The following is a 57671-nucleotide window of genomic DNA, read 5'->3' as shown; positions in this document are numbered from 1 at the left end:
GGGTAATTAACAGCGATTCGTCCAGTCCCAATAAAATATCGAGCTGTTGCGAGGCGATGGCTATGCTGTTTTCTGCTTCCTGATAAGCTAGGCGATCATTGGTTAGTTGCAGTTCGCTGCGGATTTCATCATTGCGGGTGACGATGCCTTCCCGTTTCATCCGGCGGATATCTTTCAGGCGATGTTCGGATTCTTCGATATTGCGTGACAGAACCTCCTGCTGTTTGTAATAACTGAAAAGCGTCATGTACTGTTGCAATAACACTAACTTGATGTCTGCTTCATTATCAGCATTACTCAAAGCGGCTATTTGCTTTTGGAGTTTGGCTGCCCGTATTTTACCTTGCAACTTTCCTCCTTGGTAGAGTGGCTGTGTCAGGTTGATATTATAATTCTGTGACCAGTCGGGTGTTTCGGGACGTACCGGATGGGACATTCCCCGTTGAAAAATAATCGGTTGGCCAATCACTCCGGCACTGGCACCGACCTGGATGTCCGGCAACAGGTTTGTACGGGCCGACTTTTCCCGTTCACCTGAAATGGCTTCCTGTATTTTGTTTTTTTTAAGCTGGAGACTGTTTTCTGTGCCTAGACGGAAAAGTTCATCTACCGATAGCAGGCGGGCGGATTGTTGGGCAACTGTCCACAACGGAACTACAAGAAGGATATTGGCAAGCAATAAGCGGTGGATGTTAAAACTGGCTAAGTATCTCATAGAGTGTCTGTAATTGATTGGAACATGCGTTGAGGTTTTCTATTCCCATTTGTTTGCCCGTCTGGGTATAGAAGTCTTGGATTAACGGGCGAATCCGGTTGGATATTTCTTCTCCTGCGGGGGTGAGATATACAAGCCGGTTACGCCGGTCGGTAAGATCTTCCTGACGCATTATCCAGTTTTTCTTTTCGAGATTTGCCAGCAGATTGGTCATACAGGCTTTATCTTTGGCTATCTTTTCGGCCAATATCTGCTGACTGACTCCTTGTTCTTGCCACAGGCAACTTAGTACTTGCAGCATTTCAAAGGTCATATCTATATTATTGCGCTTCAAAACACGTTGTAGGGCTTGGCGGAATGCCATGCGGGTCTTTAGCATTTGTAATATTAGCGCACGCGATGAATTGTAATTCTCCATTGTTGTGTTGCTTTAGTTTCTTTTTCGGGTGCAAAGGTAGAGCTTTTTATCGGGATTAGTCAAATATTTGACTAATATTTATGTTGAACACTTGAAAGACTCCGATGATGTGGACAGCGTTCTTCGGGTAAGATAAAAAAAATGAAAAGGTTTTTGAAGAATTCTTACTGTGCTAATGAATTTTTATTAGTTTTGTGAATGTTTATTTATTTATAAAAAAGAAATTGGGGGAGTAAAAAGATATGAATAACCTATACCGTATACTCGTATTTATATGGCTGATTATAATAGCCGAGTTTAACGTAACATATGTACATGCAGTAAATAACTCTTTGCCGGATAGTCTGATAACCGACGACTATGTTTATGAATACACCTTTTCGGATTTTGACAAGGCAGTGCAGATTATGCAGGAATTGCGCAAGCGGAATGCCTACTCACAATTTCGTATGGATGTGACCGAAGGCGATTTGTATTTTAATACAGGCCGCTACCTGCAAGCACTGAAATATTATAAACGGGTGCTGGAAAGTGATTCTGTACGCAGCAACGACAAGGAATATATGGAGCAGGTACACCGCATGGTTTCCTGCTATGACTGCCTGCATGATGAAGCAAAGAAAGCCAATTATGTACGGCGGCTGTTGCAGAAGGCGGAGCGGTGTGGTAACATGGAAATGAAATCCATTGCCCTTTTCAATATGGGGAAAATGGTCTATTATCAGGAGGACAAGCCACGGGGCTACGAGATGATAAAAGAAGCTATCTCCCTGATGAAGCGGACGAACTATAAATATAAGTATGACAACCTGCGGTATAATTATAACTCGCTGCTTATTATGCAGCAACGGGACAGACGTTACGAGGATGCGCTGCAAACGCTGGAAGAACTTGAAGAGGTGGTGACCGAAACTACCAACGAGGAACCCGGTATTGGAAACCTGGCGGAAAAGGAGAAAAAAACTATGTATGCACAACGGGCGGTTGTCCTGTCCCGGTTGGGGCGAATACGGGAAGCGGATGAAGCATACCAGGAATGGAAAGCCATTGGGGAGGCATACATCAAAGATGATTATTTGATTATCCCTTATCTGATGGACAGAAAACGGTATGACAAGGTGATTGAGATGTACACACCGCGTGAAGCGTTCCTATATGCAAACAAGGATACTATCAATTACCACATGGTGGCGGTGAAACGTTCGCTCGCCAAAGCCTATGAGGGCAAAGGAGACTACAAGTTAGCATCACGATATTATGAGGCACTTGCTATCCTGACAGACAGTCTGAAGGTGCGGGAACAAAAAAGTTCCGCTATCGAACTCGCCACGGTATATGAAACGCATGAACGGGAAGCGGAATTGCACGAACAGACAGAACGGGTGAGGATGCGCAATGTGATGCTACTCTCTTTTGGGGGAGTCTTTGTTATCTTGCTGATACTGTTCGTGAGGAACGTGCAATATACCCGCACCGTCCGCGAAAAGAATGTCGTCATGTCGGCCACCATACGGGAATTGCTTGCTTATCGTGACAATCTCTATAAGACAGAGGAAGAATTGGCGGTTCAGAAAGCAGAGCATGCACGCTTACTCAGAGCGCCCCTGGTAAGTGTTCCGGTTACGGGTGAACAAGATAGCTCGGGAACCTCCTTTGTTACTGATAAAGAAATGGAAGAGAATGTAGTCCTGTTCCGCAAGCTCGACCGTATCGTTACGACAGAAAAACTGTTTACCCAACAGGATTTCTCGCGTGAAGGCTTAATGAAATGTATCGGTGTGAGCAAAAACCGGATGATAAGAATTCTGAAACAGAATGTAGATGCCGATTCAACGGAGTATATCAATGGCAAACGTTTGGAGTATGCCGTCGAATTGTTGAAAGAACATCCCGAATATAACATTGCTATTGTGGCGGAACGGTGCGGAATCAGCGTTTCCACCTTTAACAGGACGTTCAAAAATAAGTATAAGATGACTCCGAACGACTATAGACGTACTTTGTAAAGCATTGATTTCTAGCTTCGGTGACAATATGACCGAAATTAAGGACAATATGACCGAACAAGAACCTTTTAAAATATTGTTCTCTCAATCCATTTCCGTATTTTCGCCTGTAATAATAAAAAAACGGAACAGTTTATGATAAAGAAAATTATGACATATTATGTCTCATATCTGGACGAGTATCTTCGCCGTAAGTTCCTGCAGCCCGAAGGTGTGGCAGAAGTAGGAGCCATTGGCAGTAGTGCTGATGAAAAACCTTGTAAACTGATTGTTTCGCTTGTTAACATTGAACGCGAAACGGCAGGAGGCATCTCGGTAGGCCTCAGCCGTGGTGGCTCGGGATATGCGCGAACTTATCCGCCGTTGTTGCTGAACCTGGATATGATGCTTGCCGTCGTATATGACGAGAAACGGTATGCCGAATCGTTATCCGTACTGCATGAAGCGTTGCTTTTTGTCCAGTCACATCCTTTTTTTGATCTGGACGGACAGAGATATACGGTAGAAGTTGTAACGCTGTCGGCACAGGACATTAATAACATCTGGACCACACTGGGTGGGCAGTATTATCCGTCGGTAATGTGCAAGTTACGCCGCCTGACTATTGATGCGCAAGAAGTGAAAGATAGCGGGGCAACGATGAAACAGCCGGATATAAAAATATGAAATAAAAAAACATGGGACGATTTATTACATTCATTGATATAAAGGTAGTACATGGTTACTATGGTGGTATGTCGGGTTGTTTCCGCTTTCGACCTACGGCAAAAACAGAAAGGTTGATGCGTAGTAGGGAAGTGCTGGTTCGGTATACAAGTAGCGGTTGCCAATTTCTGATAGAAGACGGTTGTGCAGGATTTTTAAGTGGTGACGAATTGGAGTTGACTTTGCAGATGCAAGATAATGATTTTGCTCTTGTAACGCAATTGGACGATTATCGTCCACAAACGTTTTACCGATTGGATTTACCCGAAGATAGCCGGGAGATAGATGTAGTTTCTGCCCTTGTGCCTACGGAAGGGCAAAAGGAGATATCTTATTTTTGCTACATTACTATTAAACTGGCGGACAAGATGCTGGAAAAAGCAAAAGCTGGAATGCCGCAGGAATATCTGCTCAGGTTCCGTGAGGCGACTTACCGATGGGAATTCTTGCTTGTACCTCGTCGCGAAAGTATGGACGAATCAAAGACATTTCTACTGGAAGATATACAAGGAAAGTTTTTTTTTACTCTCCCTGAGAAATATATGAATCCCTCTTTCGGTGGAATGATGTGGCGAATTTTTTCTACATCTCCCATTGTGTGCCGAAAATATCAGGATTGCGACCTGCAACTGTCTGAGGTGCTGACAAAGGAATTTTCCAAACTACTTTCCGATGCATTCTCCAGAGATATACAGCCAGAGGAATTCTTTAGCTTGCCACCTGAATCACTGCCCGGGGTACTTCCTAAGATTCTTGTTGATAGATCGCTGAAAAAAAGGATTGTAAGTCGATTCATTTCCTGTCCGCAACCGGGAAAATTCCAGACGAACCAACGGGACTGTATACGGGAAATCTGTTATATCTAATAGATATTGGCTATACTGGTTTAATCTTACTAAAATAAAATTGTATGGGAAACATGAAAACACCCGGCGTTTATATCGTAGAGAAGAACGCCTTTCCGAACTCGGTGGTGGAAGCGCCGACCGCTATTCCGGCTTTTATCGGCATTACGGAAAAGGCTCAGAATGGGAATGATGATCTGACTGGCATTCCTTGGAAAATATCGTCGATGACGGAGTATTTACAGTATTTTGGCGGAGTGCCGGAGCTGAAGTTCAATGTGGATATAAAAAAGTATTTTTATCTGTCGAAAGAACAGAAAAAGGCTGATCCTAAGAAGACACTGGTGGAAGCTTTGGTAGAACCTGTATCCAAAATATTTAAGTATTGTGTATGCCCTGCAGGAGAAACCGGAGAGGTGACATTTAATAAAGACGGTGTTGGTACGGAAACAAAAACAGGGGAAAATGGAGAAACCACACCTGTCGGATATGCTTTCTGTGTAGATGGAGAAAACAAATATACTTTGTACTATAACATGATGCTATTCTTTGCTAATGGCGGCAGTACTTGCTATGTAGTATCCATGGGAGGCTATGGCGATAGCAAAAATACGCTGGTTGACAAGAAAGTGGAGACAGCTTTGAATGCCTTGAAGAAAATACAGGAAGTGACCCTGATTATAGTGCCGGAAGCAGTAGAAACTGATGCGTGTGCCAAAATTCAGCAATTAATGCTGAAACATTGCGGAGAAATGGCCAACCGTTTTACTATTTTGGATATGCCACCTAAGTATCCTGGCAACAGCCCATTGGATACCCATGTAGAAACTTTTCAGGGAAATATCGGCAGCAATTACCTCTCCTATGGGGCGGCTTACTTTCCGTGGTTGAACACTTCGGTTTTGGGTGACAGGGATTTGGATGGTGGAATGTTCTCATGGACTATGAATGCGGATGTATACGCCAAGATAGCGAAATTCTCGCAGACTGACAGCCAGTTGCAGAAAATAGTGGATTTCTTTCTGAAAACGACTATCCTATTTGAAGAGGATAAAAGCAAAGAAAATGAAACAGTGTCAATCGGAGGAAAGAAATATAAATATGAAGAGGTGAAAGAAAAGGATTTGAAGAAGGATTTGGGTGAAAAGTTCACTGTGACAGTAAAGGAAGATTTAGCGGCAACTCCCCATAAGAAAACCATTACTCTCTTATCGCCTGATGCAGTTGATAAGAATGATTTCCATCAAGCATTGGTAAGCGGTTCCATCCTTTATCAGCAAGCTATGAAAGCTGTGAAAAAATATCTAAACCTGCTTCCTCCTTCTGCCGCAATGGCGGGTATTTACACTATGGTGGACAACAGCCGCGGTGTATGGAAGGCTCCGGCAAACGTGACATTGAACTATGTGGACAGTACGACAGAAGATATTGATGATGAACAGCAGGCAGGCCTGAATGCGCCGATGAATGGCAAAGCCATCAACGTGATACGTCCTTTCCGGGGTGAGGGTGTCAAAGTATGGGGAGCACGCACACTGGACGGAAACTCGTTGGATTGGCGCTACATCAATGTACGTCGCACCCTGCTCTTCCTCGAAGAATCCGTGAAGAATGCTTCCCGTGCCTACGTGTTTGAACCGAACGATGCGGGCACATGGATTAACATGAAGTGTATGATAGAGAGTTTCTTGCGCAGCGTATGGAAGCGCGGCGGACTGGCAGGTGCGACACCTGAGGATGCCTTCAGTGTACATGTGGGGCTGGGTGATACAATGACGGCTGATGACATATTGGAAGGTATCATGCGCATCACTGTGTTGGTAGCCGTTACACATCCGGCAGAATTCATCGAAATCACTTTCCAGCAGCACATGCAGAAAAGCTGATAACCTATTGTTAAACTAAAAGATTAAAAATCATGGGAGAATACAAAACTCCGGGCGTTTACATTAAAGAGAAGAACGCTTTTCCTAATTCCGTGGTAGAGGCAGAAACTGCTATCCCGGCATTTATCGGGCTGACTGAAAAAGCCGAAAACGGAACGGAATCGTTGCTGAACAAGCCGGTAAAGATTTCATCAATGATGGAATACAACATGTATTTCGGTGGTGCACCAATACTGAAGTTTATGCTGTCGGTTGAAAGCGGAGTCGTTAACGAAGATGAAAAGACTTTGTTGGTCTGTAATAAAGGTAAAAATGTCAGTCTAAAGGCTGTGCGGCAAGGTGATTTATACACTTTGTACTATAACCTAGTTATGTTCTTCGCCAATGGCGGTGGTACTTGTTACATTGTGTCGGTAGGTGATTACAACACTGGCGTATTGGACAAAAATGTCATAAAGAATACGGTGCTTCCCGGGTTGAAGAAAGTGCAGGATATTACCATGCTGGTAGTTCCTGAAGCTGTGAACACGAAGGATTGTATGAACATTTACACGGATATATTAGCACATTGTGAAGAACAAAATCGTTTTGCAATAGTGGATATCCCATCGCTCGGTGATAAGGCAGTCGATACGTTTCGTGATACCATCGGTGGTAACCATCTTTCGTATGCAGCGGCTTACTATCCTTGGCTGGAAACATCTGTGTTATCTGACAATGACATTAACGGTGAGATGTTGATATGGAATTATACGTCGGTTCCCGACTTGAGCTCATTTGTAGACAAGGCAAATTTGAAGTCTGGAGAAGATACTCCGATGGAAAAGTATGTAAATATATGCTTTGGTAAGATCATCACAAAGAAAGACGGTGAAACAAAACTGAGTGATGACGATGTCAACCGGACAAAGAACGACTTGCATAACGCTCTGTTACAAAACTGGCCGGAATATAAGTTGTTGACAAAGAAAGTGAAAGACTATCTGAACCTGCTTCCACCTTCGGCTGCCATGGCAGGTATTTATACGATGGTAGACAACACACGCGGTGTCTGGAAAGCTCCGGCCAATGTTTCTGTTAACTATGTGAACAAACCTTCGATGGTAATTGACAACAAGGCACAGGAAGAACTGAATATGCCGATGAACGGCAAAGCCGTCAATGCCATCCGCTCTTTTGTAGGTGAAGGCGTCAAGGTATGGGGCGCCCGCACATTGAATGGCAATTCTCAGGACTGGCGCTACATCAATGTGCGCCGCACAATGAGTTTTCTGGAACATTCTGTGCAGAATGCTGCCCGTGCCTACGTATTCGAACCGAATGATGCTAACACATGGATTAACATGAAGTGCATGATAGAGAACTTCCTGCGTAGCGTGTGGAAACGCGGCGGACTGCCCGGCGCTGTCCCCGAAGATGCATACAGCGTGCATGTCGGACTAGGCGATACTATGACGCCGGAAGATATATTGGAAGGCATCATGCGCATCACAGTGCTGGTGGCTATATCACGTCCGGCTGAGTTCATTGAAATCACATTCCAGCAGCAAATGCAAAAAAGCTGAGATTTAGCAGGAATTAAATAATTAATAATTTAAAAATAGAATATTATGGCAGAAGATGGAGCAGCACAGAGTGCGAGTACACAAGCGTGGCCGTTACCGAGTTTTTATTTCAAGGTATCAGTTACCGATGTAGGGGATATTTCGTGTAGTGAAGTATCGGGGCTTGAAACGGAATATGATATGATAGAGTATCGTGCAGGAGATAGCCCAATTTTTACCAAACAGAAAATGCCGGGAATGAGGAAGGCCAGCGATGTAACCTTGAAGAAAGGTGTTTTCAAAGATGACAAGGCGATGTGGGATTGGATTAACGGCATCAAGTTGAATACGATTAAACGTGCAACGGTTACGATCAGCTTGCTGGACGAATCGGGTAAACCTGTGAAGACTTGGGAACTGACCAATGCGTGGCCCAAGAAAATCACAGTGGAAGGTTTTAAGTCAGACGGTAATACGGCGGCAATAGAAACCTTGATTTTGGCACACGAAGGAGTAAACGTCAAGTAGTATGACAGATAATGCTGTATCAGATTGGATGCTTCCTGTGAGTTTCTACTTTTTGGTGGAATTTCAGAGTAGGTTTGATCGCTTTCAAACCTCATTCACAGAAGTGTCCGGTTTAAATATGCAGTTGAGTACGGAAGAAAAACCCAGTGATGCAGGAATGTGGATTAAAATGCCTGGTGGAACCAAATATGGAAACATAACACTCAAACGCCCTGTTCCGCTGTCAAGCGATGATACTTTTACCCAATGGGTTGACAAATGCTTGCAGGCAGACAAGGGTAAGAGAATGATTCCTTACGACATGATTGTGAAGTTGTTAGGCAAAGACGGAAATCCCTTGATGGGATGGAAATGTTCGTATACATATCCCACACAGTGGAGTCTGGATGCTCTGAATGCGGAAAAAAGTGAGCTGGCCACAGAATTGGTCATTATGAGTTGTAACCGGATAGATCGTATAAAAATCTAAAATTTGATATTATGGCTGTCATCATCAAGGAAATGCATATTCGTACCGTGGTAGAGAAACGTATCGTCACGGAAGCGGAACTTCCGGAAGAAATTATCCGGAAGATAGAGAACCGTGTATTGGACAGGTTGTCTGAAGAAGAAAGAATCGGTCAGTCTGTCAGACAGCGACGGAAAAAGAATAGACGGTAACAATGGATGGGAGTAATCATTAAAAAGGAGTAACATGGGAAAGATGACCATTACAGCCTATACGGACAGCGATTTCAACAGTGAATGTAAATCTGCGTTGGAGTTGCCCGTCAACCCGGCTAAGGTAAAGCTCACCAAAGGGATCTGTTATGCGGAGGATAAACAGTTGGGTAGCCTGAATGGGTCGAATATCTATGTGCGCTACCAGCCCGAAATTTTTAGTTTCGACTGTCTGTTCGACATGACGAACGCCATGGAGGATGATGATGAGAAAAAGCCCGTGCACGATGCGGTGGATGAACTTGAAGAACGGCTGTACGATTATAACACCGAAGGCCATCGCCCCTCGTTTGTCAAGGTGCAATACGGTGATATCACTTTTTTTGGTCAGCTCAAGACACTGGAAACAGAATATACTCAGTTCGCTCCGGATGGCATTCCGCTCCGTGCCGAACTGAAAGTAACGTTGACAGGCTATTGCAGCCAGAAGGAAGAGAAGAAGCATTTCTCTAAACGCTCGCCCGACGTGTCGAGGTTGGTTACACTAAAAGAGGGACAGACATTGGCTGCCCTTTGCTACGAAGTTTACGGCGACCCGCTCTTGGTGGGGCAAGTCGCAAGATTTAATAATTTGAACGGTTATAGGAGTATACCAGCAGGTATGGAAATTCTGTTGCCGATGTTAAAAAAAGAATAAAAATATGGCAGAATCACCTTCTGTAAACAAAGATCGCGTATTGTCTTGCTCCGTCTATTGTAATGGGACGAAGCTGAAAGATACTTATTCGTTAGTGTCCGCCACCGTGCGATTGGAACTGAATCGCATCGGTAAGGCGACACTGAAGTTCAATGCCGGAGATATGGACAAGCAGACTTTCGACGAGAGTGACAACAGTCTGTTTAAGCCCGGCAATACTATCCGTCTGGATGCAGGTAGCACAGACAAGGAAGAAACACTGTTTGACGGTGTAATCATCGGGCTACGCATCATGACAAGCAAGGACTCCCGTTCCTATATGGTAGTAGAATGCCGTGACCATGCCTATCCCGCCACGCAGGGACGCAAAAATTGTATTTTTGAGAAGAAAAAGGACAGCGACATTATCAAGGAAGTACTCTCCACTTATGGTAGCGTGGAGGTGGACGGAACAGATTACCAGCACCCTACGCTTGTACAGTATTATTGTTCGGACTGGGACTTTGCCCTTTCGCGTGCTGATGCCTGCGGACTGTTTGTCTTCACCGAAGGCAGTAATATAAAAGTGAAGAACCCGGAAGTAGGCGGCTCGCCCGTATTGACAATAACTTATGGCACGGACATCACCGCCTTTGACCTCGAACTCACTGCTGATGATCAGTTTACGCAGTACGAGGCGGTGTCATGGTGCCCCAAAACGCAGCGAGTGGTCAAGGTATCTGCCACCACACCCTCGCTTAATAAACAAGGCGACCTCCAGCCGAAAAACATTGCCACCGGCGACAGCCTATTGCTTCAGACCGATGCGCCGACAGATGAAAAGGCATTGAAACAATGGGCGGACGGTATGGCGCTGAAAGCGGGACTAGCACGCTATCGAGGCTCGTGCAGTTTCTACGGCTCCGCAAAAGTGAAGCCCGGTTGCATCATCGAACTGAAAGGTTTGGGTAGGCGATTCAATGGAAATCTGTTTGTAGGCTCGGTAACACATACCATTGAGAACAACGAATGGATGACCGAAACGGGTGCAGGTGTATCCCCTCTGAACATTACCGACGAAACAGACGTGGTATCTCCTTCTGCTTCTGGTTTTCTGCCCGGTTTGCAGGGACTTCATACAGCGGTGGTGAAAAAACTGGACGGCGACCCTTTGAAAGAATGTCGCATACAGGTGGAACTGCCATGGATGGACGGGCGGAATAAGCTGCTTTGGGCACGCTTCTCTACAATGTATGCCACCGGTAATATGGGTACGTTCTTCCTGCCTGAACCGGGCGACGAAGTAGTGGTAGGTTTCATGAATCAGAATCCCGGACACCCCGTGATACTCGGCTCGCTGTATGGCGAGAAGCACAAGCCACCTTACGAATACGAAGGAAGGAACAATACGAAAGCCATTGTCACTCGCGAAAAGATGCAGATAGAGTTCAATGAGGAAAAGAAAATCATAACGGTTTCTACCCCTGGAAAGAATAGGGTGGAAATCAATGACGACGGAAAATACATCAAGCTAGTCGATCAGCACAAGAACGAAATTGTGATGGATAGCAACGGCATTTCTCTTTCGTCCTCAAAAGATATAAGGTTGAAAGCGAAGAGCGGTATCACGATAGATGCTACTTCCAAAATAAGCGGCACCGCCAAATCGGACATCAGCTTGGAAGGAATGAATGTGAAAGTACAGGCAAAGGTAGGTGCATCTGTCAAAGGTAATGCTACGGCAGAACTATCGGCCAGTGGTCAGACTACGGTCAAGGGAGCATTGGTAATGATAAACTAAAAATGAAGAATTCTTTAATAAAAAAAGGAGTAAATTATGCCACTGGCAGCGAGAATAACTGATATGCACACCTGCCCCATGCAGACCCCGGCGTTTCCCACGCCGATACCTCATGTGGGCGGACCGATAACCGGCCCGTGTGTGCCGAACGTATTGATAGGGAAACAACCGGCGGCCGTTGTAGGCGACATGTGCGTCTGCGTGGGACCGCCGGATGTGATAGTGAAAGGGTCGTCCACTGTGCTGATAGGCGGTAGGCCTGCCGCTCGGATGGGTGACAGTACTGCACATGGCGGCACGATAGTCGCCGGATGTCCTACTGTGCAGATTGGAGGATAAATTGAACCCCCAATAAGTAAAATATGGATGATCTGAAAGACCTTATGGACTCCAATACCTTTCTGGGCAGAGGCTGGAACTTTCCTCCCACGCTGACGGAGGATGGGGTGGAGATGGTGACTTACGAGCAAGACATCGAGCAGAGTCTGCACGTATTGTTCAGCACCTCTCCGGGCGAGCGTGTGAATCGTTACGAGTACGGCTGTCCGCTGCGCCGCTATGCTTTCGAACCGATAACTGCGGAGACCACTATCAGGATGCGTAACGATATTACACGTGCGGTTACACTCTTCGAACCACGCATTCTGCTGGAGGAAGTGTCGTTTGAAGAACGCGTGGATGAGGGATTACTATTGATACGGCTCACCTATACTGTTATTCGTACGAATAACCGCAATAATATGGTTTATCCGTTTTATTTGAATGAAGGGACAAATGTATAATGACATAGCTCTATATCTGCCGTAAAACCAATTGTTCTACTGTATTGGCAGAAAACTTCTTTCAGGACAACGGGGAGGATGTAGTTTTCTTGCTCTCTGAAGCAGGTAAACAGTGTGTTGCAGACATTATAGTGGAAGAGGTTTTGAAGTATTTGAGAGAATGATTGTCTATCCAATTGAATGAACGAGCTCGTTTCGATTGTGTAAAAGGTAAAGATACGAGATATAAATAATTAAAAAAAGATAAGGCGATGGCGACCTCCATTAAAACAAACGGCACCCTCCGCACAGACTACGAAGCTGACCTTGCTAGGTTGGATGACTTTTGCGTCATAGAAAGCGACTGGGCCAAGCTGCTGCATCGGTTAGTGAAGGCAAGCAGTGGTATTCGCTACCGTAATACGGATGGGCGGGAAGGTACACTTTGTTCCTTGTTGGAAAATCAGGTGCTGACCGTGCTTGCCGATATTTCACGGAAAAAGTTGTCCGGTTACGGCGATACCTTTGCCGATGCGCAGGGAACAGAACTGCAGACTTTCTATGCTGATAAACTGCGAAAGGATATTGTGGACTGGATAGCCCGATTAGACAATTATATCCACCAAAGTTGGAAGAAAGGAGGTAGTGAAAGTACTGCTGTGCAGACCGCCCGGAAGCTAATGGGGAGTTTGGAGCAGTCGTTGCAGAATGGGAACACTACGGAGAAGAATGGCTATTACCGGATGCTGCGAACTGTGACTACCATACAGGAGCAGGAGGACTATCATCGGCAACAGATAGATGTAAGCGGCGATATGGAACCGACATTGTCCTTACTTGTCGCCCAACAAAAGAACTACAGTGACATTGCTGAAGCATTCAATCACCTCCTTGCCACGTTGCCTGAACTCTACCACCGTGACATCCTGCATGCCATGCCACAAGCGGTAGTACAGGACAATGTCTATCTCATTATTACTCCGGCAGAAGGCTTTGCTGGCTTTATCCTGCCCAAAGGTGAATCGTTTCTAGCTGGGCAAAATGCTGCAGGCGAAGAACTTATCTACCAAACTACGAAAGAAGAATACATTAGTCCGATGCAATGCGTGGCGGTGGAGGCGGTAAATATTTCTCAAAAAAGAGATTCGAGACTGTACAAGCAATCCATACCCCTTGAGGGGATGGATGAAATGCTGTTTATGCACGGCGAGGAACTGCATATCGGCTGGCAAATAGAATCTCCCATGCTTGTTTTGAATGAGGGAGAGCGAAAAGTAAATGTCTGTTTTCGTTTGACTGCCGATAGCCTTGTGCCGGACAGCATATCTGATGGTTGTTTCACTCTGCGATTGAGCGGTGCCGAAGGCTGGATAGAACAATCTTGTAATTGCTTCATTGAAGCTGGTCGACTTTGCTTCGACTTCACCCTGGAATTTGGTGAAGTTGCTCTCGCCCCCTGTGAGGAAGAAACACATAGCATGATAACGGAATATCCCGTTCTCCGTATACTGACGGACAACAGAATCGCCCCCTATGGATGGGCAAGTCGTCTGCAATTTGACAGTGTGAAAATAGAGGTAGAAGTGACCGGTATCCGCAACTTTACTTTCTGCAATGAATTAGGAGAAGTGGATACCTCTCAATTGTTCCAGCCTTTCGGCATTCAGGCTCATAGAGGCACGTGGTTCATCTTTGGTTATGACGAGATGGGGCTGAAGTCTTTGCAGGAGGTCTGCTTGAAAGGCATATGGAAAAAACTGCCTGAAACCAAAGAGGAATTTGATAAGATATACGGAGGCTATGGTACGAATGCTGACGCTTTCCAGATTACTGCAGAATGGCAACAGAAAGGCAGATGGATAACCTGTCATTCGGAGAACCAAGACCTGTTTACATTTGATGATCTTGGCAAGCTTAAACTTGCCGAGATGCGTTTTAACTGCACGGAACCGGGACATAACGGATTCTTTCGCGTTACACTGAATGCCCCTACCATCGGTTTCGGAACAGATGTTTATCGCACACAGTTCACTGATGTGATGATACACAACAGTCGCTGCAAGAAAAAGGAGCGTAAACCAATCCCTACAGAGCCGCCAGTACCACAACTTGCGGAGGTGGAACTTTCATATATTGCCATGGAGGAAATGGTATTGACGAAAATCGGGCAATCATCTATCCGACTGAGCTGCATCACAGAATTGTCCGAACAGAATGCTTGTCCCATTTGCTGTAAACAGGAGCATTCCTTCCTCCCAGCTTTCCCGGCAGACCATCTGCTTTACTTTGCTTTTCGTAATGCCGGGGGAGAAAAAAGTGTACGGATGTATATAGATATGACATTGCCGAAAGAAAAAATACCGTTCTATAACCCGCAATCGGATAAGCGTGTGAAGTCATCCTGGGAACTGTGGAACGGAAACGCTTGGAAAACTGTTATGGACGAGTCCGTCCATATTGAAGAAACTTGCGGACTGACGCAAAGCGGTTTCATCGAAATAAATCTACCAGAGAGGATTAGCGACAAACATGAAGATCAACAAGGCAGGATGTGGCTTCGCGCCGCATTGACAGGTGATGTGTCGGCATGTCTTATCATTCGTGGAATCTGGATAAACTGTATTCGGCTGGAGGCACAGAACGGCGATGGATTACCACTAGAAGTAGGAACGATACAGGGGATGCCGGAAGCGGATGAACGGATTGAAAGTATAGCCCAGCCTCTGCCCGGCTTCGGGAGCAGGCCTGCCGAAACGGAAATGCTATGTGTTGCGCACCAAAATGCACGCATCCAGAATCGGCACCGTGCCCTCACAATAAAGGACTACGAGCAATTGGTGATGGAGCATTTCCCTGAAGTGGACAAGGCTCAATGTATTCCCATTCCGCAAGACAAAGGAGCTTCGGAAATCTGTCTCGTGGTATTTAGTCGTGTGGAGGACGGCCGCTACTACCTCTCCCCAGCATGGAAACTGGCGGAAATACAGCAGCTCGTCAGGCAATATATACCCCCTTTCGTCATCCTGCGTGTGATGAATCCCGTGTATGAGCAGGTGAAAGTGCATTGTAAGGCGGTGCTATGGGATAGTGTGCAGGATGAGGGTAAGGCAATCCGGCAGCTTGTGGTGTTGGCACAGAATTATATTGTACCGTGGTATCGGAATAAAGAAATTCCCTCGCTTTGTCAGTCTTTTTCTTACAAGGAATTGCATGCCCGGATGGTGAATCATGAAAACCTGATGAAATTGGTCGCTCTGGAAGTGAATGGAAAAAGCCTGCCACAAGTAGATATCGGCACCAAAGATATGGTATTTAAAGGCAGCTACCCGTGGAGCGTACTGCTTCCGAAAATAGAAATCGAATTACTTTCTCCCCACAATGGCATCAATTCAGCCGAAATCGGGGGTAATTTCATAATAGGATAGCTTATGGAACGGAATAACCGAAAAGACAGAAATGCACTGAAGGAATACTTCAGAAAAGGCAAAACGCCGACAGAGGAACAGTTTGCCCAACTGATAGACTCCATGTCAAATCTCGTGGAAGACGGGCAAATGGTGAGAACTGCCACCGGGTGGGCGTTTTACCCGTCACAGGCAGGCAGTATGGACATCGGACTCTATACAGAGGAAAACAAACCGCCTGTATGGACACTTTCCGTTACGTCTGAAAAGCATCTGCTGATAAAGAACGAAAAAGGTGAAACGGTGTTTGATGCGGCACAGGACAAATCAATTGTACTGCCTGGAAGCCTGACAGTGGAAGGCGGTGGTGAAGAACCTGTTCCCGGTGGGGAGGATTACCTGAGCATTCCCGCTGACAAGCAGTGGCACCCCCTGCCGCTGAATGCGTCGCGCGAAGGTTTCGGTTGTCGCGTGTATCTTATCTATGCTTCCTTCCGGGAACAGGGTACAGGGCTTTGTAAACTGACACGTGCCACCGCCATCTGGCTGAACCGGATGGAACAACGGATAGAATCGCCTCAGAAGCATTGGTGGGGTTGGGCGGGTGGTATCCGTTTTCGTTGGCTGGATACAAAAGGCGATCCCTGCCTGCAAATGTGCAGCAAGAGACATCTGCCATCTGGTGAGGTGCATTGCCGGATTGTGGAGATATACAAGGGGTAATTGAATATTAAAAAATGGGAATTAGAAATTAAAAATAAGAGCGGGTGGAGATGGAGAGAGATGGGAAGCAACCTTATATCAAGCAGCAGGCGGAAAGTAAAAACCTTTATGCTCGACTGCAAAGACAGACGCTGAAGAAGGTGCAGCGGCTTTCGGGAAAGGTGTGGACAGACTACAATGTCCATGACCCTGGTGTGACGCTGGCAGATATTGCCAACTATACGCTGGCGGAAATGGACTACAAGCTCAGTTTCAGTCTTGCGAACTATCTGACTGCGGAAGACGGGATATTCAATCCGGAACGTTTTGGGCTCTTTCTTCCCAATGAGGTCTATACTACTGCACCCGTCACAGCGGAGGACTACCGCAAGTTGTTCTTCGCCCACGTCCCCGGACTGGATAATGTGTGGGTAGAATGTGATGCAGTAACCGGTAGCTATACCATCAAAATTGTTCTTCCGCCATTTGGCGAAAATGACGAAAATACGTTGATGAAGCAGATCAAGGCGGTGTACAATAGCCATCGAAATCTGTGCGAACACCTTCGAGAGATCATTGTAGTGCAGCCCGAAGAACTAGAGTTCCATGCGGAATTCGAGATAGAGCCGGGAAAGGATGCTTCCGTGGTGTTGGCAAAAATCTATTGGACTATTCTGCATTACCTTTCCGGTGCAGTAAATATCTCCACACCGAAAGAACAGATTGCTTCCGGTATGTCGTCCGAAGACGAGTTGTTGAGGATTGTGCCAGAGAAATGGCTGGAAGGGTCGGAAGATGCTGTACGCGTCATCATCCCCCGACAGCAGAACACCGAATATGAACTGTACAAAAAACTTTGGCAGGTAGAAGGTATCCAGTCGTTCAGCACTTGCTACCTGATGAAGGACGGAGAACCGCTGACTGACTTTTCCGGAGGGTTCAGCTTGAAAATCCCAAAGAAAGAAAAGGAACTGAAGGTACACATCCGCTGTGGACGCTCCACAGAAAAAGTGGAGATAAGGAGGTTCAGGGAATATCTGAAAGCCTTTTACTATACCGGGCTCCGCACCAGAGAGCAGAAGAGCGAACAGAAAGAGTATGACTGGGGTGTCCCTGAAAGCACATACCGCGATGTTTTTTTCCATACACCCATCGCCGGAGAATTCCCTGCGTGCTATCGCCTCTCTCCGAACAGGGAAATACCTACTTCCTTCGAGGCGTACCTGAAACTGTATGACAAGGTGATAGTAGATGGCTTGAAAGAAGTGGAGGACCTGCCATGTCTACTTTCCCTGCTTGCCAAAGACTTTGTCACCCTCATGGAGAAGAGTGACAGAAAACGTGACATTCTTGCACTGAAAAGTCGCTATCTGGATTTTCTTGACCAACTGTACGGTGTGGAGAGCCATCCGGCATGGTTGTCTGAGCAGAACAGTTATGGCGAAACAGAGGAAGGTACATTACTGCGTCGCATGAATTTCTTGCGCCATATAGCCGATTTGACTAAAAACAGGGCGAGGGCAAGGAATATCATTGTCTCCGGCGGTGAAGGTAACGCCCCCACGGTGAAGGAGTGGTTCTGCCTGCTGCTGGGTATCAATGGAAGCGATGAGCATACTGTAAGTAATGTGCTCCCCAGCTACAATTTGCAGTTGATAGAGAAAAAGCCGGATAAGCCTTTGCTCGACAGGATAGACTCCTTGCTTATCGACGAGCGGATACTGGAACTGGATAATGTGATGGAGGTGGATTATGAGGAACTATCAGCAGATGAAGCGGAAAAACGTAAGGAATACAACCGGATGCGGCAGGAACTACCGATATTTAACGAAAACCGGATTAGTGGCGACTTGTTCCGTGGCGGTACCCGTCTGGACAACTACAAGATAGTGAAGGCAGGGAAAGACGAATACATGCTGGTGTTCCAGAATCAAGAACGGAGTGGATGGACCAATCTGGGACGAGCCGATAGCTGGGAACGACTGAACACTCTTGCAAATATATTGCGGAGAACCTTGTGTGACCTGAACCGGGAATGCGAAACCATCTACGTGGTAGAGCCTGTATTGACGGATCCGGAACGCCCCTTCCGTCTGCTGGTGGTACTCCCGATATGGACACAGCGTTTCCATACGCCACGTTTCAGGGAGAAGTGTGGGGAGTTGCTACGGACCATTATTCCCGCCCATTTGACCGGAAACATATACTGGCTGGATGAAGGAGCTATGAGAAAGTTTGAGGGGTGTTACCGGCAATTGATGCGGACTTTGGCCGACAGTGATCTCCGGGATTACGGCAAACAGTTGTTGGATGCCATGTACGAACTGCTGAAAATGGCAATAGAAATACAGAAATTAGATGATAACTATTGATCGCATATCATTTGAGTTTGCTGCTATCGGCGAAGATTTCGTACACGGGTTGTATGCAGACTGGGAAGACTTCTGCCGTAACTGTTTTGAAAAGGTGGTGGAAGAATGTTTCTCGGCTTACGACAAGGATAAGGTTTGGCATGAGATAACACAACTTGACTTGGACCTGGGTGGTATTTCGGAAGATGATTTCTATCAGGAATTTCCACGCCGACTCAGGGAGGAACTACTGAGAGTCATGCCTTCATGGTGTATGCAGACAGCGGATGAAAAGAAAAGGACGGATGCCTCCCGATTGGCTAATCTGCTGTTCTATCTGGAACATGGCTATCTGAAGGTGGAATGGGCGGACAGTGATTTCAGTTTGACGGAAGAATTGGACTGGGCGGTTTCACAACCTATATCATATACAGATGAGATTGTAAAGCTCTGCCTTAAGAAGGAGTATGTGCTCCGTCGTCTGCTGTGGTATATGAATGATGAGAAGGCTCTTGTCAACCTCTGTACTGTCGTACTCCCTGGACTTACCTTCGGCTTGCACGAGAAACGCCGCTTTCTGGAAATAATGTTGGAAATGAAACCCGGCATTCCCGTGCGTTTTATCCACGAGACTGCCGATAGTGCAGGGTTACACAACATGGCGGAACTGCTCAATACCTTATCCGTCCGCCGGATTATGGAAACGGAAGCCGAAGAACATGCTGAGGTAGATTTGCCTCCATACTGGCATTATCTGTATGAATGGCTTGTTAAATATTATCCTTTCAATGGGCTTGCTGTTTTTGGCGGCAAGGGCAATTTTATTCACCATCTGAACCACCGACTGCTCACGTTTATTTATAAACGGAACTACTCCTTTTATCTCTCTAAAGCGGAACTGACAACGGGCTTCTTGCTCGAAGTGTTCGGTTCGGCTTATTATATAGAAGTCTTGAATGCTATTTATGACCTTCAGCCGCACCATGCAGATGGTTCACCTGTGTATGACGGATATTTGAATAGGGAGTTGTATGGTATTTTTTTGCAACTTTCACTACTCAAAATGCCGGCAATGGAAGATGAGAAGAAAAAAGAAACTGTTTCTGGAAAAGAAAAGATAGTCTATCCGGCATCTGCAGAAATACTGACAGCTTATCTGGAAGATACCCAGCGCAGTAATGCGAACAAGTGGATGCTGCTCAGGCTGCTGGTAAAGGAAAAACCGGAAATAACAGTGAATTGGCTGAAAACAGAGATTATCAAGGGGGATGCTGCTGTTTCTGCTTTGGTTTCTGTAATAACTGAAATGGCTGATGACGCTATTATAAACCGTCTGCTTGCTTCCGTTTCTTTCAGAATTGTGGAAGTTGTGGGGCAGGTAAGAGACTATCTGCGAAGCCATGCGTCGGAAATCAGTTGGCTAAGCGGAATAAGCGAATCCTGGTTGAACTTTGTTCTTCGCAAATCAATTCTGCTATGGATAGGAAACGGACACGTTGCCCGGTCGGAATCGGAAAGTATCAGGCAGTTACTGTGTCTGATCTATCAAGAGATGACGGGTGGCGATAAGGAGGAGGATTTTGAAAGATTATCAATGGAATTCTATTTGTTGGAAGAAGACTGGAACGAATTGATCGGGAAGAAGGAAACGTCTTCATTTGCCTCACATATAAAAAGATTAAAAACGCTATTGGCGGATAAAGACGTACCTGAACCGATAAAGCGCAGGATACTCGCTTCATTTTTGGAACAATATAAGGAAAATTATGCTGATGTGGTACTGTCGCTACATGAGCAGGGGGTGTTAGAGGATATGCTCAATTTGATTGGCCAACCCGCATTGGAAGAAATCATTAGGCAGTTACTTATACGAGTCAGTGGCACATATAGGATTACAGAACTGTTGTCATTGCTTTATTGGCTGGTCATTCATGAATCTGATATTTCCACCTATCTGCGGGATACTACATCGGGACTAAAAGTGCAACTGCTTGTATGGTTGACAAGAGTAGCCCAATTGCAAATAGAAGCAAAAAGAACGGTAACCCAAATGCTTCCTGTTCTTCTTGCTGAGTTATTCAGCGAAGAAAATATCCCCTCTGTAATCAGCCTAATTTTGCGGGAACAAGCAGGGGCAACCGAAAATGCGTTATATTATGATATGGAAACGGCATTAGGCTTATTGCTGGATACCGGGCTATCACAATCAAGCAAAGAATATCCTCCCAGACGGGATTTAAAAAAGTGGCTACATCAGTCGGAGGACATTTTGAACGTTGTTCAAACACTGCTGGAAAGCCGTTGGAACACTGATGAAGGCTTTACTGATTGGCTGGAAGACACTGCTGTTTCTGAAGATGTCAAACGGAAATTGTTGCAGAAACTGGCTGTTGAGAAACCACGGGAGTGGATTCGCTTGCTTCGTAAGCAATCCCAAGAGAGCAAAGCGATACTTCTCTCAACTACTTGTTTATCTGCCTCCCAGCTCTTGCAGGGAATGGTACGGGTAGATTTCCACCAGGCATCAATTCTATCGAAAACGGTTGAATGGCTGCAACGCAAGGTGGACAAGCTTACATTCCTGAGCGGAAACAATATGCTACTTTCAACCGCCTTGTCTAAGGCTTTGCTACTCTATATACAGGATGAGGGTACATTAAGCGAAAGGACTTTGACGGAAAACGAAACGCTCTCTAAATTTCTGTCGTATCTGCATCTTGTCTATACGGGAAAACCGGATTATCGGGACGATGCAAAATGGGTAGACTTATCTGGCAGAATAGCAACTGAACAGGAACCCCTTGTTGCTATCATGGAAAGGCAGCCGGAGCAGATGGAGGATTATTTTATTTCTCGTCTGTTCGTTAGAGATCCTATCTATTTGCCTATAGGAAGGATTACAGATACTACTTTGCCGGAAAGTATCAGGAGAAGATTGCTTCACGGTTATATTCGCTTCCAGCCGAAGGAGTTGTCTGATTATATCCGTCGATCGGTGGAACGCAATATTTGGCCTTTGGACAAGTGGCTGGAGTGGATGGACATCAGTGAGTGGATGCGGATATTGGCAAACTTTTCTCTATCACGGGCAGAACTGTTGCAACAGATTATGACTTGGTTATCTGATAATAACCAGATAAAGGAGTCAGAACTGTCAACTGCATTGGCAACTTGTCTTATAAATAACCGTGCAGAAGAATGGATTTATAATAGCAGAGAAGAAACGATATATTCTTTTATACACTCGCTTCCCTTCCTGCAAGCAAAAACAAAAATAGAAAAAGAAATTATGGAAAAGAACATTAAGGAAGAATTGAAAATTACAAAAGTAGAGGATTGTTCATCGGCAGAAGAACAGATGGAATCTCCCGAAGTCCTCTTTATTGGTAATGCCGGATTGTGCCTGCTCTCGCCTTGGCTTCCGCGACTGTTCGTCATGCTTGGGTATTTAGACGGAGAGAAAAGGAATTTCAAGGACACTGTATCGAGAATTCGTGCCGTATTCCTGCTGCAATATCTGGTATGTCCGGAAGAAAAGGAGTATCGTGAGCCTGAACTGGCTTTCAACCGTCTGCTTGTGGCCCTGCCTGCGCATATCCCATTACCGAAACGGATAGAGCTGACTAATGAAGAAAAGCAAGCGGCTGACAGTCTGATGGAAGGCGTGAAAGCCAATTGGTCCAAAATGAACGGTACTTCGGTTAATGGATTCAGACTGAGTTTCATCGTGCGCGACGGACGGCTGGAACAACAGGATGAGAAATGGCTGCTGACGGTTGAAAAACGTGCGTATGACATATTGCTTGATTCCGTTCCTTGGTCATTCAGACAGATACGTTTTCCGTGGCTACAGAAATATGTACAGGCTTTTTGGCATGAAATGTAGGAGTCTTAAGAGTTTTTTATTACTGCGATGAAATGTATAATAATAAACAGAATAAGGTATGGAAACAGAGAAACTATATCAGGAAAAGACAGCCCGTATCATCCAGCAAAAGCAGGACGGAAGTGGTGCTTTGCAATTTGTGGACAACCGTCCGGTGAATCAACTGTTGCAGCGGATTAGCGATGACGAAGGAGATACCTTGCAAGGAAAGTTCGAGCCCCCTATGCAACGCGTGGAGGAAGACGAGGACGAAGCCTCACAGATGAAGGCGGACACCACCATGCAGCAGAAACCGAATGATACCGGATTGCCGGATAACCTCAAAACAGGCGTGGAAGAACTGTCCGGATTTTCAATGGATGATGTAAAGGTTCATTATAATTCATCCCAGCCGGCAACCGTGCAGGCTCTTGCCTATACACAAGGAACTGACATCCATGTAGCACCGGGGCAGGAAAGGTACTTGCCGCATGAGGCATGGCATGTTGCCCAACAAATGTCGGGACGCGTGGAGCCAACTACGGAAGTGGGTGGTATGCCGGTAAATGACAATGTTGGTTTGGAACATGAGGCGGATGTAATGGGTGCAAGGGCTAACAGTCTATAAATAAAAAGGGATGAACGAATATATCGCTTGGTTCAATCAGGCTCTGACTACTTCCATCCAGCTTTACTTCCAGCAGGAATGTGAATATTCCTCGCTGGAAGAAGTGGCGCCACCTTCAAACAGATGGTTGGAAAGGGTGACCGGTATCTCAGACATAGCATTTGGTGAGCGGATAGTCACTATGTTGGCTTTGATGCCCCATGTCTGTCCGCAGATATTGGATATCTTCTTCGTGCAGAATAAGAACTTCGACCGGCAATATACTGAGTTCGGGGGATGGAAAGGGCTGTCACATGGCGGTTTCTTGCCTACCGGAGAAACGGTTGCTTTTATCCTCGCCGGAGAAGATATGGAAAAGCGGAAAGAGGTAATCAAACTCTTCCAGAAAGACCATTGGTTCTACGCGAAGAACGTCATCCGTCTGGAAGGTGCGGGAGAAGGAGAACCATTTCTTAGCGGGCAATTGCGGGTATCGGAAGAGTTTCTGAGTTGCGTCCTGCTGGATAAAGATTATAAGCCCGATTATAACATCAGCTTCCCTGCCAAACGCATCACCACGGAACTGGACTGGGAGGATATGGTGCTGGACTATCAGGTGGCGGCCGAACTTGAAGAGATAAATACCTGGATTTCCTCGGGAGAGATCATTATGGAAGACTGGGGACTGTCCCGGTTCCTGAAAGTCGGGTATCGTTCACTGTTTTACGGGCCTCCCGGCACGGGAAAGACACTGGCGGCAACGTTACTTGGCAAGAAGAACAATATGGATGTGTATCGGATAGACTTGTCCATGATTGTATCTAAGTATATCGGGGAAACGGAAAAGAATCTGGCCCGGGTGTTTGACCTCGCTGAAAACCGGAATTGGATTCTCTTCTTTGATGAGGCGGATGCATTGTTCGGAAAACGTACCTCCACCAATACTTCCAATGACCGTCATGCCAATCAGGAAGTAGCTTACCTGCTTCAACGGATCGAGGATTTCCCTGGTATGGTAATCCTGGCAACGAACCTGCGTTCCAACATTGATGAAGCTTTCTCCCGCCGTTTTCAATCGGCTGTCTATTTTTCGATGCCGACAATGGATCTACGTGCGGATCTGTGGCGAAAGATGCTTCCCAGAATGTGGCTGGGTGAAGATGCGGATGAATTAATCGCTATGGCGGCTGAAACCGAACTTTCCGGCGGCTCTATTGCGAACGTGGTGCGACGATGCGCATTGTATATAATTAAATCAAGGGAAAAAGTATTGAATCAAAGGATATTGAAAGAGGCTTTGCAGAAAGAAAAGCTGAAAGGGTGACCGTACAAAAGGAAAGGCATAAGAAAGGGCGTAGAGTTTAGGTTACCTCTCTACGCCCTTTTATTATCGGTAATAAATGATTTATAACTCAATCACCAGTGATTCTCTCGGTCCCATAGTCAACGATTCGCCGAATGAAACAGCTTTTCCGCTGAGAATATCTTTTCCTTGTTTTGTATCTTTCAGTACTTCTTTGTAGTATTTCAAAGGAACGGTGGTTTCAGCATCTGTACCGTTCAGCATTACGAACACAGTCTTTCCTTCGTGCTGGCGGGCATAGGCGTAAACGCCATTCTGTACCATGAATTGTACCATGCTACCTTTGGCTATGACATCGTTTCCTTTACGCCAGTTCAGCAAAGTTTTATAGAAGTTATAGCAATCGTTCTGGATTTGGCTACGTCCTTCTGCGGTCAGTGCAGTTGCTTTGTCGTCAGACCATCCGCCGGGGAAGTCTTTGCGAACATAACCATCGCTTTTGCTCTTAACACCGTTCATCATGATTTCCGTGCCATAGTAAAGTTGAGGGATGCGACGAGTGGTAAGCAACAGGGTAGAAGCTTGTTTTAGCATCGGCAGATTGTCACCTTCACCCAGATAGCGGTCAGTATCATGATTTTCGATGAATGCCAATACGGAAGCCGGGTTAGGGTAGAGGAAGTCGTACACGAAACTGTTGTATACGCGGTCTAGACCTTTGAACCATGTTTCTGTTTGTTCGGTTTTGGCAATATTGATCTTATCGTAGAAACTGAAGTCCATAACGGTTTTCAGGTTACTGTTCTTTGGTGCAGAGAGCTTGGAATCCATTTGCCACCAGGCGGTATAAGCTGGTTCGGTCACCCAGGTTTCACCTACAGTGTTGTAGTTGGGGTATTCTTCATTCAACTCTTTCATCCAGTTGCTCATGGCGTCATAGTCAGCATACGGATAAGTGTCCATGCGGATGCCATCAATGTTGGCGTACTCAATCCACCAGAAACTGTTCTGAACCAAGTAGCGATATACGTGCGGATTCTTTTGGTTAAGGTCCGGCATAGCAGTAACGAACCATCCGTCGTTCATTTGTTCAAAATCGTATTGGGAAGTATACGGGTCAACGTGCGGAGTCAGTTTGAAAGAAGTCTGCACAAAGTTCTTTTCATGATCGGGATTGTTGAACCAGTCTTTAGACGGCATATCTTTAATCCATGGATGTTCTACACCGCAGTGGTTGAAGATCATATCCATTACTACCTTGATGTCGCGATCATGGCATTTGGAAATCAGTTGTCGGTATTCTTCGTTAGTGCCGAAACGTGGGTCTACTTTATAATAGTCGGTGGTGGCATAGCCGTGGTAAGAACCGCCGGTCATGTTATTTTCCAGTACCGGAGTGAACCAAAGGGCAGTCACACCGAGGTCGGAGAAATAATCCAGATGTTGCTCGATACCTGCAAGATCACCACCATGCCGGGCGTTCGGATCATTTCGGTCTACCTTATATTCGGCCATACCGGGAATCTGGTCATTCTCTGGATTACCATTGGCAAAACGGTCGGGCATCAACAGGTAGAGAGCGTCGGAAGCATCGAAACCTTTGTGTTCGCAACTCTTTTTGCCGCGTGCTTTCAGTTCATACTCTTTTACGATTTTCTTTTTGCCTTGTGCGAAGGTAAGAGTTACTTTGCCGGGTTTCACATCTTTCTCCAGTCTCAGGTAGACAATCAGGTAGTTGGGGCTTTCCAACTTGACAGTGCTGCTCAGTGAAATGCCGGGGTAATCGACAGCAACAGCAGAGTTGCCGATGTCTTCACCGTAGACCATAAGCTGAAGTTCGGGATTCTGCATTCCGGTGTACCAAAACGGAGGATCGATTTTGTTTACGTTCATAGCTGCATACGTACTTAGGGAAAGTAAAAACGTTCCCAGGATAAGGAATAATCTTTTCATGATATTAGTTTTACGTTATTATATCCGTATTTCTGTGCTAATATACGCAAATAGCGGAGAAAGCTGTTGCCCCTCCGCTACTATATACTTTATTATGTTATGCAAACGTTTTCAGTAAGTTGTCATTTTCCTTGCGTTCCTGAGCCTTTCCCCTGAAAGAAATCATTCACTTTCTTCTTTTCCTGAATATCTTTCAGCCAGGCTTCGGCAGCATTATATCTGTTGTTCTCCCCGATGATAGGTACACCGTCTGCGTCTACTTCTTGCAGTTTATCATTATTCTTCGGCCGGGTTTTCAGGTAGGCTTTCAGACACTGCTCGGCTTTGGGAGTGTTTTTCAGGCTATAATAGTAAACGTAAGCAGCATCATATAGCAGTTTATGTTTATTCTTATCATACCTTTCATATTGTTCTAATAGAATATCGGCTTGCTCTTTATACATGTTTGCCATCTTGTAGCAGTCGGCCAGGCCAGTGTAAAGTGGTACTATAGTGCTATCACTGGGAATGGTCAGATTGATGGCGGTTTCCAGATGCAATACGCCCTCTTTCGTCCAAGGGGTTTTAGAGCAGGCGCGTCCCAGGTAATAGTGCGCATTTACATTCGAACCGTCCTCTTTCACCGCCTTCTTCAGCAAATCCCTTGCTACGTAAAAGTCTTCGGTAGCATAGTGGCTGATTCCTGCATACAAGCAAGTCAGGAATGTACTGTCACCGTTTTGCAGGAGATAATTGTATCGCTCTATGGCCTCCGGATAATACTTATTCATACAATAAGCCTGTGCGTTGACTCGGTTTACGAGAATGTTGGTGCTATCTAAACAACGGTATTTCTCGGTAGTTCCTATAGCTTCATCAAACTGGCGGGCGGCTATGTATATATTTCCTAATATGGCGGGTGCCATGTAGTCTTTGGGATACCTCTCCTGTATGTCCTGATAGGCTTCTATGACAAGGTGTACATCAGAATTGTCGCAGACGCGCGACATACTCTCCGCCCTCAGATGCAGTACAAAAGCAGAACTGTCTTGTGCTGCCAGCAAATTGCTTTCCCTCAGGGCATCACGATCTCTTTTCATGTTCAGCAGCAGGCTGATGTACTGTATTCGCACATATTTATTGTCCGGATTAAGATTGAGCGCACTCTGGTAGTAATCCAGCGCCTCCCTTTGTTTGGCGATGGACTTGCAGCACTCGGCGGCTTCAATATAAGCGCGCGGGGTGAGTGAATCTTGCTCTATAATTTCCTGGAATACAAGCAAGGCTTTGTCATTGTATCCCAATCCTTTCAATGCCCTCCCTTTCTGGTAGAGTAGTGGAACTGTTGGCGTTTCCTGTTCCATAAGCTTCAAGGCTGTTTCGTAATCGTAGTTTGCCATCGCCTCCTGAATAGGATTTGTATTCTGTGCCATCAGCAATGAAGAAGCACTGAAAAAGAGTAGAATGAAGAGTTTTCGCATAGTCTTTTTATCTTTTAAGTATTGCTTAACCGGGTGCAAGTTACTAAAAAGATTTACTTTACGAAATATTCGTAGTGGCTTTTAGATAGATTAACTAATAAAAGTAGCGCCCCTTCTTTCGAAGGAGCGCTACAATAAACTGAGTAAAATGAGCCGCAGAGATGCAACTCAAAATACATACATATCTTTTACATCAAGAATCCCAGCAAGATACCGGCAGCTACTGCTGAACCGATTACACCTGCAACGTTCGGACCCATGGCGTGCATCAGCAGGTAGTTAGTAGGATCATATTCCAGACCTACTACCTGAGAGATACGTGCCGAGTCAGGTACGGCAGATACACCTGCGTTACCGATCAACGGGTTAATCTTATTGTCTTTCTTCAGGAAGCAGTTGAATATCTTCACGAAGATTACACCGGAAGCGGTAGCAATGACGAATGACAACGCACCCAGACCGAAGATTTTGATTGAGTCAAGCGTCAGGAACTCAGAAGCCTGAGTAGATGCACCTACCGTCAAACCTAACAGAATAGTAATTGTATCAATTAGCGGACCACGGGCAGTTTCAGCCAAACGACGGGTTACACCACTTTCCTTCAACAGGTTACCAAAGAATAGCATACCCAACAGAGGCAAACCTGACGGAACGAGGAAACAAGTCAGCAACAAACCGATAATCGGGAAAATCACTTTCTCCGTGTGAGAAACTACGCGCGGCGGTTTCATACGGATCAAGCGTTCGTGCTTATTAGTCAACAGACGCATGATAGGCGGCTGTATTACCGGTACCAATGCCATATATGAATAGGCTGATACCGCAATCGCACCCATCAGGTTAGGAGCCAGCTTGGATGAAAGGAAGATGGCGGTCGGACCGTCAGCACCACCGATAATACCGATGGCACCAGCTTGCATGGGGTCGAAACCAATTTCCAAAGCAATCATATAAGCACCGAAGATACCAAACTGAGCAGCAGCACCGATTAGTAACAACTTAGGATTGGATATCAGAGACGAGAAGTCCGTCATAGCACCAATGCCTAAGAAGATGAGCGGCGGATACCAACCGGAGGTCACTCCCTGATATAAGATGTTGAGTACAGAACCTTCCTCATAGATACCAACTTTCAGTCCGGCTTCCATGTTGAAAGGAATATTACCGATCAGCATACCGAATCCGATAGGAATCAGCAGCATTGGTTCAAATTCCTTGGCTACCGCCAAGTATATGAAGAACAAACCTACCAAGATCATAACGACGTGGCCCACCGTTGCATTGGCAAAGCCCGTGTACGTCCAGAAGTCGGCAAGGTTGTTTCCTATAAATGTGATAAATTCTCCCATATTATTCAATAATTACAAGGTCATTACCTTCGAGAACGGAATCTCCCTTACTTACGTTGATTGCAGTGATTTTACCGTCTTTGTCGGCATTGATATTGTTCTCCATTTTCATAGCCTCAAGGATAATAATGGTCTGTCCCCTCTTCACAGTATCCCCCACATTGACTTTGATGTCGAGGATAACACCGGGAAGCGGTGATTTAACACCCGACTTGCCGGTAGAAGCGGCAGCCGGTTTCACTACCGGAGTTGCCGGAGCCGGAGCCGGAGTGGTAGGACGTGTTACCGGTTTAACAACCACTTTCGGTGCCTTTTCCATCTCTACCTTATAAGGGGTACCGTTCACTTCTACATGAGCGATATTTTCGTCGATATCTCCAATGGTAACTTTATATGTATTACCGTTGATTTTATATTTATATTCTTTCATCGTTTTATCAATTTATAGGTGATTACTTTTTCAGAGGAGTTTCACGCAATGTGTAAATCTTCGAACTCCATGGTGAATAGCTGCGTTTCACACGGGTGATAGTAAGAACGGTGTCTTCCACATCGTGTACATCGCTTTGCATCTCGTGCATAGCCATGGCAATAGCAGCAAATATCTCTCCCGGAGCTTCGCCCAGTTTCTTTTCTTTAGCTTCCTGTTTGTCAGTAATACCTTTAGCCTTCATTGCATTACGTTTGCTGAGGTTAACGGACACTCTACCGACAATTTTGAAGGAAATATAAAGTAGGATCAACCCGCAAAATACTACACTCATGGCAGAAATAGACATACCGATACCGTTGCTATCATGCTCTTCGAATTTCTCCATCTTAGCATTGCTGTCGATAGTTTTGTTGTTGGTACTCGGAGTTACGTATTTTTCTGCACTACCGTCTTTAACTTCCCATTTTTCGGCCGCATCACTTACGCGGGCATAAGACTGGTTAGCTTGTAATGCGCCTGCCGGTATGGTTATCTGATCCAATAAATTGCGTCCTGAATCATATAAACCAATCCAGTTCTGTGTTTCCGGATTCAGTGTGAAGTTCGTGTGGAATGTACCACGTCTTGCTTCTCCATCGGCCCAAAATAATGAATGCTGACGAGGTTTTACCAAAGTCAGGACATCACCTTTAGGGATAAAATAGCTGGCAGTATCTCCCGGTTGACTACTGGCTTTCAGATAGCAACCTGCGAGGTCAGCACTACCATATGATCTGTTGAATATTTCAATCCATGCGCTGTGCAAGCCGTAGTCGTCCTGATAATTACCTTCGTTGGTAATCAGCACTTCATTCAGCACCAGCTTATTGTTCGATTTCTTCTCTCCGCAGGAAGAGCATACACCTAACACCAGCAGCAAGGTAAAGAATATTCCGATTTTTGTTTTATTCATAATCGTTCTTGTTTTTAGTGTTAAAAGCCTGATTACAAAGGAATATTACCATGCTTCTTAGCCGGGTTAGTCAATTTCTTAGTCTGCAACTGTTGCAAGGCGCGGATAATGCGGAAACGTGTGTTACGTGGTTCAATCACATCATCGATGTAGCCATACTTGGCTGCATTGTAAGGATTAGCAAACAGCTTGGTGTATTCAGCTTCTTTTTCTGCCAGGAATTGAGCAGGATTTTCCTGTTCCTTAGCTTCGCGGGCATACAATACCTCAACGGCACCGGCGCCACCCATTACAGCGATTTCAGCAGTAGGCCATGCGTAGTTCATGTCACCGCGGAGTTGCTTACAGCTCATTACGATGTGTGAACCACCGTAAGACTTACGCAATGTAACTGTTACCTTAGGTACAGTAGCCTCACCGTAAGCGTACAGCAACTTGGCACCGTGCAGAATTACGCCATTGTATTCCTGGCCTGTTCCCGGAAGGAATCCTGGAACGTCTACCAATGAAACGATAGGAATATTGAAAGCATCGCAGAAACGAACGAAGCGACCACCCTTACGGGATGCGTTGCTATCGAGCACACCTGCCAGATACTTCGGCTGGTTGGCAACGATACCTACGGACTGTCCGTTGAAACGTGCGAAACCGATAATAATATTTTTTGAGTAATCTTTCTGAACTTCGAGGAACTCACCGTTGTCAACGATAGCAGCAATTACTTCGTACATGTCGTACGGCTTGTTCGGGCTATCGGGGATGATTTCATTCAGAGAATCTTCCAGACGGTCGATAGGATCAGTGCAATCTACGTAAGGAGCTTCCTCCAGGTTGTTCTGAGGAATGTAGCTCAACAGTTTACGCAGCAAAGCCAAACCTTCTTCTTCAGTCTTGGCAGTGAAGTGAGTTACACCTGATTTGGTAGAGTGAACACTTGCGCCACCCAGGTTTTCCTGAGTTACGTCTTCACCCGTTACAGTCTTAACCACCTTCGGACCGGTAAGGAACATATAAGAAGTACCTTCCATCATCAACGTGAAGTCAGTCAGTGCAGGAGAATAAACAGCACCACCGGCACAAGGACCGAAGATACCCGAAATCTGCGGGATAACACCTGATGCCAGGATATTGCGCTGGAAGATTTCAGCATAACCTGCCAAAGCATTGATACCTTCCTGGATACGTGCACCACCCGAGTCGTTGATACCGATACAAGGAGCACCCATTTTCATTGCCTGATCCATAATCTTACAGATCTTCAGAGACATCGTTTCAGACAAAGAACCGGCAGAAACTGTAAAGTCCTGTGCGAACAGATAAACCAAACGACCGTCGATAGTACCACAACCGGTAACAACACCATCACCAGGATAGTGTTTCTTTTCCATACCGAAGTTGGTACATCTGTGCTCTACAAACATATCCATTTCTTCGAAACTACCTTCGTCGAGAAGCATGGCTATGCGCTCACGAGCTGTATATTTACCTTTCTCATGCTGTTTGGCAATCGCTTTTTCACCACCACCCAGACGTGCAGCTGTGCGGCGATCTATAAGCTCTTTAATCTTTTCAAGTTGATTACTCATTTTATTAAATATAATGGGTTAATACTATTTTTTTATTGTGAATTATGAATCACAAATGACGAACTGCCTGTAAAATAAGTAATCCGTCATTCCTAATTTCGTAATTAATGCATATTATTCCGGCTTTTCGCAAAGTTCTGTCAATACGCCCAGTGTTGATTTCGGGTGTAAGAAAGCAATGTTCAGACCTTCAGCACCTTTGCGCGGAGCCTTGTCGATTAAGCGAACGCCTGCAGCTTCTACTTCAGCTAATGCGTTTGCTACACCATCTTCGATAGCAAATGCCACGTGATGAACGCCTGCACCTTTGTTCTCGATGAACTTAGCAATAGTACTTTCGGGAGAGGTCGGTTCGAGAAGTTCGATTTTAGTGTCACCAACTTTCAGGAAAGCGGTTTTAACTTTCTGGTCTTCTACAGTTTCGATGTTGTAGCACTTCAGACCTAATACGTTCTCGTAATACGGCAGGGCTTCTTCAATGCTCTTAACAGCAATGCCCAGATGCTCAATGTGTGAAATCTTCATAACTATATTTATTAATGTTGGTATAATGTCTTAATCAAAGGCATAAAACAGCACAAAGAAAGAGATTTCTTCCTTAATAGAGAAATTTTTCGTCAATTAATTATTGGATATTTGAAGTTTAGAAAGGTTTTTTTAGACTTCTGTTCAGAAGTCGAGCAACAGTCGGACATTAATCTGACGAGATGTCAGGTAATTGGGTACTGCAAACTGGTTATTTCGGGTATCTGTTACCCAATAATAGGAGTTGACGTTGCTGATATTTAGCAAATTGAAAATATCAATGCCCAACCAGAGGCTGCGGATACCGCGTGGATTTTCCCGTTCGCTACGGTCGATAAGGCAGCGGGACATACCTATATCTACGCGGCGATAGGGCGATGTGCGGAACACAGCGGCTTCGCGCCCGCTATGTGGAGGACCGAAGGGAAGACCTCCCGCAAGGGTACCTTTCAGATTCATTTTCCACTTGCGACTGCCCGGAAAATAGTCCGTAAAATAGAGTGAAAGACGGTAGCGCTGGTCGGTGGGACGGGGGAGCCATTGTCCGTTTATTTTCTCTTCAGTTTTCATCAGGGAGAAAGTCAGCCAAGAGTCTGTTCCGGGGACGAACTCGCCGAACAGTTTCATATCGATGCCTGTGGCGTAACCTTTGGAAATATTGCATCCATAATAACTGATGCGCACATTGTCTATATTATAGGGAATGAGATTGCTAAGAGCTTTATAATACATTTCCATCGAAAAGCGGAACGGGCGGTTCATGGCACGGAAGTTATAGTCTCCACCTGCTACGAAGTGCAGGGAGCGCTGCGAACGAATATCACGGTTCAGCGACACGGTGGCTACGCCATCTATCTGGGTGGTGTCGCGGAACTCTTTATAGAAGGGCGCCTGATAATAAACTCCTGCCGCAACTCTCAAGGTGAAGTTTTCGTTGAATGACGGGATGAGTGCCAGGGAAGCGCGGGGACTAAAAATGAACTCCTTGTTCCAGTCCCAGTAACTACCGCGCACACCGGCGGTCAGAGTAAATAGTCCGGCGGTGGAGCGGAAGCGGTAGGTGTCTTGCAAATAGAAACTATATCTTTTGCTGTCCGTTTCATTGCGGGAGCGGAGAGTGTAGAAAAGTTCCGGCCCTTCGGGGGTGTGAGGCATGGAGTATCCGGCAGAGTCGCGCATTTCCCATTCGCGCATCCGGTCTTTGATGCGTTCCCGCTTGAACTCTGCGCCCCATTGCAGGGAGTGGCTTTTCAGCCGGTGCCGTCCGATGAGTGAATAACTTTGTACGTCTGCAGTGAGATAATTGCGGGCATGCTCCATATAGGTGCCTACGCCGATGGTTTCGGAAGTTTCATCTTCGCTGGTGTTTCCGTCTGTCTGGAGGCCGCCGTCCAAGGCGTTCAACCAATATTGCCCGGTGATGTCGTACGTTTCCTGTTCTTTGGTGTGGAAAGCAGAAGCTTGCAGGGTGATGCTGTTCTGTTCGTTCAGATGATAGGTGGTATATGCAGTGCCGAACAGAGTGCGGAACAAATCTTTCTCCTGTCCCTCAAAATAAACTTTAAACTCCCGTACGTTGCTCAGTGTCCCGAAACGGGTGTAGCGGTCTTCCGGCTGGAAATTGTAGCGATTCTCCGAGATGTTTCCGATGACACCTACTTCCCAACGCTTCGAGGGTGTCCAGTTCAGATAGGTCTGATAGTCGATGTAGCGCGGGTCATATTCTCCTTTCGTATCCAGTGTTCCGAGCAGGTATTGGTTGGTTTTGTAGCGGATACCATTGGTCCAGGTTAATTTCTTCCCGGCAATTCCTACATAGGCTGAAGCTCCCAGCAAACTGACGGAAGCACTGCCTTCCAGACGTTCGGGTTTCTTATAAGTGATATCAAGCACGGACGACATTTTATCTCCGTACTTCGCTTCATATCCTCCTGTTGAGAAACCTACGGACTGCATCATATCGGGGTTGATGAAACTCAATCCTTCCTGTTGACCAGAACGGATGAGGAGCGGGCGGTATATTTCAATTCCATTCACATACACCATGTTCTCGTCGAAACTACCGCCACGCACGTTGTACTGCGAACTGAGTTCGTTGTTGCTACTCACTCCGGCTTGCGTGGCAATCACGGATTCTATGCTCCCACCCGAGGCATCCGGTGCCAGGCGGTTCTGTTTGGTTTCTATCTGTTGGATGGTTCCTGTTTGCCGTCGCCGTTCCGTTACGCTTACTTCACCCAGTTCAAAATTCATCGGTGGCAAGATTATGTTCAGGCTGATGTTACCTTTCGGACTTACCAGTTTCCGTTTCCGGGTCTGATATCCCAGCATGGAGAAGATAACCGTTACACTATCCCTGCTTTCAAACTTCAGTGAATACCGTCCTTTCAGGTTGCTGACTGTGCCAATAGCGGTCCCCTCCAATCGTATTGTTGCCAATTCAATCGGATTGCCGTTTTCGTCTGTAATCGTTCCGCCTATCTTTACCGTGTTTTGAGCAAAGACAGGCGCAGAGGACATCAGGATAATAGCTGTCAGTAACCAAAAATGCTTCATAACTTATCTATTAACGTAGAAATATTCCGAAACGTATATCGGGGGATAAAAAAGAGCTTTTAACGATGATTCTTTATTTTTATTGATCGGTGTCACATATGTTACAATTCCGTTCTGCCTGTTGCGTTATCTTTGCAGAAAAAATAGATTATGGAACAGTTACATGCTCATGAAGTCCTTCACATGATGGAAGGCAACAGTTATTCGGAGTCATCATTGAAAGAGGCAATCATTCAGAAATTCGGTGAGCATCAACACTTCTACACTTGTTCGGCAGAAGATATGGATGCAGATGCGCTGATAGAGTTTCTGAAAGCGAAAGGCAAATTTATGCCTGCCGATAGTGGATTTACTGTAGATATCACTAAGGTTTGTAACCATTGATGTTGCCGGACAATATCAGATGAAATACTTTTTTGTATCCGAGAAATGGAACAAAATACTCTTCATCATATCCGGTTCGTATCTCCTTCTTACCTTCCTCGTACCCGCTTCGCTGTTTCCGTCCCCGTATAGGAGCGAAGGAATAGCGAACTTGATGGGGTGCGGAAGAGTTCCTGACCAAAACGTGTTTCTCCTGTGGGGGTATGCAACAAAAAATGTCTGAATATACATCAGCTATAAAACAATTTGTACCTTTGCAGGCGGATACAATATTGGAACTATGGGAATTGTAATAGGAATAGACGTTGGAGGAAGCACTACAAAGATTGTCGGAATAAACGGAGAACAGATACAGTCACCGATGTTTATCACTGCGACTGATCCGGTGACTTCTTTATTCGGAGCTTTCGGTAAGTATATTTATGACAATGGTATTCAGCTTTCGGATATAGAGCAGGTGATGCTGACGGGAGTGGGTAGTGCATTTGTTGACAGTCCGTTGTATGGTCTACCCACCAGTAAGGTCGATGAGTTTTTAGCGAATGGATTGGGTGCCCGTCATGCCACAGACATTGACCAACTGATTGTTGTCAGCATGGGTACGGGTACTTCTTTCGTAAGGATTGACGGGGAGAAGATAGAACATATCGGCGGAATGGCAATTGGTGGAGGTACGTTGCAGGGACTTTCCCGTTTGTTGCTGAAGACGCATGACTTCAGGCAGATTGCAGCCATTGCTGAGAAAGGTGACGTTACTCGTGTAAACTTGCAGATCGGAGATATTTGTAACCGCCCTTTGCCGGATCTTCCGGTGCATGCCACTGCTTCTTTGTTTGGAAAAGCGGATAGTAATGCTTCGCAGGAAGATATTGCAAAAGGTATTATTTATATGGTGTTGCAGACGATAGGTGGTGCGGCGGTGCTGTCTGCTTTCAATAGTCCTATTAAAGATTTCGTATTGATAGGTAATCTGACCAAATTTCCACAATGCCATGAAGTCTTTCCGAATATGGAAAAGATATACGGGGTTCGCTTTCATATTCCACAATATGCAGAATATAGGACGGCGATAGGGGCGGCGCTGGCGTATATAAAAAAAGAAAAGTAACGTTCTGTATACAGAGTGTTTTTACTCTATTTTTGTTTTCTATATGAAACACTTTAGGCAAAATTTCCAATTGTTTTATACGAACCGGATGTAAAAATACCGAGAAATAACGGATAGAACTTTTTGTTCTTCAAGAAAATACTCCTATCTTTGCGCCCGAATTTATGAGCTAATATAATGTCTCACTCAATTAATTATTAAACAACTTATTTTATTTAATGGAAAATTTAAAGAATGTAGCTCCTGTTGAAGACTTCAACTGGGATGCTTATGAAAATGGCGAAACCTTCGGTGGTGCCAGCCACGAAGAGTTGGAAAAAGCTTACGACAGTACGCTTAACAAAGTTAACGACCGTGAGGTAGTTGACGGAACTGTAATCGCGATGAACAAACGTGAAGTTGTTGTGAACATCGGTTACAAATCAGACGGTATCATTCCTTTGAATGAATTCCGCTACAATCCTGACTTGAAGATTGGTGATACTGTAGAAGTATACATCGAAAACCAGGAAGACAAAAAAGGACAGTTGGTTCTGTCTCACCGTAAAGCTCGCGCTACTCGCTCTTGGGACCGTGTGAACGCTGCTTTGGAAAACGAAGAAATTATCAAGGGTTACATTAAGTGCCGCACAAAGGGTGGTATGATCGTAGACGTATTCGGTATCGAAGCTTTCTTGCCGGGTTCTCAGATCGACGTGAAACCTATCCGCGACTACGATGTATTCGTTGGCAAAACTATGGAATTCAAGGTTGTTAAGATCAACCAGGAATTCAAGAACGTGGTTGTTTCTCACAAGGCTCTTATCGAAGCTGAACTGGAACAACAGAAGAAAGAAATTATCGGTAAGCTCGAAAAAGGACAAGTTCTTGAGGGTACCGTTAAGAATATCACATCTTATGGTGTATTCATCGACCTGGGTGGCGTAGATGGTTTGATTCACATCACTGACCTGTCTTGGGGCCGCGTAAGCGATCCGAAGGAAGTGGTTGAACTCGACCAGAAGCTCAACGTTGTTATCCTCGATTTCGACGACGAGAAGAAGCGTATCGCTCTCGGTTTGAAACAACTCACTCCGCATCCTTGGGATGCTCTTAACGCTGAACTGAAAGTTGGTGATAAGGTGAAGGGTAAAGTGGTCGTTATGGCTGACTATGGTGCATTCATCGAAATCGCTCCGGGTGTTGAAGGTTTGATTCACGTATCTGAAATGTCTTGGTCACAGCACTTGCGTTCTGCACAAGACTTTATGAAGGTAGGTGACGAAGTTGAAGCAGTAGTTTTGACTCTGGACCGCGAAGAACGTAAGATGTCTTTGGGTATCAAACAACTGAAACAAGATCCGTGGGAAACTATCGAAGAGAAGTATCCTGTAGGCTCTAAGCACACTGCTAAAGTTCGCAACTTCACTAACTTCGGTGTATTCGTTGAAATCGAAGAAGGCGTTGACGGCTTGATTCATATCTCTGACCTGTCTTGGACTAAGAAGGTAAAACATCCGTCTGAATTCACTCAGATTGGTGCTGACATCGAAGTTCAGGTACTGGAAATCGACAAAGAAAACCGTCGCTTGAGTCTTGGCCACAAGCAACTTGAAGAAAATCCTTGGGATGTATTCGAAACAGTATTTACTGTAGGTTCTGTACACGAAGGTACTATCATCGAAATGTTGGATAAGGGTGCTGTTGTTGCTCTACCTTATGGTGTAGAAGGTTTCGCTACTCCGAAACACCTCGTTAAGGAAGATGGTTCTCAGGCTCAGATGGATGAGAAACTGTCATTCAAGGTTATCGAGTTCAATAAGGACGCTAAGCGTATCATCCTTTCTCACAGCCGTATCTTCGAAGATGCTGCAAAGGCAGAAGAAAGAGCTGAAAAGAAAGCTGCTAACAAGAAGGTGACCGGTAACAAGAGAGAAGACGCTCCGTCTATCCAGAACCAAGCTGCTTCTACTACTTTGGGCGACATCGACGCTTTGGCTGCTTTGAAAGAGCAAATGGAAGCTGGAAAGAAGTAATCACTTCTATATATAAATAAGGTAAAGGGTGCTTGTGAAAACAGGCACCCTTTCTTTTTTTTCCGTATCTTTGCAGCATCATGGAGAAATTTGAACTACATATACTCGGTTGCGGTTCCGCGTTGCCTACCACCCGTCACTTTGCCTCTTCGCAAGTAGTGAATGTGCGTGATAAACTTTATATGATAGATTGCGGGGAAGGAGCGCAATTGCAGTTTCGTAAATCCAGGCTGAAGTTTTCTCGCCTGAATCATATCTTTATTTCCCATTTGCATGGTGATCATTGTTTTGGTTTATGGGGGCTGATTTCTACGCTTAATCTGCTGGGACGTACTGCAGAGTTGCATATTCATTCACCGAAGGGATTGGAAGCTTTGTTGACTCCGATGTTGGACTTCTTTTGTCGGCAGATGATGTATAAAGTTCTTTTTCATGAGTTTGAAACAAAGGAGTCTGGAGTGATATATGAAGATCGCTCCCTGACGGTTACTACCATTCCATTGCGTCACCGTATGCCCTGTTGTGGCTTTCTGTTTGCAGAAAAACAGCGTCCTAATCATATAATCCGGGAAATGATTGACTTTTATGAAGTGCCGGTGTATGAATTGAACAAGATAAAGAATGGGGCAGACTATGTGACTCCCGAAGGTAAAACGGTTGCTAACTCTGTATTAACCCGCCCGTCGGACTTGCCACGAAGTTATGCTTATTGTTCGGATACCATTTATATGCCTGAGATAGCAGAGCAGATTAAAGGAGTGGATTTACTGTTCCATGAAGCTACTTTTGCAAGTGCGGATTTGCCTCGTGCAAGGGAGACTTTTCATACCACAGCCGTTCAGGCAGGAGAGATAGCCAAAGCGGCAGGAGTGAAGAAGTTGCTGATTGGACATTTCTCCGCTCGTTATGAAGATGAGAATGTGCTGCTTCATGAGGCTTCGGCAATCTTTCCTGAGACAGTGTTGGCGAAGGAGACATTATGTTTGAGTATATAAACGCTAATTTAGCGAGATGATTTTTGTTTTATCGAATCGAATACCGTATATTTGTACGGAATAATTTGAAAACATAGGCTTATAGATGAGAAAGTTACTCTATTGTTTTTTCTTTTTGTTGACTTTTTCGTCGCAGTCCGTAGCATGGGCGCAGGACGGTCGGAAGCAGGAAACGGCGCAGAAAGAGCAGCCGTCTTCTACAATTGTACTGACTGTTTCGGCGGATAACCAGGTACGTGTGCAGAATGCGGTCCCCGGTTCCCAAATGGAAGTCTACAATATTGTAGGCGTGAAACTTACCACTATACGCATTGACTCTACGGATGCCACGGTTCAGGTGAATTTGCCTAAGGGTTATTACATCTTTAAGATTGGAAATGTCGTGCGGAAAGTGGTAATCAAATAAACAAAACGGAATAGATACTTATGAATCCTTCCTATAATGAACGCGAAGTACTGGAGCTTCTACAAGAGGAAAGTACACAAAAGCGAGGATTTGAGTTGATTGTTGCGCAATATAGCGAACAATTATACTGGCAAATCCGTCGTATGGTGCTTTTGCATGAAGATGCCAATGATTTACTTCAGAATACCTTCATCAAGGCATGGACGAATATTGATTATTTCCGCGGAGATGCGAAGCTTTCTACGTGGCTCTATCGCATTGCCTTGAATGAATGTTTGACTTTTCTGAATAAACAGCGTGCTGTGTCCACTGTCTCTATTGATGATGAAGATGCTTCCGTGCTTCAAAAGTTAGAGAGTGATCCTTACTTTTCCGGTGACCGGGCACAGAGATCCTTGCAAAAAGCATTGCTTACTTTACCGGAGAAACAGCGTATGGTATTCAATCTAAAGTATTATCAGGAAATGAAATACGAGGAGATGTCCAACATCTTCGGCACATCTGTCGGTGCTCTGAAAGCCTCATATCATCATGCAGTTAAAAAAATCGAGAAGTTTTTAGAGGGAGAGGTTTAAACCTTTACTAAAAAACGTAGTCTAACCTAACAGAAAGGAAAAAAGCTTATGAAAGAAGAAGATAACATCTTGAAGAAGGTAGGAAAGGAAAATGTTTTTCGTGTTCCTGACGGATACTTTGAAAATCTGACTTCAGAGGTGATGAGCCGGCTTCCGGAAAAGGAGACCCCTGTATTTATTAAAAAAGAACCTACGAAGTGGGAGAGAATTAAGCCGTGGTTATATATGACTGCCATGTTTGCCGGTGCAGCATTGATTATCCGCGTTGCTTCTGCTGACCGTACACCTGCGACTGATCAAATAGCGATGGATGATACTGAAACGGAAGTCGTTTCTGATGAATATATCAGTACGGTATTGGATAACTCCATGCTGGATGATTATTCGTTGTATGTCTATCTCACGGATGCCAGTGTAGAATGATGTGAGTGCGAACAACTTAATTGTATTGAGAAGAAAATGAAAAAACTGATTGTTTTATTTATTGTAATGTGCAGTTTCACACCCTTGTTGTGGGCCATGGACGGATGCAACCAACATTTGTCTCCGGATGAATTCCGTGCTAAGCAGAAAGCGTATATCACGGAAAAAGCGGAACTGACCAAGGAGGAAGCTGCTAAATTCTTTCCTGTTTATTTTGAGTTGCAGGATCGCAAGAAACAGTTGAATGATGAAGCATGGAACTTACTTCGCAAAGGAAAGGACGAAAAGACCACCGAGGCGCAATATAATGAGATTTTAGAGGGCGTATATGATGCCCGTATTGCTACCAATCGTCTGGAGAAAACTTATTTTGAGAAGTTCAAGAAAATCATTCCGAGTAGAAAGATATATTTGGTGCAGCGTGCTGAAATGCGCTTTAATCGCGAGTTGCTGAAGGGAATGCATAATAAAAAAGGTGGAGAACCTCAGAAACCGCAAGGAAAGAAGAAATAGGATATATCAGTTGACAAGAGGATAAGGAAACAAGGGGACAAGGACCATGTGTTATGATAACGCAGCTCCTTGTCCCCTTGTTGCTTTGGCGCTCAATCCTTTAATCAGCTTGTTTTTCTTGCTTTTTAGCCTCGTTCCAAATGGCATCCATCTCTTCTAAGGTCATTTCGTGCAGGTTCTTGCCTTCTTTGATGGTGTGTGCTTCCAGATAGTTGAAACGATTGATAAACTTCTGGTTGGTACGTTCTAATGCATTGTCCGGATTGATTTTGTAGAGGCGGGCAGCATTGATGAGACTGAATAGTACATCCCCGAATTCGGCTTCTGCCTTATCCTTATTCATATGGGCTACTTCTTCCTGGAATTCATGAATTTCTTCTTTTACCTTGTCCCAGACTTGTTCGCGCTCTTCCCAGTCGAAACCGACATTGCGGGCTTTATCCTGAATACGGTAGGCTTTGATTAGTGAGGGAAGGGCAGAGGGTACACCACTTAGGACGCTCTTGTTTCCACCTTTTTCTCTCAGTTTCAGTTGTTCCCAGTTTTCAGAAACTTGTCCGGCGGTATCGGCTTTTACATCACCGAATACATGGGGATGACGGAAGATCAGCTTTTCGCATAGGCGGTCACACACGTCTTTCATGTCGAAATCGCCTTTCTCCGAACCTATTTTGGCATAGAAGGCCACGTGGAGCAATACATCGCCCAGTTCCTTACAGATGTCGTCTTTATCATTGCGTATCAAGGCATCGCAAAGTTCATAGGTTTCTTCAATGGTATTGGGACGCAGACTTTCGTTAGTCTGTTTGCGGTCCCAGGGACATTTCTCGCGAAGTTCGTCGAGTATGTCGAGGAAGCGTCCGAAGGCTTCCATCTGTTCTTTTCTTGTATGTGACATGAGTTTTAATTATTAATTTTTAATTATTATTTTTTTTTCCAGGCTTCGTAGGAAATAAGTAATCCCACTACTTCGGAATAGTTCTTACGCCCACTTTGTATTTTGTTCCCTTTCAGATACAGGTCATATATCCAGTCTTGTATGTCTCCAATAAGGGGGCTGTATTTTTCCATCCAGTATTTATGGTTCTTTTGAGACAGTTCTATGATTTCAGGGCGTATCTTGTTGAAAAGTTCTTTGTACTGTTCTTCATTCATCAGTCGGCGAGCGTTGACAAGTACGTGTCCCAATACGGAGAAGTATCCGCAAAAACGGATACCTCGTGCCTGCGAACGAGTACATACCTGATAAGCATAGAAGTTGGCCTCCGCTTCACTGGAGATACCTAATAAGTGTGCCAGTTCATGGGCGTATGTGGCAGGGTATTGTGAAGGGAGCAAATCTCCGTTCAAGGTGAATTCACAGAAGAATGGCCCCATGCTTCCGGTGACTCCGACCATGGATATCAACGGGGTGAAGAGCATTGTCTTTACCCGGGGAGATTTGTGGAAAGGACGGTGTACGCCCAATGTGTCGCTAATCTGATTGTAGCCGCTAACAGTTTCCCGGCGGATGAGGTCTTTGTTGATTGTAGTCACATCTACGTAGGATGCATTCAGCTTTTCAACATAATCATCAACAAACTCCTGAAAGTTATCCGGCGTGTATGCAGTGTAGGGGATGCTTGTGCGCTGGTAGAAATTGGGTTGGGAGTAATTCAATCCCCATGCAAGGTAGAACCAAACGTATATCCATAACAGATATTCGATATCATTCAGCAGAATCCGCTTCCATTTCTTCTTTTGAAAGCAGCGGGCATAAATAGGGTAGAGAAGTACGCCTGCGATGCTGAGGGCTATGAATAAATCTCCGATGGCAAAGGGAATCAGTCGTGAGAAGGAGGATAGGCAGTATGCAATGACCGGATATATATTATGGGCATATACTTTTCCCATAGCCGGGATGAGTTGCGTGCCCCAAATAGTCAATAACAGCACACATAATGCTATATAACGAATCTTTTGCTTGTATTCCATTCTCAAATCATATTTGAAAGGCAAAAATATACATTTATTAAATGTCACGCAGGAAAATAGCTTTATATTTGCACAAAAACTATTAATTAAGTGACAACATTAGACACTGTGGTTATGACTGAGCAGAATGACATTGAACGCTATTGCCGTAATTGCGTTTCACGCGATTTCGTAAATGGAAGAGGACTGGTTTGCAAACGTACAGGAGCTATCCCTGCTTTTCAGGGCGAATGCGAGAGCTATCAGAAAGACGAAGAGTTAGAAAAGATGGCACCCACTCCGAAACCGGAAGACTATTCAGCACATGTGGATAGGGAACAACTCCTGGCTGGAGAGAATTTATCGAAAGCAGTATTGCTGGGAGTGCTGGCATGTATTGTGGGGGCTGTGGCGTGGGCTTTGGTATCTATTTCTACCGGGTATCAAATAGGGTATATGGCCATTGGTGTAGGTTTTCTGGTAGGAATAGCGATGCGCCAGGGAAAAGGAGTACGTCCTATATTCGGTATCATTGGTGCAGCATTGGCATTGGTGAGTTGCGTTATGGGCGATTTCTTCTCTATCGTAGGCTGGGTGGCAAAGGACAATGATGTTTCCTTTATGGAAGTTCTCCTGAATGCCGATTATGGTGAGGTAATGTCAGTGGTAGTGGAGAACATAGCCTCTATGACAATCGTATTTTATGGAATAGCCCTTTATGAAGGATATAAATTATCGTTCTCTGCACAGAAAGGGCCGGAGGGTGGTAAGATTTGAATTTAATTTAGTAATTTTGCGCCCGTTATTCACGATACACTAATTATATACAGATTTAAAGATATGGAATTAGCAAGTAAGTACAACCCTGCTGACGTAGAGGGAAAGTGGTACCAATATTGGTTAGACCACAAATTATTCAGTTCAAAACCCGATGGTCGTGAGCCTTATACCATCGTCATCCCACCTCCTAACGTCACCGGTGTGTTGCACATGGGACACATGCTTAATAATACCATTCAAGATATTCTGGTACGCCGTGCCCGTATGGAAGGCAAGAATGCCTGCTGGGTGCCGGGTACCGACCATGCTTCTATTGCTACTGAGGCTAAAGTGGTGAATAAGCTTGCTGCGCAAGGCATCAAGAAAACTGACCTTACCCGTGAGGAATTCTTGAAACATGCCTGGGAGTGGACTGATGAACATGGCGGCATTATCCTAAAGCAACTTCGTAAACTGGGTGCTTCCTGTGACTGGGACCGTACTGCCTTTACTATGGATGAAAAACGTAGTGAAAGCGTGCTGAAGGTATTTGTAGACCTCTACAATAAAGGCTTGATTTACCGTGGTGTGCGTATGGTAAACTGGGATCCGAAAGCTTTGACCGCTCTCTCTGATGAGGAAGTTATCTATAAGGAAGAACATGGTAAGTTATATTATCTGCGCTATAAAGTAGAAGGTGATTCGGAAGGACGCTATGCTGTAGTGGCTACTACCCGTCCTGAAACGATTATGGGTGATACTGCTATGTGTATCAATCCGAACGATCCGAAAAACGAATGGCTAAAAGGCAAAAACGTAATTGTGCCTTTGGTGAATCGTGTTATTCCGGTGATTGAAGATGAGTATGTAGATATTGAATTCGGTACCGGTTGTTTGAAGGTTACTCCTGCCCATGATGTGAACGACTACATGCTGGGTGAGAAGTACAACTTGCCAAGCATCGATATTTTCAATGATAATGGAACGTTGAGCGAAGCTGCCGGTCTTTATATCGGCATGGATCGTTTTGACGTACGTAAGCAGATAGAGAAGGACCTCGAAGCTGCCGGTCTGTTGGACAAGGTGGAGGCTTATACTAACAAGGTAGGCTACTCTGAACGTACTAATGTAGTTATCGAGCCGAAACTCTCCATGCAATGGTTCCTGAAAATGCAGCATTTCGCAGATATGGCCTTGCCGCCGGTAATGAATGATGATTTGAAATTCTATCCCGCCAAATATAAGAATACGTATCGCTACTGGATGGAGAACATCAAGGACTGGTGTATCAGCCGTCAGTTGTGGTGGGGACATCGTATTCCGGCATATTTCCTTCCGGAAGGAGGTTACGTGGTGGCTGCTACGGAAGAAGAAGCTCTGAAGTTGGCGAAAGAAAAATCGGGTAATTCTGCTTTGACGATGGAAGATCTTCGTCAAGATGAAGACTGCCTGGATACTTGGTTTTCTTCGTGGTTGTGGCCTATCTCTTTGTTTGATGGCATTAACAATCCGGGCAATGAAGAAATTGATTATTACTATCCCACAAGTGACCTTGTGACGGGTCCGGATATTATATTCTTCTGGGTAGCCCGCATGATTATGGCAGGATATGAATATGAAGGAAAAATGCCATTCAAGAACGTATATTTTACAGGTATTGTTCGTGATAAGCAGGGACGCAAAATGTCCAAGTCTCTTGGTAACTCGCCCGATCCACTGGAGTTGATTGAGAAGTTTGGTGCCGATGGTGTGCGTATGGGTATGATGTTGGCGGCTCCTGCCGGGAATGACATATTGTTTGATGATGCACTTTGCGAGCAGGGACGTAACTTCTGTAATAAGATATGGAATGCTTTCCGTTTGGTAAGCGGTTGGACAATCGATGACAATCAGCCTGTACCCGAAGCTGCAAGACTGGCGGCATCATGGTTTGAATCCAAACAGAATGAGGTTGCTGCTGAGGTAGCTGACTTGTTTAGTAAATATCGCTTGAGCGAAGCTCTTATGGCTGTTTATAAATTGTTCTGGGATGAATTCTCTTCCTGGTACCTCGAAATTATTAAGCCGGCTTATGGGCAAGGTATCAACAGTTCAATTCATGGTGCTACGATTGGTTATTTCGATAACCTGCTTCACTTGCTTCATCCGTTCATGCCGTTCATTACCGAAGAACTCTGGCAACAGATGTATGAGCGCGAAGAAGGTGAAAGCCTCATGGTATGTCCTTTGACTATAAATACCCATGTAGACGGTGAGACTATTCGGCAATTCGAAGTGGTGAAAGAGGTGATCAGTAATGTTCGCTCTATCCGTCTGCAGAAGAATATCGCTCAGAAGGAAGCACTGGAACTGCAGGTAGTGGGTGAGAGCCCGGTTGCTGCATTCAACGCAGTTATTGCAAAGATGTGTAACCTTTCAGCTATCGAAGTGGTGGATGCCAAAGCAGATGGGGCAGCTTCATTCATGGTAGGGACAACAGAATATGCTGTGCCTTTGGGTAACATGATTGATGTGGAAGCTGAAATCATCCGTATGGAAGCCGAGCTGAAACATAAAGAAGGCTTCCTGCAAGGTGTGATGAAGAAGTTGAGCAACGAGAAGTTCGTGAATAATGCTCCTGCTGCTGTTCTTGAGATGGAACGCAAGAAGCAGGCAGATGCAGAAAGTATCATCAATTCTTTGAAAGAGAGTATTGCTGCATTGAAGAAAGCGTAAAACAACTTAGCTTATACAAGAAACAATTAGCCCTTGCAATAATTAATTATTGCAAGGGCTAACTATTTTATGCCAGGAGTAAATCTCCGGTTACTATTTATAGAATTATTTTTCCAATAAATCTTTCAGAAAATCGTCCAACTCCTCATCCAGTCCTTTCAGCAGTTCCTCATTCACGAGCAGTGTATCGTCATCCATTAGTAATAACTCGGCGACTGTTTCTTTTTCGTCATCTACCAGTACGAATGAGTAAGGTTTCAGAATCGTCAGTCTGTCGAAGTCACCGCTATTCTTCAGATTATTGAGTAAGTTGACAAGAGTGCGTTCCACACTTTCATAGAAGTCGTCTCCGTCATAAGTCAGCCATTCTTCAATGGTTATGTTTGCCAATTCTTCGTCTTCATCATCAAATACAGTCAATTCACCGGAATTTTGGTTTGCTTGCAGATGGATGTCGGTCACAATGGTTTGCTCACAGCCGCAAGTGTACTTGTCGACTGCTTGTTTAATAGTCGTTTCGAGGAGCGATAAGGATGCTTGGCTCAGTTTCATAATAGATATTCTTTCTTAATGGATGTTCAAAGGTATAAAAAAAACAATTACTCCCGCATCATTTGATTAAAAATCGTTGTTAAATCGTTGCATTTGGGCATTCAGACGGGTCATCCCTTCCTTTCGTTCCTGCAATGCATTCAAATAACGGGTCACTGTAAAGTAGTTGGGGACATCGCTGAAATCTACATTGACTTGATTTTTCTTCTCTTCTATTTTATCGATGTCATATGCCTCCTTCTGTGCTTTCAATGCCCATTCTTCGGCTTTGTAGAGGCTGTCCTGCATTTCATACCCTAAAGCTACGTTGTAGGCGGCATACATTTTCTGCTTTCCTTTTTTCTTTTTTTCATAAGTCTGCTTCCAAAGCTCGATTGCTTTTTCCCAATTGTCCTCGCGAACAAAAACGGCAGCATCGCGCATATTCACAGAACCACCCGTAAACAGATAGCGGGAAGCTGTGGTCCAGTATGGCAGTATGTGCTTGACAGGAACAGTACCTGCAAATTCAGACGCCTCTTTCAGCATATCTTCATCGGTAATGAGACCTGAGCCTGCTAAAGCCATATTAGCGCTCGTGTGTTCCCAGAATATACTGTCATTGGCGTTGACGGTTACCATCGGGCCGCTTCGCTTGGGCAGATACACTTTTACAGTAGGATACACTTTAACGTCGAGGGTGCCTACATATGCTCCCCACTCCGGCAAATACTCAATTTTGCGAAGAGAACGTATCTGTACATTTTCCAGGGCTATCAGGAAGTCCACATCCAGGCTTTCGGTAAGTTTTTCCACTTCGTTTTTGCTAAGTGTACTTTCGCGTGGAATCATGTCATTGGCGCGCAGGACGGAGTCGCAAATGACGACTTCATCGAAGTAATTCTCATGAGCAAGTGCTTCGGCCAGTGATTCTGTGGCGGTTTTGGAATCCCCGTTGAAGTAGGTCGTCTTACGTGCTACTTCTGTCTTGTCTTTTGTCTTCTCATCAGCTTCTTCTACAATCAACTGATTGTCCGGGATAGGTGGCATATTATTTACCACAGCTACACGTTTCAGGCTGGCCGGGAAACTGACTTCCGCCGGCAACATATAGTCAATGGACAGTTGCTCTATGCTTTGGCAACCACCAAAGAGTATAGCGCAGCAGACTAATAGGGAGTATGAATATTTGGTCATAAGCTTCTTCTTTATCTAAGAATAACAAAAATACGCTTTTGTATGGATATATAAAAGCCTCAAACAGTTTTTAACCGTTTGAGGCTTTTATTAGTGATTAGCGTTTAGTGATTAGCATACTTATCACTAATCACTAAGACTTAATCACTGATTACACATTCTTTCCATGACAGTTCTTGAACTTCTTACCGCTTCCGCAAGGACAAAGGTCATTACGTCCTACGGTCTTTTCCGCACGCATCGGTTCACGCTTTACTTCGCGCGTGTCGTGCTGGGCGGCTTCCTGTTGATTCGGGTCACTCAGGTCTGCTTTCTGTTCGCGATACTTGCTCATATCCTGTTTTTGTTCGGGAGCAGCTTGGCGTATTTCCTGCGGCTCCTGCACCGGAATCTGTCCGCGCATCAGGATAGAGATAGTCTGATTATTGATTTTGTTGACCATTGCGTCGAACAGATTTACAGACTCCAGTTTGTAAATCAACAACGGGTCTTTCTGCTCGTAACTTGCATTCTGCACAGAATGTTTCAGCTCATCGAGTTCACGAAGGTTTTCTTTCCATGATTCGTCGATGACGTGCAGCAGGATTGACTTTTCAAAAGCTTTCACCACTTCCTTACACTGGCTCTCATAAGCGGCTTTCAGGCTACAGGAGATATTATACATGCGCTTACCGTCCGTAATGGGGATAAGGATATTCTCATACATATGTCCTTGAGTCTCATAAACCTGCTTGATGACCGGATAAGCAATTTGTGCCATGCGGTCCGTCTTCTGTTTAAACAGTTCCATTGCCGCATTAAAGGCATTGTCTGTAAGCTTCTCTTTCTTTTCATTGCGGAATTGTTCCTCGCTGAAAGGAACCTCCATGGCAAGTGTCTGAAGGAAGTCCATTTTGCAGTTTTCGTAGTCGGGTGCTTCAACGGCAGCGGCAACGCGGTCCCAAATCATGTTGACGATATCCATACCGATACGTTCACCCATCAGGGCATGACGGCGTTTGGTGTACACAACGGTACGCTGCTTGTTCATCACGTCATCATATTCCAGCAAGCGTTTACGTACACCGAAGTTGTTTTCTTCCACCTTCTTCTGTGCACGTTCGATGGAATTGGAAATCATCTTGTGCTCAATCATTTCGCCTTCCTTGAAGCCGAGGCGGTCCATAACACCTGCGATGCGGTCGGAAGAGAACAGACGCATCAGGTCGTCTTCCAGTGACACGAAGAACACGGAAGAACCCGGGTCACCCTGACGTCCAGCACGTCCGCGCAACTGGCGGTCTACACGACGGGATTCATGACGCTCGGTACCGATGATGGCCAAACCACCCGCAGCTTTCACTTCCGGGCTCAGCTTGATATCAGTACCACGACCTGCCATGTTGGTAGCAATGGTTACTGTTCCGCTGAAACCGGCTTTCGCTACGATGTCTGCTTCCTTCTGGTGCAATTTGGCATTCAAGACGTTGTGCTCAATCTTGCGCATAGTCAACATCTTGCTCAGCATTTCGGAGATTTCTACTGATGTAGTACCTACCAGAACGGGACGTCCGGCTTGCACCAACTGTTCGATTTCTTCGATAACTGCTTTATATTTCTCGCGTTTCGTCTTGTAAACGCGGTCGTTCATGTCTTTACGGGCAATGGGGCGGTTGGTGGGGATTACCACTACGTCCAACTTGTAGATGTCCCACAACTCACCTGCTTCCGTTTCGGCAGTACCGGTCATACCCGAGAGTTTGTGATACATACGGAAGTAATTCTGCAATGTAATAGTGGCAAATGTCTGCGTGGCAGCTTCCACTTTTACGTTTTCCTTGGCTTCGATGGCCTGGTGCAAACCGTCGGAGTAGCGGCGACCTTCCATGATACGTCCGGTCTGCTCGTCCACAATCTTCACTTGACCGTCGAGAACAACGTACTCATCATTAATCTCGAACATGGTGTATGCTTTCAGCAACTGGTTGATGGTGTGCACACGCTCTGACTTGATGGCATAGTTGGTCATCAGTTCGTCCTTCTTAGCCAAACGTTCTTCGTCAGTCAGATGTGTTTCATTTTCCAGTTCGGAGAGTTGTGCGGCGATGTCGGGCAATACGAAGAGGGTAGGGTCTTCCGAGTCACCGGTGATCAAGTCCACACCTTTATCTGTCAGGTCTACACTGTTCAGTTTTTCTTCGATGACGAAGTACAACGGGTCGGTTGCTTCGTGCATACGTTTGTTGTTCTGCTCCATGTAGATTTCCTCAGTCTTCAGCATACCGGCTTTGATGCCTTGCTCACTCAGGTATTTAATCAAAGGCTTGTTTTTAGGCAATGCCTTATGACTGCGGAACAGGGCGAGAAAACCCTCTTCCTGGTCTTTCTTGTCATTAGAAGCAATGAGACGCTTGGCATCGGCCAGATATTGGGTAGCCAGTTTTTTCTGAGCTTCCACCAGGCGCTCTACGAGCGGGCGGAGTTGTTCGAACAACTGATCTTCACCTTTCGGCACAGGACCGGAAATAATCAACGGCGTACGGGCATCGTCAATCAATACGGAGTCCACCTCATCGACGATGGCATAGTTGTGCTGGCGCTGTACGAGGTCTTTCGGGCTGATGGCCATATTGTCACGCAGGTAGTCGAAACCGAATTCGTTGTTCGTACCGAACGTGATGTCTGCCAGATATGCCTGACGGCGTGCGTCAGAGTTGGGTTGGTGCTTGTCGATGCAATCCACGCTCAAGCCGTGGAACATATACAACGGTCCCATCCATTCGGAGTCACGTTTTGACAGGTAGTCGTTCACGGTCACCACATGCACACCGTTTCCGGTCAGGGCGTTGAGGAATACCGGGAGGGTAGCCACTAAGGTCTTACCTTCACCCGTTGCCATTTCGGCAATCTTACCTTTATGCAATACCACACCACCGAAGAGCTGCACGTCATAGTGCACCATGTTCCAGGTGACTTCCGTGCCGCCTGCCATCCAGTGGTTTTGATAGATTGCTTTGTCGCCCTCGATGCGTACGAAGTCTTTCGTGGCAGCCAGGTGGCGGTCGAACTCGGTAGCTGTAACTACGATTTCCTCATTTTCTGAGAAACGCTTGGCAGTCTCTTTCACAATAGAGAAGGCTACGGGTAACACTTCGTCGAGTGCTTTCTCGTAGGTTTCCAGAATGTCCTTTTCTATCTTATCTATCTGCGTGAAAACCTCTTCACGGTTTTCCAGTTCGATTTCCTCGATACCTGCTTTCAGCTCTTCTACTTTGGCGCGCTGTTCGGTGGCGGAGTTGTAGATGTAGGTTTTCAGTTCTTCTGTCTTGGCGCGTAGGGCGTCGTTATCGAGTTTGGCAACTTCCGGGTAAGCGGCTTTGATTTTGTCTACCCACGGTTGAATTTCCTTCATGTCGCGTGTGGATTTGTTGCCGAAAATCGAGCTTAATAATTCATTAAATCCCATTATATATCTGTTTTTATTATTATTTACTAAATTGATTCAGGTATAACTTTATCCCGAATACGGGGACAAAGTTACATTAAAATGCTGATTTACGAGAAGTTTGCGAATTGTTTTTGAGTAAAACACTCAACTTTCAGCTCTTAGCTCTCTAATCAGAAGTTTAGCGGAGTAGCTGTGCAAGCATTCGGGGCGCGGATGCGCATCGCACTTGACAGGGTAGGAGCTATGCGGGTAATATTGACAGGAACCCGTATGGTTTCGGGTTTCACTCCACCACCCAGGAAGATGAGCGGAGCGGGGACATCGGCATGTCGCACTACGCGATTGTCGGTGACATTTTCTTCTACAATAGTCCAGCCCGGCAATACGTCTACCAGCAGGTCGCCGGAGCGTTTGCGATGGAAAGCATTTCGTACAAGTTCAATTTGGGGCGACCAGGGACCCAGCAACAGGCGATGGGCGGAATACGCTTCATTCACCCCACTGAATTGTATCAGGAAATCGGCGGATTTGTCTTGTATCTCCGCTAAATCCAGCTGCTTGTTCTCTATGAGTTTATGGTTAAGATAAATCTGCTGGTTATGATAAGTCTCTACGTACTGCCCTTCGCCATACGTAGCCATGAGGTACATGTTCAGCAACGTGGCACAGCGGTTCAGGTGGAACTCTCCGCCCGGGATGCGGTAGAGGGCAAGGTCGGGAGCTTCGGCGTCGGCATACCCGGTGGAAGTGATGCAGAACAGCACGTTGTGCAGGCCTACTTTGCGGTCGATGAGGTCGAGTAGGGAAGCGATGCTGTTGTCCAGGCGTACATAGGTATCCTGCATCTCCATGGCACATTCCTGCGTGCTCCTATGGTTATAGTTTCCAGCATAATAGGTCAGCGCCAGCAAATCCGGAATTTCGTCTTTTGCAATAGTGCCTTTATCCAGCAGCTCTTCTGCCAGCAGATTCACCTCGTCGTTGATGAAGGGGCTGGTAATGAGCCGGCGGAATTTATTAATCCGTTCGCTGTCGAATTTATATTTGAAAGCTTGGTCCCGCCATTCCGGCAGGAAAGTATATCGAGTGATTGGGTGTACGGGTTCCCACACCATGTCGCGGATGCGGTAATCGGGTGACTTCTTTTCATTATATTGGCTCACCCACCACGGGAACTCGCTGTAATATGTAGTGCTGCACCACTTGCCTGTGTTTTCGTTCAGCCAGAAAGCGCCGTTTCCGGAGTGTCCGGCAGCCAGCACGGCTGCGTCGCGTGAAGGGGCGATGGCGTATACCAGACCTTTGTTTCGGGTGGCTATCTTCAGTTCATCGGCAATAGTGGAAGTCAGTAGTTGTGAGGGAGAGGAGTTTTCGTCGGTGAAGTTGCCCATAAAAGCGGCGTCGTCCACGCAGTTCACCGGGCGCAGCGTATTGATGTCCATCCAATGTCGGGATATAATGCCGTTCATTGAGGGCGTTGTGCCGCTGTAGATGGCAGCAATGGCGGAAGCGCGGTCTGCTCCGTTGAAGGGGAATTCGGTCTGGTAGAACACCTTTCCTTCGCGCATCAGCCTCTTGAAACCTTTCTCTCCGTATAAGGACGAAAATGCTTCCATATAATCGGTGCGCAACTGGTCAATCGTCAGCGTCACCACCAGTTTCGGGGCGGTGGGCAACGGTTGCGCTTGCAGACCGGTGAATGTTAGTGCGAGTATGGAAGTAATCAGTCCCTTTTTCATTTATCTCTTTTCTCTCTTTTTCGATGTCAAAACAAGATTGCTTGCTGAACGTACCAGCAAACAAAGTGCCAAAGGTAATACAGCTAAGTCAAATCTTTGCGGTATTATCGCCCAAAGCAGTATAAAAAGTGTTAAAACGATAAAATTAGCTACCATGTACCTGCTTTTCTGCCGTTTTCTCACCTTGTTTATCATCCACGGGAGGCAAAACAAGTGCAGAGGATGAAATACAAATAGCAGGTAATTGGGACTTACTGCCGGGTGTTGGGAGAACAAAGCGAGGAAAGCAAGGATGCATCCGGCCACTCCTGCGCAGAAAAACAAGAGTAAGTCCACTCCCCAAAGAGTCTTCTGGTGCCGTATGCCATAAATGGTGACGGCTGTCACCACGATGAACAGCAGTAGGGAAGCCTGCATCGGGGTGATGCCTCCGGAGCGGTGGTCGGCATCTGTCAGTCCGGTCACTACTATTTTCTCTTCGGCGGATACCAGCGGACGGGCCTGTCCTTCCTTATTTACGATTTGGGCTGTATTGAAGTACTCCTGCACGTAGAAAGGGATGAACATCATCAGTCTCCGGTTGATGGGCTTGTCGGCTTCGCTGCCCATGCACATGTCCATGCCGAAGCGCGACCAAGGGTGGCCTTCGCTATATTTATGCAGCAAGTCACGGAAAGAGACTCCCGTGTTGTTTTCGGTCATATTGTCAGTATATTGCAGGGAGCCGTCGATGGCGCTCTCAATTTGGTCGCGTGGGCGGGTGGCACAGTTGTCGTAGAAGAAGTTGTAGCGGTACACGCGGTTCTCCGGGCGGTAGTTCTCCTGGAGCAGGCGAACCAGATGTTCCTTTTCGTCTTGGGTGAAGTTGAGTGTCTGCTGCCAGACGTCCCGTCCCAGATAGTCGTATTCTTCGGCAAAGCGTTCGTAGCTTGTCACTCCCAATTGGTAATCCGTTTCTCCCAGGGCGAAGCGGAAGATGAAGTTGGGGGCATTGAAATTGAACATACCGTAATTGAAAACTGCATCGATGCCTTGCGTATAGTTTTCGTAGCGGATGGCGGTATGTCCGAAAAGGGAATATATCTCTCCGCCCGATGCGCACGTCAGCAGGCTGATGCGGATGGAATCGGCGCGTTGGGCTTTCAGACCGATGGCACAAAACGCGCTTATAATCAGTAAAAGGATGGTTCGTTTCATTTCGGTGCAAAGATAATGCAAACTGAAAGTAGTACAAAATAAGCTTGCCTATTTTTTGTGTCGAAGCGTTGCTTCGTTTTGTTTTCTTTAGTAAAGATCAGCCATCCACCCTGAAAATCCTACAAAATGTCGGCATTTAGAAATGATTAACGTAAGGTAATTGCATATTTATTAACTGTTTACTACATTTGCAACACTCTCTTCTCATGCAACCTATAAGAACGATTGGGGTCATCCCTGTGCTGATGAGTATCTGGAGAAAGGCAGAACTACTGATTATTAACCTGTTAAACTAAAATGAAGAGCCTCAAAATCGTATCTTATGTTTACTCCTTTGACCAACGCCATCTTCAGTGGTGCATTGTCCCCTTCCAGTTTGGAGGGGCAGCATTACATTTCTGCGCGGCTTCAGCAAGCCACGTGGAAGCTGGAAGATTTGCCGGGGGCGTCGGACGAGTTGACGGAGCGGTTGAGGGAAATATTATCCGATTGGCACGTTGACCTGCCTTACCCTTCTTTTGATTTCCTACCGTCGGCATCCCATTTCCCGGATTTCAATGCCACTGCTGCCCTCTGCCGCTTGAGGGTGGAAGAGATGGAGTATACCCTGAATGTACTTTATTGCGAGGAGCAACCCACTGTTTGCTATCGTTTCTACAGTGCCCTTCTTCGTGCCGAGGCCCGGTGGTTGAAATTGTTGCTGAAAGAGAGAATCAGCCAGTTGCGTTCCGACACTGATGCGCGTCTGTTGCTGTGCGAAGTGCTCGAAGAGGTGTACGACACCGGGGTATGGGTGGACGAAGCCTCTCGCAGAGGGCTTTCGGCTGAGTTGTGCGGACAGTTGAAGGGGGCATTGGCTTCACTATATCTGGAACTGACTATAAATTTCGGGCATTTGTTGCAGAGTGCTGATTATATGGGTTATCGGTATCTGTTCAACGATGCCCGTTACTTTCATCCTGTCCACGAGTGTGAGGTACTGAAGTATGATATTCTGCAGGCCGGAAATCGGGTGAAGCGTTTGGTCAGTATGGATATCACAGAAAAGTGTGAGGCAGATGCTATGCAACTTTATGATGATTTGGTGGCACTGCTTGCCGGGAACAAGCTGTATTCGCATACCGAAGCCTGTCTGTGGCAGGGTGTTGTGGCGCTTGAGAATTTCCTTTTCCTTCTTCGCAGCAGTTGCCGGTCCGATGATAGGATTCCTTACAGTCAGCTTGTTGACGAGCAATGGATGAGGACTTGTCTGAACGACCTGTGCAACGATCAGTATGCCGGTCATTTGCATTACAACGAGGGTCGGGGGGCTTCGCAGTGGACTTTCAGAAAGCTGAATGAGCCCTGTCTGGGATTCCTGAGTCCACTTGTTGCGTACGAGGCAAGTCTTCCCCGCATGCTACGCAGCTACCTACAGAGCAGGCAGGAGCTTTACGAACAGAACTATTCGCGTCCGTTCATATCTATTTCGTCCGACGAGAAACTTTCAATTCCGCTTTCGCGTCCGTTGGCAGTCCAGTTGCCCGATATGGGCGAAGTACATACACTCCTGGCATTTCTGTACAAAGTACCCGGCCCCAGAGGGGGCTATCTGATGAGTTCCGAACATGTTCAGTGGCTGGAAAATGATTTCCTGTCTTTTTTGCAGAGCGGCCAGATTTCACTGGCTCACAAGAACCAGGTGAAAATCCTGAAAGGGTATGTAGAGGTGCTTTACGGTCTTTTCTTTCATTATCAAAAGCACAGGGGTGGCGATAAGAAGGAATATGCGATTTTCCTTGCCTCGATGCTGGATGTGGATGCACAGCCCGAAAATCTGGTGAGTAACTATAAGAGGTATATAGAAGCCTATGAAGCATTTGTCAATAAAGAGAAGCTTCGCCTCATTTCCTGACGAGTCGTTGACGAAATCAGTTCGTCAACGATTTTTTTTATCACAAAGTAATTTATTAGGGAATTCATTCAAAACTGCTCAGAAATGAAGCTAATGATAAGTAGTACTATCTCAATTCTCCTCCTCCCGGGAGGTTGTGTAAAAAGTAAGAATCAAGTGTTCTTTGACATTTTGTATTAAAAAGGAAATGCTCTTTATCTCTTTATTTTGGAATTTCTATTGTTGTCCTTTGGCAAATGACCGCTATTA

The 57671-nt window shown here is 45.6% G+C and carries 46 protein-coding genes (1 of these 46 only partly in view); 29 read left to right on the top strand and 17 right to left on the bottom strand.

Translation table 11 applies throughout. The features are described from left to right. Both HMPREF9447_RS06750 and HMPREF9447_RS06745 read right to left on the bottom strand, forming a co-directional pair. Nucleotides 1-715, bottom strand: the 5' portion of a protein-coding gene (locus HMPREF9447_RS06750; protein ID WP_009128952.1) for a TolC family protein. The gene continues 611 nt to the left of window position 1, outside the view; 715 of the gene's 1326 nt are visible here — the first part of the coding sequence; it begins with the start codon at nucleotides 713-715; the stop codon falls past the left edge of the window. Beyond that, a complete protein-coding gene (locus tag HMPREF9447_RS06745; protein WP_009128951.1) occupies nucleotides 693-1133 on the bottom strand; it encodes a MarR family winged helix-turn-helix transcriptional regulator in 441 nt (146 codons plus the stop codon). The genes HMPREF9447_RS06750 and HMPREF9447_RS06745 overlap by 23 nt, the downstream gene beginning before the upstream one ends. A 242-nt stretch (nucleotides 1134-1375) precedes the next feature. Between HMPREF9447_RS06745 and HMPREF9447_RS06740 the strand changes: the two genes are divergently transcribed. The 18 genes from HMPREF9447_RS06740 (at nucleotide 1376) to HMPREF9447_RS06655 (ending at nucleotide 24798) form a co-directional block, all read left to right on the top strand. Continuing rightward, a complete protein-coding gene (locus HMPREF9447_RS06740; RefSeq protein WP_009128950.1) occupies nucleotides 1376-3139 on the top strand; it encodes a helix-turn-helix domain-containing protein in 1764 nt (587 codons plus the stop codon). Nucleotides 3140-3274: 135 nt separating this feature from the next. Next, nucleotides 3275-3805: a DUF4255 domain-containing protein gene (locus HMPREF9447_RS06735; protein WP_009128949.1), complete on the top strand. Its 531-nt coding sequence runs from the start codon at nucleotides 3275-3277 to the stop codon at nucleotides 3803-3805. 11 nt (nucleotides 3806-3816) lie between these two features. Next, a complete protein-coding gene (locus HMPREF9447_RS06730) occupies nucleotides 3817-4710 on the top strand; it encodes a hypothetical protein (RefSeq protein ID WP_009128948.1) in 894 nt (297 codons plus the stop codon). Nucleotides 4711-4754: 44 nt separating this feature from the next. Then, nucleotides 4755-6575, top strand: a complete 1821-nt coding sequence (locus HMPREF9447_RS06725; protein WP_009128947.1) for a phage tail sheath C-terminal domain-containing protein — start codon at nucleotides 4755-4757, stop codon at nucleotides 6573-6575. Nucleotides 6576-6607: 32 nt separating this feature from the next. Beyond that, the gene (locus HMPREF9447_RS06720) at nucleotides 6608-8140 is read left to right on the top strand and encodes a phage tail sheath family protein (protein ID WP_009128946.1); all 1533 of its coding nucleotides are present in this window, start codon (nucleotides 6608-6610) and stop codon (nucleotides 8138-8140) included. Between the two features lie 45 nt (nucleotides 8141-8185). Continuing rightward, nucleotides 8186-8647: a phage tail protein gene (locus HMPREF9447_RS06715; protein WP_009128945.1), complete on the top strand. Its 462-nt coding sequence runs from the start codon at nucleotides 8186-8188 to the stop codon at nucleotides 8645-8647. A gap of 1 nt (nucleotide 8648) precedes the next feature. Further along, nucleotides 8649-9116 carry a phage tail protein gene (locus HMPREF9447_RS06710; RefSeq protein WP_009128944.1) on the top strand — a complete coding sequence of 156 codons (468 nt, stop codon included), beginning with the start codon at nucleotides 8649-8651 and terminating at the stop codon, nucleotides 9114-9116. Nucleotides 9117-9127: 11 nt separating this feature from the next. Then, nucleotides 9128-9307: a hypothetical protein gene (locus HMPREF9447_RS06705; protein ID WP_009128943.1), complete on the top strand. Its 180-nt coding sequence runs from the start codon at nucleotides 9128-9130 to the stop codon at nucleotides 9305-9307. Between the two features lie 34 nt (nucleotides 9308-9341). Beyond that, the gene (locus tag HMPREF9447_RS06700; protein ID WP_009128942.1) at nucleotides 9342-10004 is read left to right on the top strand and encodes a CIS tube protein; all 663 of its coding nucleotides are present in this window, start codon (nucleotides 9342-9344) and stop codon (nucleotides 10002-10004) included. A 4-nt stretch (nucleotides 10005-10008) separates the two neighbouring features. Beyond that, on the top strand, nucleotides 10009-11784 hold the full coding sequence (gene vgrG, locus HMPREF9447_RS06695) for a type VI secretion system tip protein VgrG (RefSeq protein ID WP_009128941.1): 1776 nt from the start codon (nucleotides 10009-10011) through the stop codon (nucleotides 11782-11784). A 36-nt stretch (nucleotides 11785-11820) separates the two neighbouring features. Continuing rightward, complete coding sequence (locus tag HMPREF9447_RS06690; RefSeq protein ID WP_009128940.1) at nucleotides 11821-12123, top strand: PAAR domain-containing protein; 303 nt, start codon at nucleotides 11821-11823, stop codon at nucleotides 12121-12123. 23 nt (nucleotides 12124-12146) lie between these two features. After that, a complete protein-coding gene (locus tag HMPREF9447_RS06685; protein ID WP_009128939.1) occupies nucleotides 12147-12566 on the top strand; it encodes a GPW/gp25 family protein in 420 nt (139 codons plus the stop codon). A gap of 251 nt (nucleotides 12567-12817) precedes the next feature. Beyond that, nucleotides 12818-15970, top strand: coding sequence for a hypothetical protein (locus HMPREF9447_RS06680; RefSeq protein ID WP_009128938.1), 3153 nt, complete (start codon nucleotides 12818-12820; stop codon nucleotides 15968-15970). Nucleotides 15971-15973: 3 nt separating this feature from the next. Continuing rightward, nucleotides 15974-16672, top strand: a complete 699-nt coding sequence (locus HMPREF9447_RS06675) for a hypothetical protein (RefSeq protein WP_009128937.1) — start codon at nucleotides 15974-15976, stop codon at nucleotides 16670-16672. A 50-nt stretch (nucleotides 16673-16722) separates the two neighbouring features. Further along, complete coding sequence (locus HMPREF9447_RS06670) at nucleotides 16723-19023, top strand: hypothetical protein (protein ID WP_009128936.1); 2301 nt, start codon at nucleotides 16723-16725, stop codon at nucleotides 19021-19023. Next, the gene (locus tag HMPREF9447_RS06665; RefSeq protein WP_009128935.1) at nucleotides 19010-22888 is read left to right on the top strand and encodes a contractile injection system tape measure protein; all 3879 of its coding nucleotides are present in this window, start codon (nucleotides 19010-19012) and stop codon (nucleotides 22886-22888) included. The genes HMPREF9447_RS06670 and HMPREF9447_RS06665 overlap by 14 nt, the downstream gene beginning before the upstream one ends. 58 nt (nucleotides 22889-22946) lie before the next feature. Then, nucleotides 22947-23495, top strand: coding sequence for an eCIS core domain-containing protein (locus tag HMPREF9447_RS06660; protein ID WP_009128934.1), 549 nt, complete (start codon nucleotides 22947-22949; stop codon nucleotides 23493-23495). 10 nt (nucleotides 23496-23505) lie between these two features. Then, nucleotides 23506-24798 (top strand): ATP-binding protein, encoded by a 1293-nt coding sequence (locus HMPREF9447_RS06655; RefSeq protein WP_009128933.1) that lies wholly within the window; start codon nucleotides 23506-23508, stop codon nucleotides 24796-24798. 81 nt (nucleotides 24799-24879) lie between these two features. Here HMPREF9447_RS06655 and HMPREF9447_RS06650 read toward each other — a convergent pair whose 3' ends face one another. The 8 genes from HMPREF9447_RS06650 to HMPREF9447_RS06615 all read right to left on the bottom strand — a co-directional run bounded on the left by HMPREF9447_RS06650 (nucleotide 24880) and on the right by HMPREF9447_RS06615 (nucleotide 35591). Next, nucleotides 24880-26730, bottom strand: a complete 1851-nt coding sequence (locus tag HMPREF9447_RS06650) for a glycoside hydrolase family 13 protein (RefSeq protein WP_009128932.1) — start codon at nucleotides 26728-26730, stop codon at nucleotides 24880-24882. Between the two features lie 122 nt (nucleotides 26731-26852). After that, nucleotides 26853-28190 carry a tetratricopeptide repeat protein gene (locus HMPREF9447_RS06645; RefSeq protein WP_009128931.1) on the bottom strand — a complete coding sequence of 446 codons (1338 nt, stop codon included), beginning with the start codon at nucleotides 28188-28190 and terminating at the stop codon, nucleotides 26853-26855. A gap of 188 nt (nucleotides 28191-28378) precedes the next feature. After that, nucleotides 28379-29539 (bottom strand): sodium ion-translocating decarboxylase subunit beta, encoded by a 1161-nt coding sequence (locus HMPREF9447_RS06640; protein ID WP_009128930.1) that lies wholly within the window; start codon nucleotides 29537-29539, stop codon nucleotides 28379-28381. A gap of 1 nt (nucleotide 29540) precedes the next feature. After that, nucleotides 29541-29969 (bottom strand): acetyl-CoA carboxylase biotin carboxyl carrier protein, encoded by a 429-nt coding sequence (locus HMPREF9447_RS06635; protein WP_009128929.1) that lies wholly within the window; start codon nucleotides 29967-29969, stop codon nucleotides 29541-29543. Between the two features lie 22 nt (nucleotides 29970-29991). Beyond that, complete coding sequence (locus HMPREF9447_RS06630; RefSeq protein ID WP_009128928.1) at nucleotides 29992-30924, bottom strand: OadG family transporter subunit; 933 nt, start codon at nucleotides 30922-30924, stop codon at nucleotides 29992-29994. A gap of 32 nt (nucleotides 30925-30956) precedes the next feature. After that, a complete protein-coding gene (locus HMPREF9447_RS06625) occupies nucleotides 30957-32510 on the bottom strand; it encodes an acyl-CoA carboxylase subunit beta (protein ID WP_009128927.1) in 1554 nt (517 codons plus the stop codon). A gap of 114 nt (nucleotides 32511-32624) precedes the next feature. Beyond that, nucleotides 32625-33035 carry a methylmalonyl-CoA epimerase gene (mce, locus tag HMPREF9447_RS06620; RefSeq protein ID WP_007212904.1) on the bottom strand — a complete coding sequence of 137 codons (411 nt, stop codon included), beginning with the start codon at nucleotides 33033-33035 and terminating at the stop codon, nucleotides 32625-32627. Nucleotides 33036-33179: 144 nt separating this feature from the next. Further along, nucleotides 33180-35591 carry a TonB-dependent receptor gene (locus HMPREF9447_RS06615; RefSeq protein ID WP_009128926.1) on the bottom strand — a complete coding sequence of 804 codons (2412 nt, stop codon included), beginning with the start codon at nucleotides 35589-35591 and terminating at the stop codon, nucleotides 33180-33182. A gap of 150 nt (nucleotides 35592-35741) precedes the next feature. Between HMPREF9447_RS06615 and HMPREF9447_RS06610 the strand changes: the two genes are divergently transcribed. From HMPREF9447_RS06610 to HMPREF9447_RS06570, 8 genes are all read left to right on the top strand, one after another. Beyond that, complete coding sequence (locus HMPREF9447_RS06610) at nucleotides 35742-35975, top strand: YecH family metal-binding protein (protein ID WP_009128925.1); 234 nt, start codon at nucleotides 35742-35744, stop codon at nucleotides 35973-35975. Nucleotides 35976-36255: 280 nt separating this feature from the next. Then, on the top strand, nucleotides 36256-37083 hold the full coding sequence (gene coaW, locus HMPREF9447_RS06600; RefSeq protein ID WP_009128924.1) for a type II pantothenate kinase: 828 nt from the start codon (nucleotides 36256-36258) through the stop codon (nucleotides 37081-37083). 218 nt (nucleotides 37084-37301) lie between these two features. Continuing rightward, complete coding sequence (rpsA, locus tag HMPREF9447_RS06595; RefSeq protein ID WP_009128923.1) at nucleotides 37302-39098, top strand: 30S ribosomal protein S1; 1797 nt, start codon at nucleotides 37302-37304, stop codon at nucleotides 39096-39098. Between the two features lie 80 nt (nucleotides 39099-39178). Then, complete coding sequence (locus HMPREF9447_RS06590) at nucleotides 39179-40093, top strand: ribonuclease Z (RefSeq protein WP_009128922.1); 915 nt, start codon at nucleotides 39179-39181, stop codon at nucleotides 40091-40093. An 85-nt stretch (nucleotides 40094-40178) separates the two neighbouring features. Next, nucleotides 40179-40499 (top strand): T9SS type A sorting domain-containing protein, encoded by a 321-nt coding sequence (locus HMPREF9447_RS06585; RefSeq protein ID WP_009128921.1) that lies wholly within the window; start codon nucleotides 40179-40181, stop codon nucleotides 40497-40499. A 20-nt stretch (nucleotides 40500-40519) separates the two neighbouring features. Beyond that, entirely contained in the window at nucleotides 40520-41074 is a 555-nt protein-coding gene (locus HMPREF9447_RS06580) for an RNA polymerase sigma factor (RefSeq protein WP_009128920.1), read from the top strand. Between the two features lie 48 nt (nucleotides 41075-41122). Continuing rightward, on the top strand, nucleotides 41123-41497 hold the full coding sequence (locus HMPREF9447_RS06575) for a hypothetical protein (RefSeq protein ID WP_009128919.1): 375 nt from the start codon (nucleotides 41123-41125) through the stop codon (nucleotides 41495-41497). Nucleotides 41498-41533: 36 nt separating this feature from the next. Further along, nucleotides 41534-42010, top strand: a complete 477-nt coding sequence (locus HMPREF9447_RS06570; RefSeq protein WP_009128918.1) for a hypothetical protein — start codon at nucleotides 41534-41536, stop codon at nucleotides 42008-42010. A 100-nt stretch (nucleotides 42011-42110) separates the two neighbouring features. On the opposite strand, the gene mazG is transcribed toward HMPREF9447_RS06570, so the two are convergent. Together mazG and HMPREF9447_RS06560 are read right to left on the bottom strand one after the other, a co-directional pair. Next, a complete protein-coding gene (gene mazG / locus HMPREF9447_RS06565; protein WP_009128917.1) occupies nucleotides 42111-42908 on the bottom strand; it encodes a nucleoside triphosphate pyrophosphohydrolase in 798 nt (265 codons plus the stop codon). A gap of 26 nt (nucleotides 42909-42934) precedes the next feature. Then, entirely contained in the window at nucleotides 42935-43984 is a 1050-nt protein-coding gene (locus HMPREF9447_RS06560; RefSeq protein WP_044137516.1) for a DUF3810 domain-containing protein, read from the bottom strand. A 114-nt stretch (nucleotides 43985-44098) separates the two neighbouring features. Here HMPREF9447_RS06560 and HMPREF9447_RS06555 point away from each other — a divergent pair, with 114 nt between their 5' ends. After that, nucleotides 44099-44740 (top strand): hypothetical protein, encoded by a 642-nt coding sequence (locus tag HMPREF9447_RS06555; protein ID WP_044137514.1) that lies wholly within the window; start codon nucleotides 44099-44101, stop codon nucleotides 44738-44740. 63 nt (nucleotides 44741-44803) lie between these two features. Then, nucleotides 44804-47437, top strand: coding sequence for a valine--tRNA ligase (locus tag HMPREF9447_RS06550; RefSeq protein ID WP_009128914.1), 2634 nt, complete (start codon nucleotides 44804-44806; stop codon nucleotides 47435-47437). Nucleotides 47438-47542: 105 nt separating this feature from the next. On the opposite strand, the gene HMPREF9447_RS06545 is transcribed toward HMPREF9447_RS06550, so the two are convergent. From HMPREF9447_RS06545 to lnb, 5 genes are all read right to left on the bottom strand, one after another. Beyond that, the gene (locus tag HMPREF9447_RS06545; protein ID WP_009128913.1) at nucleotides 47543-47989 is read right to left on the bottom strand and encodes a hypothetical protein; all 447 of its coding nucleotides are present in this window, start codon (nucleotides 47987-47989) and stop codon (nucleotides 47543-47545) included. A gap of 66 nt (nucleotides 47990-48055) precedes the next feature. Next, entirely contained in the window at nucleotides 48056-49165 is a 1110-nt protein-coding gene (locus tag HMPREF9447_RS06540) for a DUF6340 family protein (protein ID WP_009128912.1), read from the bottom strand. A gap of 151 nt (nucleotides 49166-49316) precedes the next feature. After that, entirely contained in the window at nucleotides 49317-52610 is a 3294-nt protein-coding gene (gene secA, locus HMPREF9447_RS06535) for a preprotein translocase subunit SecA (protein WP_009128911.1), read from the bottom strand. 152 nt (nucleotides 52611-52762) lie between these two features. Next, a complete protein-coding gene (locus HMPREF9447_RS06530) occupies nucleotides 52763-54331 on the bottom strand; it encodes an alkaline phosphatase family protein (RefSeq protein ID WP_009128910.1) in 1569 nt (522 codons plus the stop codon). Then, nucleotides 54332-55528: a lipoprotein N-acyltransferase Lnb gene (gene lnb, locus HMPREF9447_RS06525; protein ID WP_009128909.1), complete on the bottom strand. Its 1197-nt coding sequence runs from the start codon at nucleotides 55526-55528 to the stop codon at nucleotides 54332-54334. Nucleotides 55529-55850: 322 nt separating this feature from the next. Between lnb and HMPREF9447_RS06520 the strand changes: the two genes are divergently transcribed. Then, the gene (locus tag HMPREF9447_RS06520) at nucleotides 55851-57422 is read left to right on the top strand and encodes a hypothetical protein (protein WP_009128908.1); all 1572 of its coding nucleotides are present in this window, start codon (nucleotides 55851-55853) and stop codon (nucleotides 57420-57422) included. Nucleotides 57423-57671: the final 249 nt, after the last annotated feature.

Origin of the sequence: Bacteroides oleiciplenus YIT 12058 (genome assembly GCF_000315485.1) — a bacterium.
GTDB lineage: Bacteria > Bacteroidota > Bacteroidia > Bacteroidales > Bacteroidaceae > Bacteroides > Bacteroides oleiciplenus.
Note: the sequence above shows the minus strand (reverse complement) of the source record. Positions and strands in the feature narration are given on the sequence as shown.

Coding starts and splice junctions, on each gene's coding strand:
- HMPREF9447_RS06745 (WP_009128951.1), bottom strand. CDS start 1,133: ATGGAGAATTACAATTCATCGCGTGCGCTAATATTACAAATGCTAAAG.
- HMPREF9447_RS06740 (WP_009128950.1), top strand. CDS start 1,376: ATGAATAACCTATACCGTATACTCGTATTTATATGGCTGATTATAATA.
- HMPREF9447_RS06735 (WP_009128949.1), top strand. CDS start 3,275: ATGATAAAGAAAATTATGACATATTATGTCTCATATCTGGACGAGTAT.
- HMPREF9447_RS06730 (WP_009128948.1), top strand. CDS start 3,817: ATGGGACGATTTATTACATTCATTGATATAAAGGTAGTACATGGTTAC.
- HMPREF9447_RS06725 (WP_009128947.1), top strand. CDS start 4,755: ATGGGAAACATGAAAACACCCGGCGTTTATATCGTAGAGAAGAACGCC.
- HMPREF9447_RS06720 (WP_009128946.1), top strand. CDS start 6,608: ATGGGAGAATACAAAACTCCGGGCGTTTACATTAAAGAGAAGAACGCT.
- HMPREF9447_RS06715 (WP_009128945.1), top strand. CDS start 8,186: ATGGCAGAAGATGGAGCAGCACAGAGTGCGAGTACACAAGCGTGGCCG.
- HMPREF9447_RS06710 (WP_009128944.1), top strand. CDS start 8,649: ATGACAGATAATGCTGTATCAGATTGGATGCTTCCTGTGAGTTTCTAC.
- HMPREF9447_RS06705 (WP_009128943.1), top strand. CDS start 9,128: ATGGCTGTCATCATCAAGGAAATGCATATTCGTACCGTGGTAGAGAAA.
- HMPREF9447_RS06700 (WP_009128942.1), top strand. CDS start 9,342: ATGGGAAAGATGACCATTACAGCCTATACGGACAGCGATTTCAACAGT.
- vgrG (WP_009128941.1), top strand. CDS start 10,009: ATGGCAGAATCACCTTCTGTAAACAAAGATCGCGTATTGTCTTGCTCC.
- HMPREF9447_RS06690 (WP_009128940.1), top strand. CDS start 11,821: ATGCCACTGGCAGCGAGAATAACTGATATGCACACCTGCCCCATGCAG.
- HMPREF9447_RS06685 (WP_009128939.1), top strand. CDS start 12,147: ATGGATGATCTGAAAGACCTTATGGACTCCAATACCTTTCTGGGCAGA.
- HMPREF9447_RS06680 (WP_009128938.1), top strand. CDS start 12,818: ATGGCGACCTCCATTAAAACAAACGGCACCCTCCGCACAGACTACGAA.
- HMPREF9447_RS06675 (WP_009128937.1), top strand. CDS start 15,974: ATGGAACGGAATAACCGAAAAGACAGAAATGCACTGAAGGAATACTTC.
- HMPREF9447_RS06670 (WP_009128936.1), top strand. CDS start 16,723: ATGGAGAGAGATGGGAAGCAACCTTATATCAAGCAGCAGGCGGAAAGT.
- HMPREF9447_RS06665 (WP_009128935.1), top strand. CDS start 19,010: ATGATAACTATTGATCGCATATCATTTGAGTTTGCTGCTATCGGCGAA.
- HMPREF9447_RS06660 (WP_009128934.1), top strand. CDS start 22,947: ATGGAAACAGAGAAACTATATCAGGAAAAGACAGCCCGTATCATCCAG.
- HMPREF9447_RS06655 (WP_009128933.1), top strand. CDS start 23,506: ATGAACGAATATATCGCTTGGTTCAATCAGGCTCTGACTACTTCCATC.
- HMPREF9447_RS06650 (WP_009128932.1), bottom strand. CDS start 26,730: ATGAAAAGATTATTCCTTATCCTGGGAACGTTTTTACTTTCCCTAAGT.
- HMPREF9447_RS06645 (WP_009128931.1), bottom strand. CDS start 28,190: ATGCGAAAACTCTTCATTCTACTCTTTTTCAGTGCTTCTTCATTGCTG.
- HMPREF9447_RS06640 (WP_009128930.1), bottom strand. CDS start 29,539: ATGGGAGAATTTATCACATTTATAGGAAACAACCTTGCCGACTTCTGG.
- HMPREF9447_RS06635 (WP_009128929.1), bottom strand. CDS start 29,969: ATGAAAGAATATAAATATAAAATCAACGGTAATACATATAAAGTTACC.
- HMPREF9447_RS06630 (WP_009128928.1), bottom strand. CDS start 30,924: ATGAATAAAACAAAAATCGGAATATTCTTTACCTTGCTGCTGGTGTTA.
- HMPREF9447_RS06625 (WP_009128927.1), bottom strand. CDS start 32,510: ATGAGTAATCAACTTGAAAAGATTAAAGAGCTTATAGATCGCCGCACA.
- mce (WP_007212904.1), bottom strand. CDS start 33,035: ATGAAGATTTCACACATTGAGCATCTGGGCATTGCTGTTAAGAGCATT.
- HMPREF9447_RS06615 (WP_009128926.1), bottom strand. CDS start 35,591: ATGAAGCATTTTTGGTTACTGACAGCTATTATCCTGATGTCCTCTGCG.
- HMPREF9447_RS06610 (WP_009128925.1), top strand. CDS start 35,742: ATGGAACAGTTACATGCTCATGAAGTCCTTCACATGATGGAAGGCAAC.
- coaW (WP_009128924.1), top strand. CDS start 36,256: ATGGGAATTGTAATAGGAATAGACGTTGGAGGAAGCACTACAAAGATT.
- rpsA (WP_009128923.1), top strand. CDS start 37,302: ATGGAAAATTTAAAGAATGTAGCTCCTGTTGAAGACTTCAACTGGGAT.
- HMPREF9447_RS06590 (WP_009128922.1), top strand. CDS start 39,179: ATGGAGAAATTTGAACTACATATACTCGGTTGCGGTTCCGCGTTGCCT.
- HMPREF9447_RS06585 (WP_009128921.1), top strand. CDS start 40,179: ATGAGAAAGTTACTCTATTGTTTTTTCTTTTTGTTGACTTTTTCGTCG.
- HMPREF9447_RS06580 (WP_009128920.1), top strand. CDS start 40,520: ATGAATCCTTCCTATAATGAACGCGAAGTACTGGAGCTTCTACAAGAG.
- HMPREF9447_RS06575 (WP_009128919.1), top strand. CDS start 41,123: ATGAAAGAAGAAGATAACATCTTGAAGAAGGTAGGAAAGGAAAATGTT.
- HMPREF9447_RS06570 (WP_009128918.1), top strand. CDS start 41,534: ATGAAAAAACTGATTGTTTTATTTATTGTAATGTGCAGTTTCACACCC.
- mazG (WP_009128917.1), bottom strand. CDS start 42,908: ATGTCACATACAAGAAAAGAACAGATGGAAGCCTTCGGACGCTTCCTC.
- HMPREF9447_RS06560 (WP_044137516.1), bottom strand. CDS start 43,984: ATGGAATACAAGCAAAAGATTCGTTATATAGCATTATGTGTGCTGTTA.
- HMPREF9447_RS06555 (WP_044137514.1), top strand. CDS start 44,099: ATGACTGAGCAGAATGACATTGAACGCTATTGCCGTAATTGCGTTTCA.
- HMPREF9447_RS06550 (WP_009128914.1), top strand. CDS start 44,804: ATGGAATTAGCAAGTAAGTACAACCCTGCTGACGTAGAGGGAAAGTGG.
- HMPREF9447_RS06545 (WP_009128913.1), bottom strand. CDS start 47,989: ATGAAACTGAGCCAAGCATCCTTATCGCTCCTCGAAACGACTATTAAA.
- HMPREF9447_RS06540 (WP_009128912.1), bottom strand. CDS start 49,165: ATGACCAAATATTCATACTCCCTATTAGTCTGCTGCGCTATACTCTTT.
- secA (WP_009128911.1), bottom strand. CDS start 52,610: ATGGGATTTAATGAATTATTAAGCTCGATTTTCGGCAACAAATCCACA.
- HMPREF9447_RS06530 (WP_009128910.1), bottom strand. CDS start 54,331: ATGAAAAAGGGACTGATTACTTCCATACTCGCACTAACATTCACCGGT.
- lnb (WP_009128909.1), bottom strand. CDS start 55,528: ATGAAACGAACCATCCTTTTACTGATTATAAGCGCGTTTTGTGCCATC.
- HMPREF9447_RS06520 (WP_009128908.1), top strand. CDS start 55,851: ATGTTTACTCCTTTGACCAACGCCATCTTCAGTGGTGCATTGTCCCCT.